Raw genomic sequence first — 57671 nt, forward strand, 5'->3', positions numbered from 1 at the left:
TGCGGCATCGGTGGCCGCGCAACAGCCGGCCTTGGTTGGCGTCACGACCTCGTTTCAGCAGAATCTGGCGTCGGTTGCCTTTGCTAAGGCGCTCAAATTGCGCGCCCCTCACATTCCGATCATCTTTGGTGGTGCGAATTGCGAGGCGGAACTGGGCCAGAACCTGCTGAAACAGTTTGATGCTATTGATGCGGTCTGCAGCGGCGAAGGTGACATGTCCTTTCCCACCTTTGTTGATATGTATCTGCAAACGGGCGTGCTCCCGAACGTGGCCGGTATCCTGACCAGAGAGGCCGGCGAGACCGATAGCCAGACAACACCCGGTGTCCTCGACCTGGACGCTTTGCCGATCCCAGATTTTTCGGATTTTTATGCCAGCTTTGATGGCACACCCGGTTTGAGCGACCTGTTGCAACCCGCGCCCACCATCGAAACCTCGCGCGGCTGTTGGTGGGGGGCCAAACACCATTGCACGTTCTGCGGATTGAACGGAAATTCGATGGCTTACCGCAGCAAGTCGCCTGAGCGTGCCCTTACCGAATTCCGCCATCAAGCGGATCAGTATGGTGCCGATTTCGTGGTGGTCGACAACATCCTGGACTACGCCTATTTTGACAGCCTGTTGCCGATGCTGCGCGATGACCCGCACCCCTACCTGATGCATTACGAGGTCAAATCCAACCTGTTTCCCAAACATATCGACGCAATGGCCAAGGCCGGTATTCGCAAGATCCAGCCCGGCATTGAAACGCTCGATACCGGTATTCTGAAGCTGATGAAAAAGGGTGTCACGGCGCTGCAGAACATTCAGACCCTTAAGCTCTGTGCGCAGGCGGGTATTTTTGTCGACTGGGGTTTCATTTTCGGATTTCCAGATGAAGACCCGCAAAGCTATCAGCGGATGGCAGATCTGATCCCCCACCTGCACCATCTACAACCGCCCGCCGCGTTTGCGCCGGTGCGGGCTGATCGGTTCAGCCCGTATTTTTCGAGACCGGCGGACTATAATGTCGATCTCTCTCCGGCCGCACCTTATCGCTACATTTACGCAGGCGTGGGCGAGGATCTCGGGCAATTCAGCTATCATCATCAGATGTCGGGCGCGGGCATCGATGCGGCGCATGAATACTCGCGTTGTACCCGGACCGCTGTCACCAACTGGATCGAATGCCATGGGCAGGCGCTCTACTATATCGAAGATCAAACGGCACAGGATTTTACGCTGATCGATCATCGCGGCCCGTCAAAGCGTAGATCGCACCTGAGCAGACTTGAATCGGATATCATCCGCCAGTGTAGCTGCATCACTTCATATCATCGCGTGGTCGAGAAACTGGCGCCCGATCACGAAACGAAAGAGATCGAGGCGGCCATCGACAGGCTGCTGGAGAGCGGCGCCCTCGTGTCGGAGCGTAGCACATTGCTTGCTCTCCCTCTTGCCGGCGGGGGATACAAATGCGCGCCCAACTGGTCGGAAATTCGCGCTCGAAATCTGCAGGAAGCCGGGCAAAGCGTCGAAGCGTGAGAGGCCAGGGTGCTTCTTCTACTGGTGAATGAGTATATCCGTCTCATCTCCGCTTGCCGTGGCGTGGGAAGAGCCGGAACTGTCTCATTGATACCGGGGCGCGAAGATTTGATCTACTTCAGTCGTCCAATGCCGATAACAGGAGATTGGCCGCAGCCTCTGCTGATCCGTCACCGGCCAGTGCCACGGTCACAATGGCGCGGCGTGACGGTACATAAGCAGCAACGGCTTTCGCACCCTCAACGCCACCGGAGTGCCCAAGCCAGAGCGTTGCGCCTTCGGCAGTGGGCACGTCATAGGCCATCACGCCCAGCCCGTACCAAAGACCGGGATCCGCCATCGGATAGAGGTCATGAAACATCTCTTCGACCTGTGCAGCGGGCAGAATATCTCCTGCAAAAAGGTCCTGCAGGAAAATTGCCATGCTGCCTGCATCGGCAACGACACCTCCGGCGGCCTGTGCGTGCGCCGGGTTAAATTGATCGGTTGCAAGTGGGGCCAAATCAGCGAGGGGATCGTCCGGCGCCAGCACGCGTATGCGCGGTGCCCGGCTGCGCGACAGCACCAGGTCCGTTGCCGCTTGATGATAGGGCTTGCCGGTTACCTCTTCGAGGACCACGCCGAGCAGGGTGTAGCCCGAGTTTGAATAGCGCCAATATGTGCCGGGGCAAGCGTAGGAGCCGCGCCGGTTCAGGACGTCAATAAGGTCGGGTAAATCCAGCGCGGTACTGCTTTTACGCACCTGTGCATCTTCATTCGCGCTGAACAAGCCCGAGGTGTGGTTCAGCAGCATCTGCAACGTGATCAGATCTCCGTTCGGCACACCGGACACATAATCGGAGATTGGGGTGTCGAGAGAGAGGCGGCTATCGGCCCGCAGCCGAAGAATGGCCGCAGCGGTGAGTATTTTCCCAACGCTTGCCCAGTAGTGCAATTGCTCTGGGTCAGAGCCTTCCCGATGCGTCCAGGGCGATCCACCCTCTTGCCAAACGGCGGCAGTCATTGAGCGGGCTTTGGTTGCCCGGAATGCGGTGTCAAAATTTGCGGCGAGACGGGTTACTTCAGCTTCCGACAGACCGGATTGTGCTGCTGAGTTGAGGGTCACGCTTGACTTTGGAAGCGGGTCCCGCAGCGATGGTCCGGCATAGGTCGCAGGGGCGGAGCATGCAGCGGGCACAACGGGGTTTTGCGACGTGCAGGCGACGGCAACGGCTATGCCAGCAGCTCCGACCGCGAGCATAACTTTCGCCAAATATCCGTGCATGATCAGATGTCTCTTTTATGAGGGCTGACTGAGTAAAATGCCGTTGTGAAGGGGGCGTTGCGTTGCCACCGCAACGTTACGCATTTTTCGACCGGGGTTCCAAGAGTGACGCGCGTTTTGCCGTGCAAACCGGACTGGTGAACCGCCCGAAAAAGAACCAAAATTAGCTTGCGGCAGGTCGGCGTTTTCGGTGTATTTCGCACTTCTACCTGACCAGCTTCTTCCGGTGCATTCTCTTGCCTGCGCTGATCTTGCGTTTGACCGTGGGAATGGATGCGACATTGGATCATGTGTGCATCGAGATCCTATTGCCCGCAGATGCCAGTACCCACACTTGGGTTACCGCAGATTGAAAAGGCGAGCCGGTCGCCCAAAGCCGAATTTCGGTTTCGGGGTCACCGGCTCGCCTCAGTCAAGAAACGTTATTTTCGTGGTCAAGGGACCTTAGCGGTCAAGTGCCCCCACACCCGAGAACCGGAAGGCTTCTTGTTCAAGGGCGTCGATTTCCTCCACCGTCATTTCGTCATGCGCGATGGTGATCCGACCCAGGAATACGAACGGCAGTTCCGAGGCGCGGTCTTCGAGGTGATACTTGATCGCTTCAGCCGTTGCGGCACCCACATCGTCGCCCATCCGCATCGGGGTTGCGTCCAGCTCGCCGCGGCGGATCGCGTCGAGCTCCAGGCCGGTGCCACCCCATCCGGTTGAAAAGACATCCTTTTCAGCGCCAACCGCGACCTGGGCTTCAACCGACCCCATTGCCATGGCGGTGTTCGCATTGTGGATGATCTTGGCTTCGGGGTAGGCCTGCAGGATCAGGCTGGTGCCTTCAAAACCACCTTCGCGCTGGTATTCGCCGTAGTGCTCATAGACCGCGTTCCAGTTGCCTTTCTCGGCCACGCAATCCTTGAAATCACCGGACCGCTGGTTGTCGGTGATGCCCGGAATGCCGCGGTTCATCGCATAGGTGACATCATTCCCCAAGCGCCCGAGCATATAGTCGCACATCTTGAGCGCACCAAAGGCCGAGGAGAAATCAAACCAGTTGGCCGGTTGGTTCTCCAGATAGGTCAGCGGCGTGTGGAACGCCCAGACAAAGGTGGTCAGATCCGGATTTCCAGAAAGCTTGTCGATGTTATCGGCCTGTGTCGCCAATTCCGACGGACCGAAAATCACGAAATCATAGAGATCGGCATCCTGGTCCACCTGCGATGCGTAGGTGGATTGCAGCGAATGCTCAATCTGACGCGAGGCGAATTCGGTTGTTTCATAGGCAATGCCCAGCTGGTCCAGTCGTTTGACCAGGGCCAGATAGTTGCGCGCCCAGAAGTCCGAAGTGTCTGCCGAGGGATAGATCAGAGCGATCTGGATCGGGTTTTCAAGGCTGCCCTTGAAGGGCACGGCTTCGGCCCCGACGACGGCTTGCAGCGCTTCCAAAGTGCCCTCGGCGTTGACCTGTTCAGGCACCCAATAGTCGCGTTCGCCATCGTCAGGCAGGGTTTTGAGCGGCAAGTGCCCATCGGCAAATGCCATGCTGCCTGCCAGCAATGCCGCGACACAGGTCGCTTTGCGTAGATACGTTTTCATCATGATACCTCCCATGGTGATGAAAAGGGGGTTGCCCCGGTCGATTGTTTTAGGTGGTTGCCGGGCCGCCGAGGGCCGCACCAAGTGCGAGGAGCACGAGGATTGCGACGGCCAGGCCAATGGCCAGAAGGCCGATTTTCCGGTTGTCAGGATTGGCGATAACTGCCGCCATGCCACCGCTGCCGTCGCGGTCTTTCTTTTGCAGCCAGGTATAGATCGCGACCGACAGGATGATGACGACACCGGAGGCCACCGACTGCCAGAAGAATTCAATCCGCAGTGTTACCAGAGCGTTGATCATCATCGACAACAGCAGCACCCCGGCCAGCGACCCGATCATCGAGGCGCGCCCGCCGAAAAGGGACGTGCCCCCCACTACCACCGCCGCGATGACGTGCAAGTTGAAATAGGGTGCCGATGTCGCCTGCACCGCGTTCAGCTTGCCGGTGAGCATCAGGCCCGCCAGTGCGGCCATCGTGCCCATCAGAACATAGGCATAGACGCGGTGCCGGTCGACGCTGATCCCGGTCATCTCCGAGGCTTCGGGGTTCGATCCGATGGCGATGGTGTAGCGGCCAAAATGCGTGGCGCGCAGCAGGATGTAGCCCGCAATCAGCGTCAGCAAGCCAATGACGACCGGTGTTGGCAGAAATTGCAGGGTCTGCCCGCGCCCGATCTCGGTGATCAGGTCTGGAAAACGGGCCAGCACAAGGCCTTTGGCCAGCACCAGCGCAAAGCCTCGGTACACCAGATCCATCGCCAGCGTGCCGATCAGATCCGGGACCCGAAAGACCGTGATCACCAGACCGTTGATCAGCCCCATGCCCGCGCCAAGCGCCAGACAGATGATCACCGCGACCCACGCGGGGAAATCGTATTGCTTGATCAGGAAGGCCATCATGATGGCAGAGAGGGCGGCAACGGACCCAATCGACAGATCGATCCCGCGTTGCGTGATGACAAATGTCATCGCCATGGCCATGGGCATGTAGAGGGCTGCATCCAGCAGGATCTGGTTGATGTTGGACATCCGGAAATATCGGGCGGGTTCAACCGCGCCCATGAAGAGCGCGATCATGGCGATCATCGCCATGGGCCCAAGAATGCCCATATAGGGTTCGATCCGCGCGGCGAGGCTTGTGGGTGTGGCTGTGGCGCTCATGCTGCGGCACCTCCTTGTGTAAGATTTGCGCCCGTGATGAGCCCCAGGACTTCCTGGCTGGTGGTTTCAGCGGTGCGCACAACGCCCGCACATTCGCCGCGGCGCATCACGTGGATGCGGTCTGAAATCTCGAAGACATCATCCAGCGCGTGGCTGATCACGATGACGGCCAGGCCCTGGTCCTTGAGAACTTCGATCAGTTTCAGCGTCCGTGCGGTTTCCTGCGGACCAAGGGCCGCAGTGGGTTCGTCCATTACTAGCACCCGCAAATCGTCGTGGCGTACCGCGCGCGCAATCGCCACGGCCTGCCGTTGTCCCCCTGACAGGCTTTCTGTCATCACATCCATGCTCTTGAGCTGCACGCCCAATCTGTCCTTCAGGACGGCGGTGGCCTGTTCGGTCATTTCGCGATTGTCGAGGATCGGGATGCCCATCACCCGCTTGGTCAGCTCAGAGCCGAGAAAGAGATTTTGCGCGGGTGTGAGATGATCGGCAATCGCAAGGTTCTGATAAACCGCATCTATGCCATTGGTGATCGCGTCGGCATGGCTCGACATAACCAAAGGCGCGCCGTCGAATGTGATATGCCCTTCGGTCGGCTGGTACACACCGGTCAGCACCTTGATCAGCGTCGATTTACCCGCGCCATTGTCCCCAACGATTGCGAGCACCTCCCCGGCATAGGCCGTCAGATCGACATTGCGCAGGGCGGTGACGCCACCGAAACGCTTCGTAATGCCGTGCATTTCGATGATAGGGGTGGGGTCGGACATCGCGCTGCTCCTTCAGGGTCTCATTCATGCGTTTTGCGGTGAAGATGAAAAACATAAGACCCGTAAGCGGTCACACCGATGCTGCCCGTAGACAGTCATCTTTTTGTCTTGCCTCCCCCGCGCGACAGGCAGCCAAATTTAGGTTACCGGTAACGTAGTCCTAGCATTTGTGGAATTGCGTCACCTGTCAAGTCAATTGTAGCGGTGATCAGATTGGGTCAGGTGATGCCGGCAATCAGAGGTAGATTTATTTTCCTAGAGCTTTGAAAAATTTGAGAAATGATGATACGCAGTGAAGGTTGAGATGGGCGCAAGACAACATACTGGAGGCATTTCTCTGAGCGGCCCATGGAAGGGAAGACGGGCGATCTCAACGCCGGTCCGACTCGTTGACTCGCTCGGCCTTTGCAGAAGCCAACCGATTGCCGTGACCTGTCCAATGCCTCAATCGAGCGCCACGCGGGCGGCGGCCATCATGCAAAAAGCCCTAGCGTGATTTCCGAAGCAGAAGGTTGATCGCGTTCAGCAAATCCTTGGTATCCGTTGGCTTGCCCAAAGTGATGTCGGCGCCAAGGTCGCGCGAAATGTTCAGCAGATCGGCCATTCCCTGGTTATGAATGGCACCCGAAATGGCGATGATCGGCATCTCTTTCATCCAGGGTTCGAGGTTCCAGCTGAGCGCCCCCCGCAGCCTGGAGATCAGGGAAATACCACCATCGGGGACTGACTTATTGTCTTTCAACACGATGATGTCAGTGATCAAAAGATCGAACTTCGCAGCAGAAATATGTGCAAAAGCATCGGTGGCCGAAGTGCATGTCGTGATCTCATGCCCTTCCGCGGTCAGAACTTCGCTCAGGACAGTCGCGAGGCTTTCGTCATCTTCCATCAATAGTATCTTGGCCACCGGCTACTCCGTATGTTCGTTTGGTTCGAGTGGATGGTCCGGATCCCACAGAGCCATCATTGGGGCAGTACGTTTCGTTTTCGACAAGCATCCCTACCAGCGCTCAATTTTCATCTACCTTTGATGTCACGGCGAGCGCCTCTGCCAGGATTTCAGCCAATTCAACAGGCGGGCAGGGCTTTTGCACCATCGGTGCCACGACCTTTCCCATTTCAGAAGAGGTAAACCCGGTGTAGCCCGACATGTAAACAACCGGCAGGCCCGGGCGCAGTTTCCGGACACGGCTGGCCAATTCAAAACCACCGATACCGCCGGGCATGACAATGTCCGTCAGCAGCAGATCAACCTGCGTGCCGTCTTCAATGATTTGCAACGCTTCCGGTCCTGATCGCGCAGGGATGAAACTGAACCCCAGTTCGGCGATCAGATCTTCCATCACCACCAACAGGCTCTCTTCATCCTCGGCAACAAGAATTTGCTGACCGTTGCCGCGCCGAATGGGCAGGCGCGTGATCGGGGCTTCGCGTTCGTTTTCGGTCGTTCCGCGGGGCAGGATCATGCGGATTGTGCTGCCATAGCCCAGTTCGGAGTAGATGCGCAATTCGCCGTCCGAATGCTGAATGAAGCCATAGACCATCGACAGGCCCAGACCCGTGCCGGAGTTGGTGTCCTTGGTGGTGAAAAACGGATCGATGGCGCGCCGCTTCACTTCATCTGTCATGCCGGGTCCGTCATCCGTGACCGATATTTCCACATACCGATACGCGCGGGCATCATGGCGTGCGACATCTTCGGCGTGCTCCTCCATCATGCCTTGTGTGATATAGGCATGCAGGTCTTCGCGCCGCAGCGCTAGGTCCACATCCACTTCATCCAGCGCGCGCGCCTTGATGATGATCTTGCGTCCCTTGCCACTGCGCATGATGGCGTCCCGGCTGTTCAGGACCAGGTTCAGCAATGCATTGTCCAACTGACCGTGGTCGCAATAGACAAGCAGCTCCGGATCCGGCGGGACCAAGACAATGTCAACATTCGCCTCAATGGCGGGCCGGGCGAGGGATTCGAATTCTCTGAAGCTATCCGCCAGCGCGCGCGATTTTGCGAGGCCGGGTTGGCGTTTGGCAAAAGCCAGCAGACGACCGGTCAATTCGCGTCCGCGCTCCACCGCGCCAAGCGCCGTCTTCAGCACCCGGTCTGAGCGGTCGGAGATGTTATCTGCTCGTGTGAGCTGCATGGCATAAAGGATCGTTGCGAGCAGGTTGTTGAAGTCATGGGCAATGCCGCCGGTCAGTTGGCCAAGGGCGTCAAGTCTGCCCTTGCGTTCGATCTGCTGCCGATTTTTTTCAAGCAGCGACACATCGTCGAGCACGATGACACACCGCAGGTTACTGGCTTCATCCTCCACCAGCGCGCTGGAGACGCGCACATAGCGGTTCTCGTGGTGCCCGTCCCGTGTCATCAAATGCGTCTCACCGGTCAGCACCTGACCCGCCAGCGCACGATTGATCGGGTCCGACGAGGCATCAAGCGGGCGCATGTCCACGATGTCCAGGAATTTGATCCTTTCCGGCCACTGGAAGGGCGTTTGCTGCGATTTCCCGCCCAGCATATGCCGTGCGGCGGGGTTGATCACATCGACAACGCCATACTGGTCGAGACCGATGATACCGTTCATCGTCGTGTCGAGCACAACGCGTAATTGTTCGGACGCCGCGCCAAGGTCGCTGTTGACGTCGGAGAACCGGGTGCGCGTGGTGTTGACCGCAGCCAGGATCGCATCGAGGTCATCCACAACCGACGTGTCAGGACGATCCAGCGCAAGCGGTGGGCCATCCGTCAGCCAATTCGGTTCTGAGACGTAGGCGGCGATCCGACGCAAATGCCGACTGACCAGCCGGGAAAAAATCACAAAGATGGCGATGGAAGCGAACCCGGCCTTGGCAACATTCGACAAGAAGACCACCAACACCTGTGCATAGAGATCTGACCAGATGCGTGCGCGGCTGAGGCCTAGCTCAAGCGTGCCAAGCGGGGTAACCCCACGCGCCTGATCGCGGTATACAAGCTCGATCTTGTCAAGCTGGAGGATTTCGTCGGGATCACTCGGCACGCGCTCCCAGAGTCTGCCTCCGTCTGTAGACAGTTTTATCGACGCGATATCAGGGTTTGAGAAGATGCCGTCCAATATCTGATCGACCTGCTGGACGTCATAAGACCAGAGCGCCAGGCTGAGGCTTTGCCCAAACCCGTTTTGGATCTGCGGGGTGACCTCGCGCAGGGTGGCATCCTGTCGGTGGAATGTCAGATATAGCTGCACCGAGGTGGCAATGACCGACAGCAACGCACTAGTCAGCAGCACAAGAAGCAGCAGCTTGAACGCAAGGCGGTTGTTTGATCGCTCGGGCATCTAGGCTAGTTCAAATTATGTTTGATGAGCAGCGTGGCCAGCGACCCATCTGCCTGCATTTCAGCAAGCGCGGCGTTGAAGTCAGACACGATGGTTTCATGGTCGGGCCTGAGTTTCGAGACCGCCATATGGATTTCCTGATCAGCCAATGCGGGGTCCATGAATTCGATCTGTTCCAAAAGCGCCGGGTCCGCACCGAGAATGGAATGCCTGATCACATGCGTGCTGTCCAGCGTCAGATCAACGCGACCGGCGGCGACCATCTGAATGCCCTGAAGGGTGGTTGTGACCTCGAATTTATTGAGGTGATCCGCGCCGTCAAATTCGGGTTCATAGAGAAAACCGGTTCCCACTGCGATTGTGTAGGGCTGCAGCGAATTCAACCCACGATACATGATATCCGATCCGTTTTTTCGAACGAATTTCACCTGCGTCTTGAAAAACGCGTCGGAATAGCTGAGCGACACCTGCATTTCCGGGTCGAGAAACAGGCTGGTCACAACATCATAGTCGCCAGCTTTGGCGCCGCTGACCACACGCGACCAGGGCAGGATCGCCGTTTCCACGATATATCCGGCACGTGTCAAAACCGCACGTGTCACGTCTATCGAGATGCCCTGGCCCGGCAATGTCCCTCCAGAGAACGGTGGCCATTCATCGGCCACCACGATCAGTTTTTCATCCGCCAAGGCAGGGTTTTTCGGGAGAAAAAGAGCAATTGTCAGAACAAAAAACCATTTTTTCAACAATGACATGGGAGGATCACCTATGCGCCTTTGCAAATCTGTCGGCGATTGTATGAATAAATAGCCTAAGATTACAAGCTAGGGTAGCAAGGCGAATGATCTAGTCGCCACGAACTTTTATTGCTCGGAGGCGCCTTGGCTGTCCTCTTGAGCAGCGGATCAGAGCACCGTCCCCGCATCCGCCCTGTCGCTGTCCGCTCTTATAGGGAAGGAAGCAAATCCGCTGCGCAGCCATTTCGAATTCCCGTCCACCCATCTAGGAAGGGGCAATAAAATCGGATGCACAGGAAACCGAACATGCAGACCAGCCGAGGCCAGAAACGAAGCAAGCCAAGGGGGCGTAGCGCCCAAACGATGGGTAAATCCAGTCGATGCATTAAAAGGTATGGCGACCTGATCAGATCCATCCTTGCGGCGCTGCTGATGGTCCTGATTTCCAGCGCGGCACCTGCTGGCGAGGTGTTTTCCACCTTTCCAAAGACTCCTGCCACCGATCAGCGATACATCATTTACCTCCACGGACGCATCATCGAAACCGAAGGGGTCGACCCGGTATCGCCGCGGTTTGGACTGTATGCATACGGCGATATTGTTGCAGCTCTGGCCCGAACCGAGGCGCATGTCATTGCCCATTTGCGCGTAGGCGATACCGATCCGTTTTACTACGCCGATTTCCTGACCGAAGAGATCACCGCAATGATATCGCACGGCGTGCCCCCGCAAAACATCACCTTGGTTGGCTTCAGCAAAGGCGGATACATCACCTTGCTCACGGCGAAGCGGTTGCAAAACCCGTCTTTGCGATACGTGGTGATGGCCGGATGCACATCAGGTGTTGTGGATGGCAGTGATCGGCGGGCGGACGGCTTGCAGGGGTCAATCCTGTCGATGGTCGATGTGGCCGACGATCTAGGCTTTTTCTGCGCCCCGCTCTTTGCACGCAATCCGCAGCTTTCGCAGGCCGACGACATGACATTCCACGCAGGAGCGGCGCATGGCTTTTTCTATCGTGTCGATCCAGCCTGGATTAATGAGGTCTTCTCCTGGTCAGAAGCTGGCACAACGTAAATCAGCGGTTGCCGCGCTGGCGAAACCAATGACATCAAAGCCCGAAAGGTTTTCTTGAAAATGCTCTATTGCACAGAAATGGGTTCCCCTCAGGGCGATCCGATCTTGTTTCTGCACGCGGGCAGCTTTTCGGGAACGATGTGGCATCAGATTGCAGGCGGTCTGCCGGAGATGCGCTGTCTGCTTCCTGATCTTCCCGGTCACGGATACTCCCGGAACATCGAACTCCAGACCCTTGCGCACGCTGCAGATACTGTTGCCGCACTGCTTTTTGAGAAACCACGACACCGCCCGGTGCATCTCGTTGGGCTCTCTTTTGGGGGCTATGTCGGATTGATCTTGATGGCGCGGCATCCTCAGTTGATATCGCGGGCGATGCTCAGCGGAATTCACCTGGGCGCCATCCCGAACCCGCGGATGATGCAGTGCTTTGCAGGAGCGATTTCACCCCTTATTCGGTTGAAATGGTTTCGCAAGAGAATGGCCGCGTCGCTGGGCGTCACAACGCCGGAGATCTACGACCGGGCCGATGGTGCGGCCAATCTATCCCCGCGCACCCTCAGGAGGCTTCTAAATCTTGTTTCGGTATTTGATGTGCAGGACCTGCTTGCTGAGATCAACGTCCCGACGCTCATGATCGCTGGAGAAAAAGAGCATCCCACCATTTTGCAATCGCTTTCCGACTTTCAGCATCTGATGCCCCAATGCACTGCAAGAACTGTTCCGGAACTGGGGCACGCGTGGTGCAATCAAGACCCAAGGCTATTCACCGAAACGGTGCTTGCCTGGGTCAATCGAAGCCCGCTTCCAAGCCAATTAACCGCGGTGGCGCGTTGAAGTTTGCGTAAATGAGAGCCGGCCCTTCCGCGCGCTTCGGAATGCTCCCGCTCCATCATCGGCGTCGCGAAAACCGTCACAGGGCCAATAGGGAGCTTGGCAGTCAGGCCTGCCGCGGCGCAGTCAGATGTGGGGGTAGCAAAGGGCTCGTGTGTCCACTCTTGGACCGGTATCAATCCTGCTGATCTGGTCTAGAACGGTGCGATAGGATGCAGCAGCCAGACGGATCAGCGCGCCGTCAGCGGCGGAGGGTCGTCCAGCGCCTTCAGGGCTTGTGATCATGTTCAAAACAGGTGCGGAGGCCTTCGACCGCGTCTCTTTTTCGGTGCGTTCGGCATGGTCATCTGGCGCAGATTGTGCCGATGCGGCTCGACGACATTGACCACTGTACTGGTCTGAACGACCGCTTGCAGTTTTCTGTTGCGCGAAGTTGCGATAGTCCGGTCTTGCCCGCTTTGACCGGGGGAGAGCGGTTTTTTTCAGATGTGCCGTCAAAGTGTCAGCGGCCGCATTGATACGCGCCAAGTGGCGGGATGAGCGGCTCGGATCACTGGAACGGTCAGGGTGATGCCTAAGTGCCATGGCGCGACGAACCCGCCGCACATCTTCGAGCGTGGCATCGTCGCCGAGGCCTAAAACACGTGCGGCATGTTCTGGTGTAGCTGCCATTTTCGCTCCAAAGTGCTGCGGAATTCGTTAAACTTTTTCTTTTATATTATGAAAAATTTGAAACGAATACTCGGATAAGTATTCGTGGTTAACTGTCGTACCGGCCATTAGCACATTGTTATTATTTGGTGGAGGGTGCGGCGTAGAAGACAGAATGCACCGGCGCCTAGACGGTTGTCGCGACCATCGCATCGCGGGCCAACTGTCCCGTTTTTCGCCGAAAAGCATAGCGATTTCACAAGTCTGTACGGCGCGTGTATCAAATCTGTTACGTTCTGCACCTAGCAATACGCTGGGGGGCAGGTGCTGCCTTAGTTAAATTGTAAACACGTCGGATCCAGTGCTGTGTCAGCATTGGTGTTGGTGTCGGTTGCCCCCGCTGAACGATCCTTGCGGATAGAAAGAACCATTTTGGGGGCCACGATACATGACATTCACGCTACAAATTCTTCACGCATCCGACCTTGAGGGTGGGTTGGACGCGATTGAAAACGCGCCAAATTTCGCAGCCGTCGTTGATGCGCTTGAACAGGATGCAGCAGATAACGGTACCGCATCTGTTCTCTTGTCCGCAGGCGACAACTATATCCCCGGCCCCTTCTTTAATGCAGGCGGTGATTTCGGGCTGAGCGCGACCTTTGAAGGATTTTACAACGCGTTGTTCGGACTGATTGATACTTCGGTTCTGGATCCGGCCGCGGACACCAACGGCGATGGGTTTTTCGACAATGCCGAAATCGAGGCAGAGATCACGGCTGGGTCAATCACCTTCGATCAGGTCTACACCACGGATGTGAACGGCGACGGGTTTGCCGATTACTTCGAGGAAATCGACACCGCCTCCGGGCGTCTTGATATCGCGATCATGAACGCCCTTGGTTTTGACGCCTCGGCAGTTGGCAACCATGAATTCGACGCCGGCACGGATGCCTTCGAGAACATCATCAACTACGACAGCGAAGAGGGTAATGCGCTTTCCTCCGGTCGATACGGTACGGTGAACTTCCTGCAGGAAGTCGACACGCCCGGCGCGCAGTTTCCGTACCTCAGCGCCAATCTGGACTTCTCACAAGACTTCGATGTGGGTGCGCTCTTTACCAACGAGATCCTGCCCAACACCGATTTTGCTTCCGATCTGCTGAGCGCGCGGGACAACCCCGCGGACCCGGCAGCGACGGCATCGGATTCCAACGATAGCAAGGTTGCGCAGGCCACGGTCCTTGAGGCCGGTGGCGAGCAAATTGGCGTGGTGGGCGCCACAACCCAGCTCCTGGCGTCGATTTCTTCGCCAGGCGACATTGATGACGTCTCCAACCCCGGCGCAAACGATATGGCGGCGCTGGCCGCTGTGCTGCAGCCAGTGATCGATGATCTGATCGACGGTGCGGACAACACGCTGGGAACAGCCGATGACCTGAACAAGGTCGTGCTGGTCAGCCACTTGCAGCAATTTGCCCTGGAGCAGGAGCTGGCGGGCCTGTTGCGCGACGTGGACGTCATTGTCGCAGGCGGCTCTGATACCATCAACGCAGATGCGCAGGATCGGCTGCGCCCCGGCGACACTGCCGATCAACCCTACCCGGTGATTGTGGACGATGCGGATGGCAATCCGACAGCGATTGTATCGACGGACGGCGAATATTCCTACGTCGGGCGTCTGGTGGTCGAATTCGACAGCAATGGCAATATCGTACCCACCTCGATTGACGAAGATGTTTCAGGCGCCTTTGCGACGGATGAGCAGGGGGTTCTGGACGTCACCGGCGCAGCAACCCTCGCGGAGGCTATCGCCGCCTCGCAGATGGCGACGGACGTCAAGAACCTGACCGAAGAGGTCGCGGGCATTGTCACTGCGCTAGACGGGGATATCGCCGGGCAAAGTGATGTCTTCCTGAACGGCACCCGCGAAGCGGTTCGTACCGAAGAAACCAATTTCGGCAATCTGACCGCAGACGCCAACCTGGCGGCGGCACAGGAGGTGGACCCGGAGGTTTTGGTGTCGATCAAGAACGGTGGCGGTATCCGTGCTTCGATCGGCGAGTTGGTTGATAATGGCGATGGCACATCGTCGCGCCTGCCCACGGCGGCAAACCCGCTGTCGGGCAAGGATGCGGGCGAGATTTCGGAGCTGGATATCGACAACGCGCTGCGTTTCGACAACGGCCTGTCCATTGTCGAACTGACGCCCGACGAGTTGAAAATCGTTCTGGAACATGGCGTGGCGGCCACCGAAGATGGCGCCACCCCGGGGCAGTTCCCCCAGGTCGGCGGTCTGCGGTTTTCGTTTGATCCCAGCGGTGAGGCGCAGGTTCTGGACGGCAGCGGCACTGTCACCACCGAAGGCGCACGCATCCAGAATGTTGTGCTGATTGATGAGAACGGCACCGCGATCCAGCAGATCATCACCGATGGCGAGGTTGCAGTGGGTGCGCCCGCGTCGATCAAGGTGGTGACACTGGATTTCCTGGCCGGTGGCGGCGACGGGTATCCGTTCAGCAATTTCTCCGGCGTGACCGACCTCGGTATTGGCGAACAGCAGGCACTGTCTGACTTCCTGACCGACAACTTCCCGGAGGATGGGAGCACGTCGTTTGATCTGGCAGATACCGATGCGCAGAGCGATACCCGCATTCAAAACCTGTCTGTGCGGGATGACAGCGTCAACGTGCCGCTCGCCAGCGAGGAGCTGCGCTTTGAGATCGTCGCAGAGTTCGAGGGTGAAGGGGGCGAAGGCGCCTCTGAAGTCGTCGTGCATGAGGACGGCAAGCTCTATGTCACCAACGGCGAGATGGACCGGATCGATGTCTTTGACATTGCCAGTGACGCGCTTGCCATGTCCATCGACCTCTCCGATCTCGAAGGCTACGACGGCGTTCAATCCGTGGCGGTCAAGAACGGTGTCGTGGCGGCGGCAGTTGCGCGCGACGTTGTCGAACAGATGGTGTTCGGCGAAACCGTGAACCTGTCGCAATCCGGCTTTGTCGCGCTCTTTGATGCGGAAACGGGCGAGCTCCTATCGCGCGTCGATGTGGGCAACCTGCCGGATCAGCTCACCTTCAACGACGGGGGCACGCAGCTTCTGGTCGCAGGCGAAGGCGAAAAAAACGATGACAGCGACAACGACGACAATCCGCTCGGCACCGTTGCGATTATCGACACAACTGATCCCACCGCGCCGGTGGCAAACGTGCTGGATTTCACCGCGTTCAATGGCCTTGAAGATGTTGCACGTGACGCTGGCATCCGCATTCAGGAAGGGGTGAGCCTCGCCGAGGACGTCGAGCCGGAATACATCGCGATCAGCCCCGATGGCAGCACCGCCTTTGTGTCCCTGCAAGAGAACAACGCCATCGCGAAGGTGGATCTGGAGACCGGTGAGATCTTTGACATCTTCTCGCTCGGCACAGTCGATTTCAGCAGCGAGAGCAAGCTCGATGCAGATGACAACGGCGTCATCGATATCCGCAATTTCGACAATCTGGTGGGCTTCCGTATGGCGGATGCGATTTCCAGCTTCGAGATTGACGGTCAGACCTATATTGCCACTGCGAATGAAGGCGACAGCCGCGACTTTGACGAAGACCGTGTCGAGGATCTGGCCGAAGACGGGCTTCTGGACGACAGCGTCGACACCACCGGGCTGGAGCGTCTTGAGGTCTCCACCATCGACGGGGATACCGATGGGGACGGCGACATTGACGTGTTGCATACGTTCTCCTCGCGGTCGTTTTCGATCTTTGATGAGGATGGCAATCTGGTCTTCGATTCCGGCCCCGAATTCGAACAGATCATCGCCAACCTTGCGCCGGAGCGGTTCAACGATGATGACGGTGACACCGATGGGGACGAAGACCGGTCCGACGCCAAGGGCCCGGAGCCCGAGGCGATCATCATTGGTGAGGTCGATGGGGATACCTTCGCCTTCATCGGGTTGGAGCGGGACAGCGGCGTGATGATTTATGACATCAGCGATCCGGCCAACGCGAGCTTCGTCAACTATATCCCGCCTGCTTTTGTCGACACGACGCCCGGCGGCGATGTGGCACGCCAGGGGCCGGAAACCATCGCCTTTATCTCTGCGGAAGAGAGCACCACGGGCAATGCACAGATTGCCGTGGCCTATGAGATTTCGGGCACAACCGTTGTCTATGATCTGACCGCTGCGGCACCCCGTCTGACCATCTCGGAAATCCAGGGCGCCGGTCATGTCTCCGCCTTTGAAGGGCAGGAGGTGCGCACCACCGGGATCGTCACGGCCATTGATGGCGCGGGCTTCTATCTTCAGGACCCGGAGGGTGACGGCGATGACGCCACCTCCGATGCGATCTTTGTCTTCACCGGGTTTGGCAACACGGATGTTGTCTCTGTCGGGGACGCCATCGATCTGCGCGGTACGGTGAGCGAATTCATCCCGGGCGGTGCTGGATCCGGGAACCTCTCGACCACGCAGATCAGCAATGCACAGATCGACGTCACCAGCAGCGGCAATGCCCTGCCAGCGGCCACTGTGCTGGGGGCTGCGGGCCGGACACCACCGACCGATGTGGTGATTTCGGAGGGCGAATTGCCGGTGAACCTGCAGGACGAACCGGGCACCTTCAATCCTGAAACCGATGGGATCGATTTCTACGAGAGCCTCGAAGGGATGCTGGTCACCATCGACAATCCGACCGCTGTCGGCGCCACCAACCGCTTCGGCGAATCCTGGGTGGTCGCAGATGAGGGTGCGGGTGTGACCTCGCCGACAGGCGGTCTCAACGACCGGGGCGGGCTGACCATCAACGCAAATGCCGAAGGGACCGGGGATCTCAACCCCGAAAAGATCCAGGTGCAATACGACCGCGATCTTCTGCCCGATGGCTTTGATCAGTTTGACGTAACCGTGGGCGATGCGCTGACCAATATCACTGGGGTCGTCGATTACGGCTTCGGCAATTTCGAAGTGCGCGTCACCGAAAGCTTCGAGGTGGAAACCCCCAGTGAGAACGACCGCGAAGTGACTGAACTGGAAGGCACGGATGATCGCCTGTCGGTGGCCACCTACAACGTGCTCAACATCACCTCGGCACCGGCGGATGGTGATGCGGCGCAAATCGCGGAGCTTGGCGAACATATCGCCACAAATCTCGGCGCGCCGGACATCCTCGCCTTGCAGGAAATCCAGGACGACAGCGGCGTGGCCGATGACGGCACGCTGGATGCGGATGAAACGCTGCAGGCGCTGGTGGATGCCATCGAAGCGGCAGGTGGCCCGCGTTATGAGTTCGTGAGTGCAATTGTGGATGAGGATGGCGAGAACGGCGGGGTGCCGGGTGGTAATATCCGCAACGCTTTCCTCTACAATGCGGAACGGGTCGACCTGAAGGAGGTCGAAACGCTCGAATCCGACAAGCTTGCTGAATACGGTGTGACAAACTCAGACGCCTTTGAGGGCACGCGCGATCCGCTGCTTGGCGTGTTTGAATTCAACGGTCACGATGTGACGCTGATCAACAACCACTTCAGCTCCCGGTTCGGCTCGACGCCGGTCTTTGGCGGACCGCAGCCCTTCGTTCAGGCGGGTGAAGCGGAACGCGAACAGCAGGCTTTGACGCTCAACGAAGTGGTGGACGCCATTCGTGCCGACGACCCACAGGCCAAAATCTCGGTCCTTGGGGACCTCAACACCTTTGAGTTCACGGATGAGTTGGCCGAAGATCTGCCAGGTGTCGGCGAATCCAAGGTTCTCACCAACTTGATCGAAAACCTGGAGGGCGACGCGGCCTATACCTTCAACTTCCAGGGCAACAGTCAGTCGCTGGATCATATCTTTGTCACCGACAACCTGCTTGCGGATGCGGAAATCGATGTGGTCCATGTCAACACCGACTTCAGCGATTTTGCTTCTGATCACGAACCGATTGTGGCGACTTTCCTGCTGGAGGACGAGGGTGGCGAAACGCTTGTTGGCGACAACCGCAAGAACGTGCTGGAGGGCGGGGACGGCGATGATCTGATCCTCGGTCTCAGAGGTCATGACATGCTCTTTGGCAACAAGGGGGACGACGACATTTTCGGTGGCCGTGGACGCGACATGATCGATGGTGGGGACGGTGACGATAACCTCTTTGGCGGGCGCGGTCGCGATTTCATCAACGGCGGTGACGGCAATGATGTCATCAGCGGCGGTAACGGCAGCGATACGATCATCGGTGGCGAAGGCGACGACACCATGAGCAGCGGTGCCGGTGCTGACGAGTTCATCTTCTCGGGGATGTTTGGCAATGACGTGATTGCTGATTTCAACAAGAACAGCGATGAGTTGGATTTTGTCGGCGTCGCCCAGGATGAGCTGGCGATTGAAGAGAATGATCTTGGCACTGTGATCACCGCATCAGGCGAAGCGGAAGGCACCGTGACTTTGGTGGGCGTGTTCGATTACGACCACGAGTTCTCTTTCGTCTGAGGGTTGGGTTCCCGCGGATCGCCGGTCGTTAAGGATCTGGCCGGCGGTCCATCACCAGGCTGCAAGATGTCTCCGGTTTGGGCCGGGACATTTTCTAGGGGTGCAACCAGTACATCGGTCGACCAAGATCAGATAGGAAGCCCTGCGCGATATCGGCTGTCATACCGTCCGAAGATCATCAAACCGCATTGCATTGACCAGGCGTTTCTTGCGGTAAGCGGAAGCTGACAGCCCGACATGCCGTTTGAAAGCGTTCCTGAAGCTGGAGGGTTCCGAATAGCCCACTTCCGCCGCGATGTCCTCGATGGTCGTGTCCGTTGTTTCCAGCATCTGCTTCGCTTCTTCGATGCGCAATGTCTGGATGTAATCCGCGGGCGACTGACCCGTGGCACTGCGAAACCGTCGCAACAGGCTACGTTCGGTGAGCCCGGACCTTTGCGCCATGGCCGCTACCGGTTTTGGCACCGCGTAGTTATCTGCTGCCCAAATCTGGGCCTCGGCCACCACCGCGTCCTCATGCTGGCGGCCTGCAATCAGCGATGCATAGTGGAGTTGCCCCTCCGTGTGCGGCTGTAACAGATAGAGCTTCGCCATGTGTCTGGCCTCTTGCTCACCGGCAAATCGACCGATCAGATAGAGCATCAGATCCCCCCAGGCGGAGGCCCCGCCAGCTGTGACCACGCGGTGACCTTCCCCCGCCGGAACGAGAATGCGTTCGCGTCGCAACTGAACCTCGGGAAATGCGCGCGCCATGAAATCGCAAAAGCCCCAATGGGTCGTGGCATCCAGCCCATCCAGCAGGCCGGTGGCCGCCAGCAGAACCGAGCCGGAGCACACCGATGTGATGATGGCGCCATTGGCATGGGCATTCAGAACATAGGCCGCCATCGCGTCAAATTCCGCTGGCATCGGTTGTGATGGGTCCAGATGCAGGTCCGGCACGATGACCAGATCGGGCCGCGCCAGATCACACAGCGCCCCGTCCGGGGTGATGACCCGCCCGTTCACATCGCTGTAGGATTTGCCGTCCAGCGACAGCAGCTTTGCCGCAAAGGCGGGCGCGCGGGGCTCTGCGCCATGTAGCACCTCCCAGTCGCGCCCGACCGACGCCATCACGTCAAGAATGCCGAAGACGGTTGAAGTGCCGACACAGGGCATCGCGAGCACAGCGGTCCGACAAGCCGTTGGTTCATGGGGCATGGGTGTGTCCGATTTTCACCGTTTCGATCTGTTGGCCGCATATCACGACTCAAAAACATCCGGCAATACCACAAGGGACAGACGGGGCATTCCGCTGCGTCGCTCGGAGCAAGATTATGACTGAACACACATCCCTGTTGCCCATTGATGAGGCCAAAGCACAGGATTTCGCAAACCGCATGGTCGGCGCTTTGAACAGCGCTGCCTTGTCCCTAATGACGTCGCTGGGTCACCGCACCGGTCTTTTTGACACCCTCTCGGCGCTGCCTGGCGCGACGTCGCAGGAGCTGTCTGACCAAGCTGGTCTGGCGGAGCGATACGTTCGCGAGTGGCTTGGCGTGATGGTCACGTCAGACGTGGTCGAATACGATCCGCAGAAGCGGTCTTTCACGTTGCCACCCGAGCACGCGGCGTTTCTGACGCGCGCTGCAACGCCCAATAACATTGCAGTGACCAGCCAGTTCATCGGCGTTGCCGCCGCGGTCGAAGAGGAGATGCTGGCGCGCTTTCAGGACGGAAACGGCACGCATTATCACCACTATGACCGGTTTCATGCGGTCATGGCAGAGGACAGCGCGCAAACCGTGGGTGCCGCCCTGATGGATCACATTCTGCCAATTGTGCCGGGTCTCCGTGACAGGTTGCAGGCGGGGATCGATGTCGTTGACGCAGGGTGTGGCGGTGGCCGCGCGATGCTGCTGCTGGCTCAGCAGTTTCCGGCCAGCCGCTTTACCGGGATCGATCTATGCGCCGACGCTTTTGCGGACAGCGCGGCGGAAGCAAAGCGGCTGGGCCTTACAAACCTGACCTTCAGGGCGCAGGATCTGGCCGAGGTCGACACACTGGAACCATGTGACCTGATCACCGCCTTCGATGCGGTGCACGATCAACGCGACCCGCAAGGTCTGCTGGATCTGATTTTCAGATCGTTGAAACCCGGCGGGCTTCTTCTGATGCAGGATATTGGCGGGTCGCGTGATCTTGAGATCAACAAGGAAAATCCATTTGCGCCGCTGCTCTATACAATTTCCCTGATGCATTGCACGCCGATTTCGGTGGGGCAGGGCGGACCAGGGCTTGGGGCCATGTGGGGCGTTGAGACGGCGCAGGAATTCCTGGCATCCGCTGGCTTCCAGCAGGTCGATATGCAGCGCCTGCAGCATGACCCGATCAACGCCTATTTCATCGCGCGAAGGTGACGCCGTTTTGAGTGAGGAGAGTACCAGTGACAGAAGATTTCAAGAACAGTGCAATTGTGATCGGTGCGGGTTTGTCGGGTCTGGCCGTTGCAAAAGAACTCCGTGCGCGCGACATTCCGGTGAAGATCCTGGAGGCGCAGGATCAGGTGGCCGACCCGTGGCGGTCGCGGCATCCGCAATTGCGGCTGAACATCCACCGGCATTACGCCGCTCTGCCCGGCAGGAAGATGACACGGGCGGATGGCACCTTTGTGCGCCGGGACACGGTGGTGCAATTCCTTGAGGAATACGCGCGTGATCTGGATGTAGATATCCATTTTGGCGAATCCGTCAGCGCAGTCGAGCGCGCCTGGGGCGGGTGGCAGGTGGTCACCAACCGGGGCGTGCATCGGGCGGCTTATCTGATCGTCGCCACAGGTCGGGAGCGGTTGTCGGTGATCCCGGTCTGGCCGGGCATCGAAGACTTCGGGGGCGCGGTGATCCACGCAGCCGATTTTGCGGATCCGCGATCCTACGATGGCAAACGGGTGCTTGTAGTGGGGGCAGGAAACTCCGGCACCGACGTGCTCAACCACCTGGCGCGCAGTGCGCCGTCAAAGGTTTGGGTGTCGCTGCGGCACGGGCCATCGATCCTGCCCACGCGGGTTTTCGGGTTCCCATTGCATCGGTTGGCGGGGCTGTTTCTGCACGTCCCAAAATCGTCGCTGGATCCGCTTTTTGCTGCGATCCAATGGCTGGCCTTCGGCAATCTTCGCCGTCATGGGATGCGGCGCCATGTTTCGGGCGGCGGGACGCGCATGCTGCGTGAGGGGGTGACCTTTGCCCTTGATGACGGCTTCGTTGCCGCGCTGAAATCTGGTCGGGTCGAAGCGGTGGCGGAGACCGTCGGATTTACGCCGAACGCCGTAAAGCTCGCTGATGGGCGGGAGATTCTCGCTGACGTGGTGATCTGCGCGACCGGGTACACGACCGGGTTGGCGCCATTGTTCGAAAAATTTGGTGTTCTGGATGCCGAAGGGCGACCGTTGCATCCCACTGGCGAGCCTGATGAGAATTGCCCGGGCCTGTGGTTCACGGGGTACAGACCTCATTTCAAAGGGTTTTTCCATACAGCAAGCGTAGGCGCGCAACGCATTGCAGAGGCAATTAGCGCGTCTGAAAAAAAATTATCGACCGTGAACCGCGTCACATACGGCGCGAACGACTTGGCGCTAAAGGCGCTCAATGTGAATGGAGTTAACGATGACCAGTAAAGTTATGAGCCGCTTGGTACCGCACAGACCGGGCCTGCGGAAGATTCTGCAAAAATGGCTAGCAGACCTGCGCCAACGGCGTGAACTGCGCGCCCTTGATGATTTGCCCGACCATCTGTTGCGGGACATGGGGTTGGACCATCACACCCGCGCAGAACGCAACCGGTTCGGTCGCGATCTCTGGAACTGATCCAAATCTAGAAACCAAATTTGAACAAGAGATGAGACCGATGCTGCACCTGCAAACCCGTTCTGCCACCCAACCGTTCTTTCGGCGTCTTTTCACGACCGTCAGCGCAATTTCAATCATCGCAATGTCCGTTGGCGGCGTGTTTCACGCCAAGGCGGAAGAAAAGACGATGCGACCGGCTCCTTTAACGGATGCGGCCTTCCTCTACGATGGCGCGCCGCCGGAGGCGATGGTTTCTCTGGGCCGCGCTTTGTTTTTCGACCCCATCCTGTCCGGAAACCAGAATATCGCCTGCGGCACCTGCCATGATCCCGCGCGTGGTAGCAGCGATGGTGTCGCCTTGTCGATTGGTGAAGGCGGAACCGGTTTTGGCCCGGATCGGCGCACTGCGGATGGTGTTATTGAACGCATTCCGCGCAATGCGCAGGCGCTGTGGAATATTGGTGCGCGCGAATATGTCTCCATGTTTCACGACGGGCGGCTGGAACCTGATGTCGCGGGCACCTTTGCCAGCGGGTTCTGGAGCCCCGCCCGCGAAGATTTGCCGGAAGGGTTGGATACGCTGCTCGCCGCACAGGCGATGTTCCCGGTGTTATCGCCCTCCGAGATGGCGGGGCAGAAAGGCGAAAACCCGGTTGCAACCGCTGTTGCCGAAGACCGCCTTGGTGATGCCTGGCGTCTGTTGGCCGCGCGTTTGGATGCAAATCCCGGCTACCGGGCCATGTTTGACGCGGCCTTTCCCGAATTGGCATCGGATAGGCCTGTTTCCTTTGTCGCGGCGGCGCGGGCCTTGGCGGCGTTTCAGAGCGTCGCATTCCGGTCCGATGAGAGCCCCTTTGACAGGTGGAGCGCCGGTGACGACACGGCCCTTGATGCGCAGCAGAAGCGTGGATTTGCGCTTTTTAGCGGCAAAGCAGGCTGTGTGACCTGCCACTCCGGTCCTCTGATGACGGATCACGCATTTCATGCGATCGGTGTGCCGCAGGTAGGCCCCGGCAAGGGGCATGGCGCGGATACCGGCTATTGGCGGGCGTCTGGCTTCAAGGATCGGCTGGAGGATGAAGGGCGCTACCGCGTCACCTTTGAAGAAGCTGACCTTTTCGCCTTTCGCACGCCCAGCCTGCGCAACGTCGCGCTGACCGGCCCGTGGGGGCACAATGGTGCCTTTGGTGATCTGGAGGCGATGGTGCGTCACCACCTCGACAGCACCGCGTCACTGCATGCCTACGATGTCGCCGAGGCGAAATTGCTGTCGTTGGATCAGGTGATCGAGGCGAAAGGCGAGGGCTCAAAGCTGCTCTTTCCGCTGGTCGATGTGAAACGCCGCGCGGCATTCGATCTGCGTGACACATGGGTGCACCGATCCGACAACCTGCGCCAAAGGATTGCCGCCGCCGCGCAGATCGATCCGGTGGCGCTGGAGGATGATGAGGTTGATGCCTTGATGGCCTTCCTGCGCAGCCTGACCGATCCGACGGCAGTCGACCGCACACATCTCATACCTGCGCGCGTTCCCTCCGGTCTGCCACCGCAACCCGCCGCTTCGCAGGGTGTGCCCTAAGGCGACCGATCTGCTTTGAACACGCACCCTTACCCCGAATGGTCCCGGATCGATGGCTGACATTCGACCCGGGACGTGCCGACAGCCCAAAACATCAGCTGCTGGCTTTCACCTGGCCCGATCTTATCCCTTTCGGATCGGGCCGTTTTCCAAAAAAAGGCAATTTTGCCAAATCAACTTATGAAGGACTGAAAAATGTATAAATCTCTCTTCTCCGGCGCGTCGCTACTGGTTCTTGCAACGGCGGCCCTGGCTGCGGACAAAGCCGAGCTCGAATTCGATTCCGGGGTTCCGGTCGGATCGGTCGCAAACACCTCGGCGACGCTGGCCACATCCGCCGCGCCTGAAAACATGACTCTGAGCTTCATTTTCCACATTGATGAAGGCATGGCAGAGCAGGACGTCTTCTATGAAAAAGTGCCCGGCTCCGGTGAGGTGTTCCGCCCAACGGCGGCGACCCGCGATATGGAGGCCCCCCTCTATGCACCGGCGGTTCCCGTTGCCCATAATTTCCTGGATACCACGGACACGGGCCCCTATCCGAAAGGTCCCGCGCTGGGCATCACACTGGGTGAGTGGTTCGCGGCCAAAGGCGCGGGCACCTATACCTGCGAGGACGGCGTCGGTGAGGTGGATTTCGCCTTCGAAAACCTCGTGCCGAATGGTGTCTATACAATGTGGCATGATTTCATGGTATGGCCACCGACAGAACCGTTCATCGGCACCTACGATCTGCCTTTTGGCGCACGCGACGGATCGGAAAACGTCTTTGTCGCAGAGGCGGACGGATCGGCGAAATTCATGCGGACGATTTCACCCTGCCTGCAGCTCACCGGAGAACATCTCATGGCTGATCTTGCCGTGGCGTGGCATTCAGACGGTCAGACCTATGGGCCGCTGACCGGCGAATTCTCCACCGTCACACATGTGCAGATGTATGTCGGCCTGCCCAAGCGCGCGGGCATGTAGCCGCAGGTTTCGGGGCGGCAAATGCGCCGCCCCGGTTTTCTGACAAACTGCTAGCTGGTGGGCGTTGTGACGATGATCGAAGATCGTTTGCACTCAAAACGCGCAAGCCAACGACATCCATTCACAACCCCATGCACTCGACCGGTTGGATAAAACCGGTTCAGGCGCCTCGGGCGGCGCCGTCCCCGGCACGGCGCCCGAAAACGGCCCCCGAGGTCAGGCCGGACCCGCCGGGGTAGCCTTCAAAGAAAACGCCGCCAACCATTTCGCCGCAGGCGTATAGGCCGGGAATTGTGTTGCCTTCCTCGCCCATAACCGCCCCTTGCTCAGACACTTTCAGACCGCCGTAGGTGAAGGTGATGCCACCGGTGACCGGGTAGGCCTTGAACGGTGGGGTGTCGAGCTTTTGCGCCCAGTTGGATTTCGGCAGGTCGAGGCCAATCGTGTTCTTGCCGTCAAGGGTCGTGGGGTCAAAGGCGACCTCCTCGTTCACCGAAGCATTAAAAGCCGCCACCGTCTCTAACGCCCGGGTTTGGTCCACCCCGTCCATCCTGGTGCAGAGATCCTCCAGCGTGTCCGCCTGCACGAAATGGGCATCATGGAACCGGTACTCTGCATAGAGCAGATCATCGACCTTTGCGTCGAAAACCTGCCAGGCGAAATTGCCTGGCTGCTCCAGCACCGCCTTGCCGAACTGTGCATAGGTGTAGTTGCGGAAATTCTCGCCCTCATCGACAAATCGAGCACCCTCGGCGTTCAACATCACGCCCAGGAAATAGCAGATCTTGCGGTAGTTCTTGCGCTCCGAGGGGGGCAGGGACAGGCCGCCATAATCCGCCATGTGCAAATCCATCGGCGTGGCGTGGCAACCGGCGTAAAGCCCGTATTGCATTGCTCCGACCCTGCCAGCCATCACCAGACCGTCGCCGGTGTTATGCGGCGTGCCGCGCACCTTTGCCTTGTCCCAATGCCCGCCCATCAGCTCTGCGCGCATGTCGGCACTGGCCTCAAACCCACCGCAGGCCAGGATGACGGCATCCGCGTGCAGGACCCCACCGCCGGTCTCGACGCCGCAAACACGTCCATCCTCCGTGATCAGACCGGTAACGGCGCTGTCGTACCTGATCTCCCCGCCTAACCGTTCGAAGGCAGCCAGTTCCATGTCAAAAAGCCCGACACCTTCGTTTTCCGCCGCAAGCGTCAGCCCACCCCAGAACACATGGCGCCCATTCTTCTCAAAGCTCTGACGGCTGTAGATCGGTTCGAATTTGACACCATGATGTCCGAGCCATTGCATCGTCGGAAGGCTTTCTGAGATCAGGTTTTCCTGTTCTTCAGACAGGGCGCGCCCGCCGTTGAAGGCCAAGAGGTCACTGGCGAATTTGTCCCTTGTGTAACCCCCGAAATCGGTCACAGCGATTTTCGGATCATCGGGGTCTTTGAGCAGCGGCAGCAGGTCATCGGCGCTGTCATAGGCAAATCGCATCGCGCCCGCGGTGTATTTGGTATTGCCACCGGCGAGCGTTTCATCCGCCTTTTCCAGCATCAGGACCTCTGCGCCGGCTTCGCAGGCGGCGATGCCGGCGCAGAGGGCGGCATTTCCCGATCCAACAACGATGACTTGCTTTGACATTTGCGACTCTCCTCAGTATTGCCGTATTGTATCCAGACGTATACAATTTGGAAAGCCATTGTCTTGACCACTCCTGAACCAACGGATCTTTCTCAAGGCGGCGTGGCTTTTGCCAAAATCATGGCGGCGATCCAGGCGGGGGAATTTAAGCCAGGCGACCGGTTGCGCGAGGTTGACGTCGCGAACCGCCTGTCCCTGTCACGCACCCCGGTGCGGGAGGCATTAAGGCGGCTTGAAGCCGAAAACATCATTGAGCACCGGCCGCGTAGTGGCGCTGTGATCCGAACCCTGTCGCGGACCGAGGTGGTCGAGCTCTATGAAATGCGTCTGGTGCTGGAAAGCACAGCGGCGCGGATGGCCGCCAAACACGCTGCCGAGGCCGAGGTTGACGCGCTGGCCGCCCTGAACGCGCAGATCGCCGCCGCCGTGCAAAAACCCACGGTCGCCGCCGCGATCAACCAACAGTTTCACCGCTCGATCCATTTGGCGGCGCGCAACCGTTTCCTGTTGGAATCTGCGCGTGCGCTCAACAACGCCCTTTTGCTTCTGGGTCCCACAACGCTGGCGGATGCGGCGCGGATCCGCACGGTTGTGGATCAGCATGCGGTGATCATTGATGCCATCCGGACCGGGGATGCAGGATCCGCTGCCGCCGCCGCTGAAACCCATTTGCAGACGTCATTGCGCCACCGTCTCATGGTGATGTCCGCATGAAGCAGGTCATTGTATCGCACGCGATCGCAGCCCTTGGCGTGGGTGCGTTTCACGTGCTGCACCTGCCGCTGCCGTGGTTGCTGGGGCCGATCACGGCCTGTCTCATCGCAGCCCTCGCCGGGGTGCCGATGCGCGGGGTCCCGGTGGTCAATAACCTGATGCGGACCATTCTGGGGGTCGCCGTGGGCGCGACCTTCACCTGGGCGCTGGTGGTGACGATGGCAGGCATGTGGACGACGCTGATCCTGGTGCCGCTGATGGTATTTCTCATTGGTCTTATCGGGGTGCCGTATTTTCAGCGTCTCTGGGGGTTTGACTTCGCCACCAGCTACTATGGTGCGATGCCCGGCGGCCTGCAGGATATGCTACTTTTCGGAGAGGAGGCCGGAGGGGACGTGCGCGCGCTTTCCTTGATCCATGCGACGCGGGTATTGGTGATCGTTGTGGCGCTGCCCTTCATTCTCAAGGGCTATTGGGGAGTTGATCTCAGTAATCCACCTGGCGTGCCAGCAACGACGTTGCCGCTTTCGCAGCTGCTCCTGATGGTGGTTTGCGGGATCGTCGGCTGGCAGGGGGCGAAGCGGGTCGGGCTCTTTGGCGCGTCCATCCTGGGGCCGATGATCCTTGCGGGTGTCCTTGCGCTGCTGGGTGTTCTGCAGCACCGCCCCCCTGCCGAGGCAATCTGGATGGCGCAGTTCTTCATCGGCATGACGGTGGGCACAAAATACGCGGGCGTAACCGGCCATGAGGTGCGCCGCGATGTGACCGCAGCGCTGGGGTTCTGTCTGATCCTGCTGGTGCTGACGAGCCTCTTTGTCGAGGCGATCCATCTGCTTCAGCTTGCCCCACCAATGGAAACGCTGCTGGCCTTTGCCCCCGGGGGGCAGGCGGAGATGACCGTGCTTGCGCTGATCGCGGGGGCCGATATGGCCTTTGTGATTGCCCATCACGTGCTGCGCATTGTCGTGGTGATCCTTGGGGCACCGCTGGCGGCGCGGATGTTCAGCCCCAAACCTCCGGGTTGATCATGTTGATGGGCGCGCCATCGGCATAGGCGTTGATCTGGTCAAAGATATCACTGAACTGCAGATCAAATTCATCCTCGGTTACATAGCCGATGTGCGGGGTCGGCAGCACATTGGGGTGTGTCAGCAGGGGATGCGTCGTGTCGGTCAGGGGTTCGCTATCAAAGACATCTACCGCCGCGAAAATGCGATTTCGCGCCATTTCCGTTTCGAGCACACCGGGGGCGATCAGACCGGACCGCGAGGTGTTCACCAACAGACTGCGCGGTTGCATCGCGGCGAGGTCTGCGGCGGTTACGATGCCTTTGGTCTCCGGCTTCAGGCGCACGTGCAGGCTGACGATATCCGAGGTGGCAAAGAAGGCCTCGCGGTTGGCTGCAACTGTTACCCCCTCGGCGGCGGCGCGGGCGCGGCCCTCCGGCGAGGCCCACCATTGCACCTGCATCCCTAGCGCCTCGGCATATCCCGCGACGGCCTTGGCGATCCTGCCGTAGCCATAAAGGCCTAGGGTTCGCCCCCGCAGGCTGCGCCCGACACCCGATTGCCAAGTACCCGCGCGGAGCGAGGCAACTTGCTGGGGGATCTGCCGGTAGCTTGCCAGGATCAGGGCCAGCGTATGTTCTGCGGCGGCATAGGAGGGCGTGTCGGAATGCATGTTCGAGCACAAAAGCACGTTATGACGCGTGCAGGCGTCCACATCGACATGCGGGTAGACGCTGCGCTGCGAAATCAGGCGCAGGTCGGGCAGGTGTTCCAGCAGATCCGCGCCGATCCGCGTGCGTTCGCGGAATAGCACCAAAGCCTCCGCCTGCTGAACCCGCGCCGCCAGGCGTTCCGGGTCAGGTTCATGATCGGTCCACACGGTTACCTCATGCGCTGCCATCTTTGCAAAGCAGGGCAGGGTGCGCAGCGTGTCGAACCAATCGTCCAGAATATGGACTTTCACCGGCTTTCGACGCCGTCGGTGGCCGTGGGGGCGCGCGGGGTCGGAATAAAGACGTCTTCTTCCAGCGAGCGGATCGCCAGCAACACCTTTTGCCGTTCCGCCAGCAGGTGATTGAATTGCGCGTCGCATCCCGAAATCGGGACCGGGTAAGCGCTGATTTCATTACTGAGCAACCGGCGCGCCACGGCAAGTTCTGATTGCGCGGCCAGGATGCAGTCTTCGAACTGATCGGTCATGATGCTTCCTCCTAAATTAATGTATACTATTGTATACTGAAATTAGGCTGCGTCAATCACCTGCCCAGACTGATGCGGGGACATAGACCGCGCCGCTCGCCAGCTTACGGGCGGTACGCACCAATCCGGCGGATTTCACGGCAAAGCCGCTGGCCGTGTTTTCGAAGGCGACATCGACGTCAATGGCACCGGATGGGTGTTCCAAGATAACCCGGGCGGGTGTTTCGTTTGGCAACGCCACATCGGCCACGGTGCCAGGGGTCAGAATGCAAGAGGCGAGGCACTGTGCGCCGGTCACGGCCATGGAGGGGTGGCAATTCCACGGCATAAAATAGCGCGCCGTCATCGTTCCGCCGTCTCTTGGGGGGGCCAGCAGGCCAAACTTCGGCGTGACGGATTGCGACACATCCCCCATCCCCATGCGCAGACCCGCTTCGCGCCGCACCGCTTCCATGCGCGCGAAAAACGCTTTGTTTTCGTCAAGCTCCGCGGCACTTTCATACCCGCTCAGCCCGAAGCTCGCGGCGTTTGCGATCACCATCGGCATAGCCACATCCATGCAGGTGACCTCTATGCCGTCAATCACGTCGATCAGATTGCCGGTGGGCAGGAAAGCCCCGGTCACGCCGCCGACGGTTTCCATGAACTGTAGCGCAACGGGGGCCGCAGTGCCCGGCACCCCGGCAATCTGCGTATCACCGTCATAGCGGACCTGACCACCCGGCGTCTGCACCAGCGCCGCAACCCTGGCCCCGGTATTTACGGCGCGGATGTTGACGGGTGTCTCGTCTTTGCGCGCGGGAACCAACCCCATTTCGATGGCCGCGGGGCCGACGCCCGACAGGATATTGCCGCAGGTGGGTTTGAAATCGACAAGCCTGTCCTCGACACTGACCTGTGCAAATAAATAGTCGACATCCGCCCAAGGGTCGTCTGATTGCGAGAGCATCGCGACCTTGGTCGTGACCGCCACGCCGCCGCCGATGCCGTCGATATTGATCGGGTGGCCTGACCCGAGCATGGCGATCAGCACCTCGGCCAGGGTTTCAGCATCCTGGGGCAGATCGGCGCGGTTGAGGTAGGGCCCGCGCGAGGTGCCGCCGCGCATGAAGAGGAACGGAATTGCGGTCTGGGTCATGGGCGTCTGCTCAGGTCATGGGCCATGGCAAATCTGCATATTCCTGCAGCAGGCCAGGTGGAAAATCGCGGTTGAGCAGCCAGGCCATGCCACACATGAAGGCGAGGCCGACGGCAGTATAGATCGCGGCATAGGCGGTGCTGACGCGGGCACGCAGCTTCATGAAGCTGAAGAGGAAAGCGGTTAGCGCGAGGATGAACCCGAAAAGCGAGGTCAGGATCAGCAGCCCGGCAAACCACGCCAGCGTCGGCCAAAGCCCATGGGCAGCATCGGCCTCCTCCCCGCTCTTTTCGCGATCGGCAAAGATCGTATCTGTTTCGGGCTTCAGCATCATGGTGATGATCAGGATCGCACAGCCAACGAGGCAGACCCCGGCGACAAACATCGGGAAGGTCCGGTCGCGGCTGAAGCTCGGGATCGAGGCGGCGTCATAGAAGGCGTAGGCGATATAGCCGGTCACCACGAGCAGCATCACGAAGGGCGCACGCTTTGAGCCGGATTGTACGTCGCCTTCGGCCATGATGTTCTTGGCCTGGCGCAGCCCCATCACGACAGAGATTACAGTGATGATCAGCAGGACGATGACGATCGGGCTGAAGATGTAGTCGAGCCCGTCCTCGAAGCTTTTCCGGAACCGCGATTGCGCGATCTGGAGCGCCTGGTTGGCGTAGTTCTCTGCAGGGGTAGAGAGCACAAATCCGATCAGAAAGGCGGGCCGCGACCAGTCAAAGCGGCGCATCATCAGACCCAGAAAGCCGATGGCGAAGAGGGCGACGAGGTCCATCAGGTTCTGACCCGACTGGAAGGCGGCAAAGCTGATGATCATGAAGAGGAATGGCGCCAGCAGCGCGAACCGAATGGTCGTCAGTTTCGCAATGCCGCCGGAGGCCGCGATGCAGATAATGGTGCCCACCACATTTGCCAGCGCGAGCAACCAGACGATGGAATAGGTGATGTCGAGGTTGTTTTTCAACATGGCCGGGCCGACCTCAATCTGACCGGAGCCGAGAAGCGCGATGGCCCCGATGAAGATCGCCATGGAGCCGGAACCGGGGATGCCAAAGAGCAGGGTTGGGACGAGGCCGCCGCCTTCCTTGGCGTTGTTGGAGCTTTCCGGGCCGATCACGCCGCGCACTTCGCCTTTGCCGAAGTTGGACTTGTCCTTGGTCGTCTGTACCGCGTGCCCGTAGGCGATCCAATCCACGACCGACCCGCCCAAACCGGGGATTACGCCGACGACAACGCCGATGATCGAACACCGCACGGACAGCCAGATGTTGGCAAACCAGTCTCTCACACCTTCAAGCCATCCACCGCCCAGTTGCGGCTCACTGGAGATGGCGCGGTCCTGGCGCAGCAGCGAGACAATCTCCGGGATGGCGAAGATACCAAGGCCGACGATCACCAGTTTCAACCCGTCGGTCAGATAGGGCAGGTCGTAGGAGGACATACGCAGATCGCCTGAGGAGGCCCCTTCGCCGATGGTACCGATGAGCATGCCAAGACCCGCCGCCACGATCCCCTTGATCGCCACGCGGCCCGCTAGAATGCCCACCATGGACAGGCCAAAAATCGTGATCATCAAGAGCTCTGGCGTGCGGAATTCGAGCACAATCGGGCGCGCGATCAGGATGAAAATTGTCAGGAAGCTGGCGCCCACCAACCCGCCGAAAAGCGAGGAGGCAAAGGCAGCGGACAAGGCCCGCGCGGCCTTCCCTTTCTTGGCCATGGGAAAACCGTCGAGCACCGTCGCCTGCGAGGCGGATGATCCCGGAATCCCCATCAGGACGGAGGCAAAGGTGTCAGAGGTCGGCACCACCGCGACCATACCCACCATCAGCGCAAGGCCCAGAATCGGATCCATCCCGAACATGAAGGGCAGCAGCAGTGACAGACCGGCAATCCCGCCGAGCCCCGGAAAGACCCCGATACACAGGCCCATCACAACGCCAAGCACCAGATACCCGAGCACGACGGGTTGCAGGATCAACCCCCATGCATCGCCCAATGCGGGCAACGCCTCCATGATGACATCCATGAACTCTCTCCCTGCCTTGCTTGGAAAAGCGCCCCGACCGTTGGCCGGGGCGCTCAAAAAACAAGGCCTAGTTCAGCGAAACGCCGTATTTTTCCTGCAGCCAATTGACCACGAAGTCCTTGGCTTCCGGCGTCACATTGGTGCCGCTTTGCAGCGCTGTTTGCGCGGCGTCACCGGTCATTTGCGGGTATTTGCCCAGACGTTTGCCGGAGATTTCCGCGAAGTCGGCCCGCGCTTTCACCGCTTCAAAGGCGGCGGTATAGGTTGCGATGGCATCCGCCGTCGCACCTGCTGGCAAGAAGACCATCTTCTGGGCGGGGAATCCCGCGATGAAGAATGCCTTCCAGGCATCCCATTTTTCGCCGGAAGTTTCACAGCCATCGGTGGCCTCGCATACTTCCTTGAAGGTGGGAATGTCCGGGAAGGTCGGGTCCCGCACGATATTGCCCGCATCATCCAACGCGCCCCAGGTCATCATCGGCACGGCGGTGCCCGCCTCGACCAGCGGGGTCACACCCGACAGATAAGAGGAAGACGTCTGATAATCGATGTTCGCCTCACCCCGTTCAAACATCAGGCGTCCATCGCCGCGACCTTTGATGCCCATGACGCTCTCGACATTCAGCCCCAGCATTTCCCAGGCCAGCGTGGGCACAAGATCGAGACGGGTCGCGCCCTGATTGCCGTAGATGAAATCTTCGCCCTGCAGCGGTGTGGCGCTCAGCCCGTCCATCTTTGCAGCCAGATCCGGTGGCAGATAGGCGACGCCACCGGTACCCGAGGCGAGCACCACGTTCCAGTCGGCGTAGTTGTATTTCACCCGTGGATCGCTGAGCAGGAACGGAAATTGTGTCGAGCCGCTGGAGCCGAAGATCAGCGTGCCATCGTCATATTCCTGCTCCTGAAAGAAGTTGGCGCCTTTGGTCGATCCGGCACCGGGCATGAACTTCACGACGACGGTGGGCTCGCCTGGTAGCGCCTCAGAAAGCAGCGGCGCGTAGAAGTTGGCCCATTTGGCCGATCCGCCGGTTTCGGAGAAGGGGATGATCCACTCAACGGTCTTGCCGCTCAGATCGATGCCGTGGCCGCCCGCATGGGCCTGAAGTGAGAAAGTCGCAGCAGCCGCGGCCACAAGGCCAACCGCCACGCGACGCGTGGTTGTGATTAAGGACATATGTTCCTCCCTGATATGTGGCGCTTCCTTTCGCGAAGACGCCATGCAAAATCGCCGGTCTTGTCCCGGACCGGTTGATGTCACAAAGGTTACCTGCGAACCTTGCACGAAACTTTCAGGCTTCAAAAAAGATGCGGATCACCCTCGTTGAAGACAACATTGGCCTCGCCAAAGGCATTGCCTACCGGTTGCAAGACACCGGGCATGCGGTCGATTTGTTGCACGATGGGCACGAAGCCTCGGTGTTTTTGCGTGACGATACCTCTGATCTGATCATCCTCGATATCAACCTGCCGGGGATCGACGGGCTGGCCCTGCTCAAGGAACTCAGGGCGCGCGACGACGGTCGACCGGTGATTTTGCTGACCGCGCGGGCGGAGACCGAAGACCGGGTCATTGGTCTGGATGCCGGCGCCGATGACTACTTGATCAAACCTTTCGAGATGGCGGAGCTGGAGGCACGCGTGCGCGCATTGACCCGGCGGCGTGCGGTGCCGCACCGGCAAACCGCGCAAATTGGCGCGGTGAGTTTCGACGCCGCCGCGCGCCAGCTTTTTGCCGATGACGCGCCCTTGGAATTGCCGCGTCGTGAGCTGTCGGTCTTTGAATGCCTGTTGTCGGCAGAGGGGCGATTAGTCTCCAAAGCGGCCCTGTTGGACTATGCCTACGGCGTCGGCACAGATGTCGATGAGAAGGTCGTCGAGGTCTATATATCGCGTCTCAGGTCACGGCTAAAGCCTTATAGTATTGGAATAAAATCCCAGCGTGGCCTGGGGTACCAAATGCGTTACGAGCCCGAGGCATGAAAGCTCAATCGCTGCGCGCACGGCTGATCCTGATCATCCTGACGCCGCTTTTGCTGATCTCTGTCGTTGCCACGGCCTGGCAGTTTCACAACACGACCGACCGTGCTGAGGAGATCTTTGACCGCGGCTTGCTTTCGGCGGCGCTTGCCATTTCCCGTGACGTCGCGGTGTCCGGCGGCGATGCGCTCAGCCCGGCCACGCGCCGGTTGGTGAGCGATACCTCGGGCGGTGAACTCTTTTACCATGTCTTTGCGCCGGACGGCGTGTTCGTCACCGGCTATGCCACCCCGCCGGTGTCGCCTTTCCCGGTCGCCGCAGGGCCGCAGGAACCACAATTCTATGACGCGGTTTATCAGGGTCGCGATGTCCGGGTGCTGCGGTTTCAGGACGCGACGGTCATCGACAATGTCTCCGGACTTTTCACCATTACCGTTTGGCAGGATACGCAGGTGCGTGCCGGTTTCATCCGCGATGTGGTCCTGCGCGTGTTTGGCGTGATCGCCCTGATGGTGGTCAGCGTGGCCTTGGTTGTCTGGTTCGGTGTCGGTCTGGGATTGCGGCCCCTGCTGGATCTGCAGGAGGCCATTGCCCGGCGCAATCCGAATGAGCTTGAGCCGATTCGCCGCAATGTACCGGTTGAGGCACAGGGGATTGTCTCGACCCTGAACACGCTGCTGGACCGAGTGTCCCGCCGGATCAGTTCCAAGGACGAATTCATTTCAAACGCAGCGCACCAACTGCGCAACCCGATTGCGGGTGTGCTTGCGCTGGCCGAAGCGGTTGAGAAAGCCCCCACACCGGAGGCTGCAAAATCCCGAAGCTCCGAATTGATCGCCGCTGCGCGCCATGCAACCCATCTGACTAACCAGCTGCTGTCCTTTGAGCGTGCAACCGGGTCAGATGTGGCCCTGAACGGTGAGGTTTTAGACATCGATGCGCTGATTGCGCTGGTGGTGACCCGTTTTGAACAGCAGTACCCGGGCTATACTGTCACGGTCACATCTGACCGGAAAACATCGCACCATCACATCTGGGGCGATCCCGTGATGCTGCAGGAGGCGTTTTTGAACCTGTTAGCAAATGCCGTGGTCCATGGTGGCCCGCAGGTCTCGCGCATAGATCTGCGCATTTCCGCCTCAGATAAAGCCATCGAGATCATCGTGGAGGACGACGGTATCGGCATTGACCCTGCTGACCATGTTTTGGCCATTGGTCGTTTCAGCCAGGCCAAAGCCGGTCCCGGCAGTGGTCTGGGGTTGCCAATCGCAGCGCGCGTGGTCGAGAACCACAAGGGCGCGTTGCAGATAAAACCCAGTACCTCCGGCGCGAAGATACAGATTTCCCTGCCTGTCTGGCGGGATCTGGATGCCGCGCGGCCTGCGGCGCCGTCGCACCAGCGTCATCTGTCTCAGACCTGAACCCTCAGAGGGGTTTGCAACTGCCCCACCCGTTCCCGAAGAAACACAGATCAAAGCGGGGCGGCGCTGTCTTCCGGGAAGCCTGCGTTTCGCATCAGATCGAGGTAATGCTCTAAGTCCTTAGGTCTGAGAAAAGGTTCAACGCGTTCCGTGCGCGCAACCGACGTCTGCGGCGCTGCGGCCAGAACCTTTTCACGCGCGGCCTCGGCTTCCTCGGTCCGGCCGAGCTTTGCATAGGCGAGCGCCAACAGCTCATAGGTGCCCGTTGTCTTGGGGGAGCGCCGTTCCATCACCTCCGCCGTTTCCGCATAGCGCCCGGCGACAAGATGCGCGAAGGCCAGATCCCAAAGGTACCAGCCGGGGTAGCGCGGGTTCCGCTCCATCGCGCTTTCGATGAACTCGATCCCCTTGTCGGGCTCGCCAGCGTAGGTCAGCGCCCAGCCAAGATGCACCAGCATTTCGGCATTGTTGGGATTAAGATCGATGGCCTGCTGATAGGCGGCCAGCGACTGCTCATGCCGCCGCTGATAAAGACGGATCGCCCCCATCGTCCAATGCCCGTAAGGGTCATGCGGGTCGATCTCAATGGCCTTCTCCGCCCGGCGCTCCGCTTCGAGCAGCGATTGCTCCGGCGCGTCGCTCCAGCCGTTGCGGAAATCCTGCAGATAGGCCCAGCCCGCATAGGCATGCGCGCGCCCGTAGAGCGGATCGATCTCCAGGGCGCGGTCGAATTCCGTGATCGATTGCAGGGTCTCTTCCGCACGGTAGCTTTCAAATAAAACCAGCCCGTTGAGAAAGTGATCATAGGCGGCCAGGCTTGCGGTCGGCATCCGCTGCACCCGGGAAAGCTCGCTTGCGCGCAGCTTGCTGTTGGCCCCATCTGCAATGCCCACAAGGCGGACGACTTCGGTCACGATCTCGTTTTGCAGCACCAAGAGATCGTCCGCCGGGCGTTCAAATCGCTCGGCCCAAACGGTCTTGGACGTGGCGGCTTCATAAAGCTGCACATTCACCCGGACCGTCTTGCCATGCCATTGCGCGTCGCCCGACACAACGTAGCGCGCGCCCAATTGCCCGGCGATCTCCAACGGCGACATGCCCTGCGCGGCATAGGCAAAGGTGGTGTCGGCGGCGTAAACCAGAACGGTGCTGAATTGCGACAGATCGGTCACCATGTCGCGTGCGACAGCCGTGACAAAGGCGGTTTTTTCTGCGTCGGCTTGGCTGAAAGCAAAGGGCAGAACGGCCACCGACGGCAGGTTTGAGATGGAAGGCGGGGCAGAGACGCTTGCGACCATCCGGTTGCCGGGCATGAGCACCAGCCCCGCAACTAATGAAACCAGCAACACCGCCACGGCAATCAAGGCCATGCGCCTGACCGGCCGTCTCGGCTCCGGTTCGACATCGGCGGCGCCAATTTCTTTGAGAAGCTGCATCTTGGTCCGGACGCCAAGCTTGCGGTAGATGCTGTTGAGATGGGTGCGGACGGTCGCCGGCGCGATACACAACCGCTCGGCGATCTCCTTGTGGCTCAGACCGTCCACATAAGCGCGTGCAATTTCGCTTTCTCTCTTTGTCAAAATCTCTTGGCCGGGCATCGGGGCGCGCCTTTCAAAGATACCCCCTGATCCTAGCAGTAACCGCAGAATGGGTCAAAATGCGTAGGGAAAATACGCCATTTGAACGATGCCAATTTCCAGGAATGCAGACCAGGCTTGAAGGGCGGCATTCATAGCCTGCGTCCGCCCATTGTTTTCAAACCTCTTAGCATCGGGAATAGCGTAATGACTTTCCAAAGACCTTCTCATCACGTCTCTTCAAACATACTGCGCGTGACCATCGCGCTGATCTGCGGGACCGCAATCGCGGCCACAGCAGTCAGCGCGCAGGACAGAAGCAAAGCGCAGCTTGAACCGGAGCCGATGGTGACCGACCGCTCCGTTATCGCGGGGACGGTCGGGATGCCGATGCTTTTCACCTTTGATCCCAAAGCGGTGGAGGACGGGCCGCATGAGCTTGCCCATGACATCCTCACCGGGCGCAGCCTTGTGGTGACGTTCAAGAACGGCAAATCCGAGCGCGCGTTTCTGAAGGTGCCGTTCAGCGGACGCATTGATCTCAAAAGGACAACGGGCTTGAACAGCTGTTCGACAATCCACTGCGCCACCACGCAGGTGCCGACCTGCTTTGAGCTTCCAGAGGGTGGATGTACCTGCGTCTGCGGCGGCAGCTTCAAGGCGCTGGAGTAGGATCATGCGTCAATCTGATTTCACATGGGTCAGCTTCCAGCAGGACTTCAATTCCGCGACCACAGATGCCAGTCGCGGCTTCAAGATCGACGGCACCCCGGTTGGGGTCGGATACCTGTTGATCCAGCAGTTTGATGTCGAAGCTGACACGCACCGCATTTTGATCAATGGCACGCCGCTCGACGGATTCGACCTGGCCAGAGACAAGACGGATCGTGTCTGGACGACCTGGATGGATGGCATCCCGCCCGGGGTTCTCAAGCGGGGGTCCAATAAGATCAGCATTCTGCGCGACCCCCAAGCCAGCGAGTTCTTTCGGATTGGCAGCGTCGCCATCCATTGGCGCGAAAACGGATAAAGGAGCGATCTGATGAACAAGACTAAAACCGCCCTATATTACCGTCCAAACTCCGCCACGGTGGACGATGAGCTCTTCGACGATCTGGCCAAAAAACATCCCGGGCGCGGGCGGCCGAGTGATGTCGGCATGCTGGTGCCCGATATTGCCTATCTCAAAATCGCAGACTGCGATGAAGAGCCGCCAGGCCGCCGTCCGGGGGTGTCAGAGCTTGTGCCCCGGCCCGCGATCAAGGTGGATGGGGGCCCGCAATTCAGCATCGACGCCTTTGCCGACGGTATCCGGCTTCGGCTCAACAATCGCAGCACGGGCTGGGCCTTTGTCATCAATCAGAACGGGCAGGAGGCCATCTCTGATGCAGGCGGCAACGCCACGGTTGCGGGTGATCTCGATGGAGCCGGTACGATCTTGAGTGCGCGGCCCTTCACCCCGGACACCCGCGTGAATGTGGCCAGTGTCTCCAAAACGATCACGGCGGTTGCGGTGCTGCGCCTGCTGCGGGCAACCGGCAAATCCGTCACCTCCAAGATCTGGCCCTATCTGCCCGCCGGTTGGCCGGTCGAGGCCTCGGGCGTCGCGGATCTGGAGTTTCGCCACCTGCTGACCCACCGCACCGGTTTGACCACCCAGAACGCCGCCTTTTCCCAGACGCTCTCCGATGGGGGGCTGCAAACCGCGCTGTTGCTCGGCGCAGACCCCGGTGCGCCCTACGCCTACCGAAACGCCAATTTCGCGCTGTTCCGCCTGATCATTCCGGCCCTGTGGCGCGAAGCGGGGAACACCGGCGCCGATAACGACACCGATGTCGGGGCCGCGTTTTTCTATGCGGCTTACATCATTGACCAGATGTTCGGTGAGATGGGCGGTGCGATCGGGGAGAATGCATCAACCAGTGTGCTCGATGACCCGCCCACGCGTTACTATGCGGCGGCGGGTACTGCGCAAGGGATCGAGTATCCAAATTGGGCGCTGCTTGCGGGGGCTGCCGGGTGGCATTTGTCGGCGCGCGAACTTGCCGCCTTTTTGGCCTTCATCACCTATGATGACGATGTTCTGGACGTCGCTTCGCGGGCGCAGATGGACAGCCTGCGCCTTGGGTGGCAGCCAACGGGCACCTACGATGGCAGGTTCGGTGATTATCGCGGTCACTCGGGCAGCATCCGGTCGACCGTCAATGGCGTCACCGGCAACGTCCGCACCGGGATCATGAAATTCGGCATTCAGGTCGAAGCCGCCTTTGTCGCTAATTCCGCCATACTTGGGGTCAATGCACCCGTTGCCGACCTTTTGGCGGATGCTTTTGACGCGGCCTGGGGGTGACGCGCAAAAGCGCGGCAAAAATCCGCAAAACCGCGCAAATCGCATGCCAAATTGACGTCGATCAACCCAATCCGGAATTTCCGCATCAGTCTGCAATCAAACCTAATTTCTGATGTGGAGCGTTGGCATATGCAAAAGACGATGAAGGCTGCGGTGGTCACCAAACTTGGTGATCCGCTGGATATTCGCGAGGTCGATGTTCCCGAAATCGGGCCCGGAGAGGTGCTTGTCCGGGTGCGGGCCTCGGGCGTCTGTCATACCGACCTACACGCCGCGAACGGCGACTGGCCGGTAAAGCCAACCGCCCCTTTTATCCCCGGTCACGAAGGTGTTGGCGAGGTCGCGAGGCTCGGCACGGGCGTCACCCATCTGAAGGAAGGCGACCGGGTGGGGGTGCCCTGGCTGCACACGGCGTGCGGGCGCTGCGAGCATTGCTCCGGCGGCTGGGAGACGCTGTGCGAAAGCCAGCAGAATACCGGGTATTCTGTCGATGGCGCCTATGCGGAATTCGTCAAAGCGGATGCGAATTATGTCGGGCATATTCCGGATATGCTTGATTTCGGACCAGCCTCCCCGGTGCTTTGCGCCGGCGTCACCGTCTACAAGGGCCTCAAGGAAACCGAAGTGCGCCCGGGCCAGTGGATTGCGATTTCAGGGATCGGCGGCCTGGGACATATGGCGGTACAATACGCAAAGGCCATGGGCATGAACGTGGTCGCGGTGGATGTCGCGGACAGCAAATTGGATCTGGCGCGATCTCTGGGCGCGGATGAGGTGATCAACGCGGCCAAGACCGACCCTGTGAAGGAAGTCGCTAAGCATTTGGGCGGCGTTCACGGCGCATTGGTTACGGCCGTGAGCACTAAGGCGTTTGCCCAGGCCACAGGCATGCTGCGCCGTCACGGAACCATGTCGCTGGTGGGGCTGCCGCCGGGGGATTTCCCGCTCCCGATCTTCGAGGTGGTCTTGAAGCGGCTGACGATTCGCGGCTCCATTGTCGGCACGCGTCTTGATCTCTCGGAGGCCCTGTCCATCGCCGCAGAGGGCAAGGTGTCAACGACTTACAAATGGGACAAGCTCGAAAACATCAACGCGGTGTTTGATCGGATGCGCCAAGGTACAATCGACGGGCGCGTGGTGCTGGAAGTCTGACTGCGCGCCCAACTGCTATCGGTGATGTGACGAAGAATGCTGCGCCCGAGCGCCAGTTATGCTGCAAATTCGGTGGTAGCATATCGCTGGTCAGGCGCCTTTTATGCCGAGCATTCCGCTGGCTAGGGGGTAGGGCGCTGCTACGAATTCTGCGGATCGTCATGGCCTGAATCGACATGATTTCAAGCTTGAAACAGCCTGTTCTCTGAGAGAGTTTTAGGCTGCGTAGCGGCCTTGCACCAAGCGCACTGATGCGCTGCCAGACCAGCGTATATGCCAGCTCGAAAGATCGGCGGGCCGGTGCGTTGTGTCGCCCTCGGCCTCTTACCTCTCGCCGTGCGATTCTCGTCAGGATAGAAAATCTCACATTTCTGTGATATGCTTTCCCCTATTCTAGTGATTTTTTGACAAGCTTTTTCCTCAGAACGATTGTTCGGAGTAGGCGCCATGGGTTCTTCGCTCACCCTCAAATTAGCCAACGCGATAAATGACATTTCTGCAGCCGGAACCGACAGCCGCGCGCATCTCGACCTGGAAGAGATCGGTGATCTTTTTGCGCCGCTCATCCCAGAGCGCATTGAGCGCCGACGCATCATTCGACCGGAAGACCTCTTTGTCGCTGATTTGGTGCTGCACAATCTGAGCGTGACGCCTGGTCCACCCCAACGGCTGATCCGCACGATACAATCGCGACCGGCACATCTGTGCCTTGGCCTTCAGGGCCAGCATTTTGGCGAGGAAACGCTGGTCACCGGTGCGGCGAATGGCATTCCCTCCGATCTGCTTTCGGGAGAGCTGGAAGTCCCACCTCCGGCACCGCGTGTGATGCGTGCGCGGCTTGCGTACCCTAGCCGTGTGGTCGTGCGCATGCCGCAGACGCAGATGGCGCTGGACTACACGGTGGATGCCATCCTCAAGGCCATCACTACCTGGCCGCTCAACCTTGATCCGCTGGCGCGCAGCCTGCCGGTCTTCGCCGAGTTCGGGGTTGCCGAACTGACCAAGACGGATCTTTCTGATCTGGTAAAAGTCGACGCCTTGCAGAACGCGGTTTCCGCCTTGCAGCCGTTGAAGATGGACCTGCAGGATATGTTGAGCGAACTGGACGCCGCACCGGTTGCCCGCGGGGCCATTCGCGATGCGAGGCGCAGTGCCGCGGGGGCCCTGTCAACCAGATCCGCCGGGTTGGTTGGCGGTGCTGCAACCGATGACGCGACGGCGTTTCGCGCCAGGCTGGATGCAACACGCGGTCTGGATGACACCAAGAAAGCACTTGGCACGGCGCTCTTTGAGGTGCAACGCGCCAAGGACACAGCGGAGCGGATCTCAGCCCAGCAGACATCCGATCGCCTCACGGTCGCGGAAATATCGAAAATCTCGCAGGTGCTGATCTATGCGCTGCTGCCGCACCGCCCCGGCCATCTTGTCACCTCGCTCGAACTGCCCTATCGATTGCTGCAAAGCCCGCATTCGAATGCGTCTTTTGTGCATCCAACCGCACCGGTGACGCTCTCTGATCGGACCGAGCTGTGGCGCACGACCCTGATGCGGCGCACGATGAGCGATCCTGCCCCGATCGGACCGAATGGGTTGCCGATCACCGTGATGTGGAGCCCGGATTACACTGGATCGGCAGCACCGAAGAAAGACCCCTTCCGGATGTCGCTGGCCCCACGCCATCGCGATGATCTGGTGCGGCTGATGTCGGGACATACCGAACAATTGGCAACCACCGGCAAGAGCTACACGCCAACGCCCGCGCGTGCCCGACGTCTGCAGCTCTCCGCCTGGGGCGGTGTGTTAGAGGCGGACGGCGAGTGGATGGTGGATGTCCAGGGTGTCGACACCGAGGAGTGGAAACACGATGCCTCCTACGGGCGCGATGAATTTGTGCGCGTCGTGGAAGGCGGGTTTCTCTTTCCCTTCGGGCACCGCGCCGCCTTTGTCACCCTGACGCAGCGCGAGATCGAGGATCACACCGCGTCTGGCTGTGGCGCCTTTCTGCGCCAGCGCCGTTTCATCGTGCTGCGCGAGGCGGTGAAATCCTTTCCCGCGCCGGGCATGGTGCATGACGGGCGTAAGCTGCCGTTCAAAACCATCACCTGCCTGACCAGGAAAACGCCTGCCCTCGACAGCCCGTCAAATGCCCTGTCGAGCGTGGCGGGGCTGAATGAAATGCAGGCCTTCTGGCCGGTCGCCAACAATGAAGGCAGCCCGTTCCGTTTCGAATTCGAAGCGGTGGATATTTCCGGCCGACGCACGACTTTCAAAAGCAATGTGATCTTCGTCTTCAAATCCCTCGCCTTTCCGCCTGCGAACCAGATCAACAAGGTACAGACCGGATTTGCCGGTGCGGGCTCACCGATCAACGACCGCAGCCGCGTGCCCTTTGAAGGGCAGGTGGTGCGCATGGCGCCGGTGGGCGACGGCACGCCGGGCGATGTGGACGTGCCGTTGGACGAGATCGTCTTTGAGGGCACCAGCGCGCAAGGGCAGACCCCGCCGTTTCATCCTGCCGTCAGATGTGCGGATGCACGGCTCAAAGCCCTGGAAGGGGTCACCGGAAAAACCGCCTCCGAAACGGTGGAATTCGAGAAAAGCACCTATTTGCCGCAGGGCTATACCAACAATCCCTGGCGCGTGTTTCTGGAGCTGAAGACACCTTTCAAGGTCGATATGGGTGGGGATGTTCCAACCGATAAAGTGGGCGGTATCGGGCAGCCGACGCAATCGCTTTCGGCGATCTCCAACGGGTCGGGGGCTGTGTCAGGATCGGTGTCGGCGCTGACGGGCGGCAATGTCGATCCCGCCGATATGTTCCCGGAGGCGAAAATCCTTGGTGGATTTGATCTCAAGGACATCATCGCACCCTTTGTCGCCGGTGCATTGGGGCAGGTGCCGGGGTTCAAGACCGAAGAGTTTCCCGACAAGATAGTCACCAGTTGGAACTATAAAGACGACAATATCACCGCCTCCATTCCCGGGCTGGTCTTTGGCGCGGGCGGGCAGAGCACGCTCGAACTTGGGGCCAAGCTCACCGCCTATTTCACCTATCCGGATCCTGATCTGGGGTTCAAGAACAAGGACGGTGACCCGGCACCTGATTTTGGCGCGGGCACCGACCCCGGCTGGAAGGATCCGGAGGCGGAGGCGACCGGCAAGCTGACCAACTTCAAGCTCGATTTCTTTGGTTTCGTGATCGTCTGGTTTGATGAATTCAGCTTCAAATCCACGGTCAAAAAGAAATTCGACCCCAACCCCAAGCTGCATGACACCGACCCTGTCGTCTTTGGCGGACCGCTGGAATTCATCAATACGCTCAGCGAGCTGATCCCGTCGGGTGGGTTCTCCGATCCGCCGATCATCAAGCCCGGCCTGACCGATTTGCAGGTGGGATATGATTTCAAACTGCCCAACGTCGAGGTTGGTATTTTCGCGCTGAAAAACATGAAGATCGGCGCGATCCTGACCATCCCGTTCCAGGGCGACCCGGTGGCGCTCAAGTTCTTCTTCAACACCCGCGAAGCGCCGTTCTTGCTGACGGTTTCGATGTTCGGCGGCGGCGGCTTCTTTGCTCTGGTCACGACGGCGGACGGTATTCAGGAGGTCGAGGCCGCCTTCGAGTTTGGCGCCTTCGCAAGCTTTGACATTGGCGTCGCGTCGGGCGGGGTCTATGTGAAGGGGGGCGTTTATTTCCATTGGAAAACCGATGCGGTCACGCTGGAAGGCTATGTCGAGATGGGCGGCGAGCTTTCCGTCCTGGGGCTAATCTCTGTCTCCGTCACCTTCCATCTGTCGCTGGGCTATTACAAGGAAGCGGGCAATTCCTACGTCAAGGGGCAGGCGACGCTGACCGTCGAGGTCGAAGTGCTGTTCTTCTCGGCCTCGGTCAAATTGAAAGTAGAGCGGAAATTCTCCGGCTCTCCGGGCGATCCAACCTTTGCGCAGCTTATTCCCGACGCCACCGTGTGGGAAGATTACTGCTCGGCATTCGGATAGAGGGAGGAGATCATGGCGGACCGCACCCAACGCGTCATCTGGACGGCACTGCCCAACGGAGTGAACGAAGCAGGCCAATTGCAGATCACCGTACTTGCCTCTCCACGGCTCGTCGCGCTGAACGCCCCGGTCGAACCCTTGCAGGAATGGCCGGATTTTACGTCCTGGGCAGACAAGATGCTGCAGGCGGAGTTCACGGTTTTCCTTGGCGGCGCCGATGCCCGGGCGAAACGGGTGTCAGAGCCCGACCCCGATGTCTGGAAAGCGCTCTTTGTGGATAGCACGCCAGTGATCAACCATGCGTTCGAAGATCGGCGAGGGGATCGCATTCTGTCTTACCCCGTGGCGCGTGTGCATGATTTTGTCGGTGCGGTCTACGGCGACCTCGGTATCTCGGTGGAGGATGAACTGCCGGAAAAACGTGATCTCCTGCGGCCGGTCATCACCCTGGTCAGGGAGGAGGTGCGCGACACCGATCTGCAAAGCGCGGTTCTGGAACGGCTTCATCCGAAGAACGATCGGGAAGGTCTCAAGGACGTCCCCGGCGCGTTTGTGCTGCAGGAAGTCTATAACATGCCACTTGCCGCGACGGACCCGGCGGCAGGCCAACATGTCAATCAGGGGCCGGATGATCCGCGCACCAATGCTGTCTGGCGCCAGCATAAGTTCGAGAGGTTGCCCGATGCGAATGATTTCCGGGATCAGATCGATTTCCATGCAATTGTCTCCGCGCTCAACCAATATCCGCATCTGCTGCGGCTGACCGGCCTTGCCGTCGATCTGGTTGTTGAGGCGGATGCGCTGCCCACCGGACCGTTGACCGATGCGCTCTCGCTCAAGGTTGCTTGGGAACCTGATGCCAGCGGTGCGGTGGATACGCTGGATGATGGGCTGCCGCACACCATGACGCGGCGCGAAGATCGGGCATTTCACGCTGTGCCCCGTCAGAACAATGGCGTCTTGTCCAATGGGTTCCTGAACATCGACAACGAACGCTATCGTCTGATCCAGATGGATGTGGACGGCGCCGGGGTGAAGCTGCGCAACGCGGCCCGCAGTTTCCTGCGCGCGCCGTCCACCAAAGAAGGCCAAACGCCGGACCGGGCAGGGATTCCGACCATTCGAACAGCCGGGTTGCAATTGGTTGAGGTTGACCGCCATCTGAGCCTGGAAGGGGCCTTTGATCGGTCGGGCGAGATGGAGGACGCGCTGAACAATGGCCAACCCATCGAGCTTTTTGCCGAAGACATCGTGCGGGGCTATCATGCGGATATCATCGATCAGACCACCGCAAAGCCCTGGCAATCGCTTTGCCGCCGCGACAGCACCTACGATCTGGTCAACACTTCCGTCAGCCTGAACGTCGAAGACGAAGAGGGGATGATCCGGCTTGGCGCACAGGAGGCCGCCGATCCCGATGATCCGCAATTCCAGAACCTGGTGAAAATTGGCGAGCTGGTCTTTGCCTGGAGCGGGTGGAGCCTGACGGCGCCGCGGCCGGGCCTCGCGATTTCCACGGCTGCGGATGATCACCCCGATGCCGCAGACAGCGCGGCCCCGCCGGGTTTGCCGCTGGAGACGAATTTCGCTGTCCATCCGAAATCGCTGCCCGTGCTGCGGTTCGGCCATGAATACCGGGCGCGGGTGCGGGTTGCAGATCTCGCAGGCAATGCACTGCCCTTAGAAGAGGGCGATGCAAAGATCCCGCCCGAGGCCAGCGGTGCGCATGTCTTCCGCCGGTATGAACCGGTTCCGGCACCGTCGAATGCGCTGGTGGATGGGGCAGGTGGGCTGGAGCGGCCTGATGACGGCGAGTCCGTGGGGCGCATGGCGATCCGGTCCTTCAATGAGACCGAAGCAGACAACACCGTGGTGACCGCTGCCGAAATCCGCCGCCATATCGTGCCGCCGCGCACCTCGCAGGTTATGGCCGAACAGCATGGCGCGGTTGATGTCGATGGTGTCCCGGACCCGGCGCAGTATCCGATGTTGGCCTCACGGGATGACAATCTGGCCGAGATCGACGTGCTGCATGAAGATCCGCTGACCAACTCCTCCGATCTGGTCAAATACAGCGTCGGGCCGGAGGGGCTGTCGCTGCCATATCTGCCCGATTGGTTGGCGCGTATCGCCGTGGTGCGGCTGGATTTCGATCCCAAGGAGGGCGTGACCCAGCGCTTCGAAGTGCCTTACTACGAGGGCGCGGGCAAATGGCCGGATGCTGCCCCTTTCAAGCTGCGGATTTTCGAACAGCCTGGCGAGGTGGCCGGGTTCGATGCCAGCACGCGCAGCCTGAATGTGCCGCTGGATAAGGCGGAGATGATGCGTATCCGGATCAGCCATAGGCTCAAGGACGCAGATCTGGATCTGATGGCGATCTGGCAGACCATGCGCACGCGACCGGGGTTGGCCAATGATTTGCAGGCAAACCTGCAAGAACGCATCCTGCGCGGCGACCACTGGATGATCACGCCCTGGCTGGAGATGGAGCTGGTGCACGCGGTGCAGAAACCGCTGGTGCGCCCCGGTTTTCTGTCGCTCGGGGCAAACCGCGCGAAAGGTGCGACTGAGGCCACGATCAACTACCGCTCGCCAGTGCACGCCAAAAGCACCGCCAAGGTCGAACTACTGGGTCGCTGGCGTGACCCCTCCGATGTGCCCGCCGAAGGGCCGCCGCGGGTTCTCAATCAATCCAGCAGTGCTTTTGACACGCGCCTCTATCGCGACAGCTTCCCGAACGGCGAATTGCGTGTGGTCGGCCCGCATGCGTTCGGTGATACCCGCTTTCGCCGGGTGCAATACCGGCTCGAAGCGCCCACGCGGTTCCCCGAATTCATGCCTCCGGCCATCCGGCAACAGCCCGACGTCATGAAAGTCACGTCAGACCCTGGTGTGGCGCTGATCCCCAATGCCTCATCCCCGCCGCCGCCGGAGATCGTGGAGGTCACTCCCACCTTCGGATGGACGCGCACGACCAATGGCAGCCGCACATCCAGTTTCCGCTCTGGCGGTGGGTTGCGGGTCTGGTTGAAACGGCCCTGGTTCGCGACGGGTTTCGGCGAAATGCTGGGCGTGGTTATCGCCAATTCCAGTAGCACTAAAGGCCAGATCACCGGCCCGCTGCTGAAATACGTGACGCAATGGGGGATTGATCCGATCTGGCGCTCGGGCACGATCAACAGCGCCTCACCCCCCGCAGGCGCCTTTCCCGACAGATTGGTCGGCGGGCCGATCCCGATTGACCGCTCGCCGCAGTTCGTGCCGGATGAAGAACGCGAACTGGTCCCGGCCTTTGCGCAGCTGAAGAACCTCTTCTTGCCCGAAAGCGGCGGGGCGCGGGTCGATGTGGTGCCCCATCCGGTAAACTATGATCCCGGCCGCGGGCTTTATTATTGTGACATCCGCGTACGGCCCGGCAGTTCCTATTACCCCTTCATCCGCATGGCGCTGGCGCGGTTTCATCCGGTGTCTGTCAACAGCGCGCATCTCTCTGCCGTCGCCTTGGCAGACTACATGCAGATCGCGCCGGACAGGTTGCTGGTGATGACACCGGGGACGGCGCGCAACGAACGCAAATTGCAGCTCTTTGGCACATCCTACACGCGGTCAGCCTTCAAGGAGCAGCGCCCGCGCAGCAACGGTGAGCCAGTCGTCCGCGTCGAGATCCAGACCAAGGATCCCGACCTGTCGGACGAATTGGCGTGGAAACGTTTTGAACGTATCCAGATCGACGATCTGGTTTTTGGTGTTGCTGTGCAAACCACCCCGGCAAGTGCCACCGCGATGGTCTTGTCGCAGGCTGAGGATTTGCGGGCAGTCGCCACCAGCCCGGCACTGCAGGTCGATCTCGATCAGTTTGTGCATATCGCACCGCCGCTGATCTGGGAAACCACGATTCGTGTGCCCAGACGGCGCGCGGGGGAGGAATTGCGCGTGATGGTCACCGAATACGAGCGTCACATGGTCGATTCTGATTGGGATGGTGCGGACAAGGACGGCTCGGACCCAGCGCTGCGTCTTGTTTATGCTGAAACGCTCGCCCTCTGAGCCAAGCGCAGGTTGGCCTTTACGCAGTCAGGTTACGACCTGCTTGCAAGCGCTGGTCGCGGTGATGTCAGTGGTCAATTCAGCCCTGACGCGTCTTCCTCCGCCGCGTCAAAGCATTCGAAATCGAACGAAATGCCGCAACGGTTTCATGATCGCGTGTGTCAAAATCATAGTCCGCGCTGGTTTTGACGATGACGATGTTTCGCCCGCGATCGATGTAGATGTGCTGCCCCCAAATTCCGATTGCCAAGAATTCCTCCTGCGGGGCCTCCGGGATCCACCAATGATAGCCATAGCCAAATGTCCAGAAAGAGGCGGGGTTGTCGCCGGGTTCAAGATGCGGCGCGCTTGGGGTTGTGGAGGCGTGCACCCAGTCACGCGGTACAACCTGCATATCCTCGCGTGCACCGCCCTCAAGGTACAGCCGCCCAAAACGAGCGTAATCGCGCAATGTCGCGTTCAGGCAGCAAAATGGCAGCACGGGCCCGTTGCGCCCGGTGTTCCAAAAGGCGTCACCCTCGGCCCCCATCGGACCCCAAAGACGGGTTTCGAGGTATTCTTCATTCGGGATCCCCGTCGCGGCCTCCAACACCAGTCCCAACGCGATGCTGTCTGAACTGACGTAGTTGTTGTACGTGCCCGGCGGGCGGGCGCGTTCAAGGGGGGCGAGCACAGCCTCCATTGCGGTGCCTGCAGCCAGTGCAAAGAACAATCGGTTCACGTCGGAGACCGGGTTATTGTAATCCTCATCAAAGGCCACACCGGACGACATGGTCAACGCATCCCTGATGCTCACCCCCGCATATCCCGAGCTTGTCAGCGCGGGCACATATCGCTCAATCGGGTCATCGAGGCTGGCAATATGGCCTTCATCCAGGGCGATGCCGATCAGGGCGGAGAGCACGGATTTCGCCAGCGACCATGATGTGAAACGTGAGGTGGCACTGGCCCCGAGGCGGTATTCTTCATGCAGGATGGTTCCATCCTTCACCACGATCAGGCCGGTGGTCGTTGTCTTGTCAAGAAACTGCGCCAGCGACTGTTGTTGCCCGTCAAACTCGAAACTCTCTGGCAAAGCTTGGGGGTCTTCCTCAAAGGCCCAAGGATGCCCGGTCGCGGCAACCACGCGCGACGGGAAAACATCATCCATCGCGCGAAAATTCTCGACCCGGTTTGCTTCGGTAAAAAGCGTAATGCCCGCCCAGTAGGGCGAGCTGCGCAGCCACAGAAACCCGCTGGCGCACGCCAGCAAAAGAGCGCAGATAAATCCCAGACCAAGCCGCATTCGCATATCGTTTTCTACATCCTCTTTTCCCACGATCTGCGCCGCGATACGGTGGCTGAAAGCCGCGGGAAACCCAAATGACGCCAACAACATGCCAAATGTCGTGAACGACAGCGCCGTTACCTATGCGCTTTTCGAGGCGCGCGATCTGGCGTCTCGTCCGCGGTTTTGGCTCGGCATGATTGGCGTGTCTTTGGTATTGGGGCTCGTGGGGCCTTTCGGCACATTTGAAACGCTGCCGATTGCCGGGCGGATCGGCTATTGGTCCGTGGTTTGCCTTGTCAGTTTCTGGGTCGGGTTTCTTACGTCGACGGTTCTGGTGGGCCTTGCCGAGGACCATGGCCTACCCGATCCCCTTGCGGTGATGCTCGGCGGGCTTGGGGCGAGCCTGCCCATTGCAGTTATTGTCAGTGCGATGGATGCTGCTGTCTTTGGCGCGTCCTTCTGGGGCGAAATCGCAAGATTATTGCCCTATGTCGCCGTTATTTCGGTCGTGGTTGCTGGGCTGTTTGAGGTCATGAGCGAGCCGGACACCATCCCGGTCGCAGCTGCAGAAACGCCCGACCTGCCGGAATGGACACACCGCCTTCCCGCCGAGATCGGGCGCGATCTGATCGCGCTGCAGGCGCAGGATCACTATGTGACTGCGCGGACGTCGAAGGGGGAAACACTGCTGCGTGCCTCGATGACCGAGGCCGAAGAGGCATTGGGGGCATATGGGCTGCGCGTGCACCGGTCATGGTGGGTTGCAAGGCAATGGATCGACAGGATCGAGACCCGGAAAGGCAGGCTGATGATTGTGCTGCGCGATGGCGCTCGTGTCCCTGTCGGGCGGGTGTATCGGTCAGCGGTCCGCAAGGCGTTGCAACGGCCCTAAATGAAGCGGCCTCTTTTGGGCCCGCTGGCGCATCGCATTTGGCAGGCTCGCTAGGTGGTCAGTCGGACCAGTTGGTCCTGCAGTTCCAGGGCGGAAACGGGCTTGGTCAGCAAAGGAATATCGGCCATTTCCGGTGCCATCGCCGCTGTATCCCCATACCCGGTGACGAAAAAGAAGGGTACACCCAAATCCCGAAGCTTCCGCGCCACTGGAATGCTGGAGGTATTTTTCCCCAGGTTCACGTCCAGAATAGCCAGCGAAACCGCTTCCAGTTCAAGGTGCCCAAGGGCATCAGACGTATTGGAAAACACTTCTACTTCCGAGACACCGAATTCCACCATCTGGTCCTTCATCTCTTTTGCGATGATGAAATTATCCTCAAGGATCAGCACCGGGGCCGTTAGATTTGAACCAATAAATTCCGCAGGCTCATTGATCTCAATAGGTGTCTGGTGCGACAGCTCGCTGAATTGCGCGACATCGTCAAAATGCCGGTTGGGCAGGGTGAAAACCGCGCGTACGCCATCCGGCTCGAAAATCAGTTCTGCCGTGCCACCAAACTCGTGCGGGACCGCCTGTTCAATCATGGCGGTTCCAAACCCGGTGTCATCCGGGTGCGCGACGCTGGGGCCACCGTGTTCTTTCCATGTGATCTGAATGCCATCCGGCAAATGCTCAAGCAAGACGTGGATTTTGCCACTTTCCTGCGTCAAGGCGCCGTATTTGGCGGCATTGGTTACAAGCTCGTGAACGACCAGCGAAAAGATGGGCGCGATTTCGGCGCGTAGATTCCTGTCTTTCCCCTGCACGATGGTCTGCCGTTCGGCGATGCTTCCATAAGGTTCAAATTCCTTCTTGATCAACTCAGTAATAGATACCGGGCTGACCAGCGATCCAGCGCTCAGCTCGTGGGATGCCGCCAGCGCCCGGATCCGGCTTTCCATGGCCGCGGCGTAGCTGTCCAGCGATCCATACCGCCGGCGGGCCTGACGGGAGACAGAACGCACCAGGGCAAGAATGTTACGCACCCTGTGGTTCAATTCGTCAATCATCAGCGATTGCTGTCGATACATGGTGTTCAAAAGCGTTTGGCGTTCCGACGCGTGCAGCAATGTTCGGACATGCCTGACGAAATAGAGGTCATCCTGCGACCAGGCCTTGCTGTAGCCTCGCACGCGTTCCAGGTAGGTCGAAAACGATCCGCGCGGGGTGAGACGCTTTGATCCCTCGACCGTTTCGATTGTTTTTTCCGGATTTCCGGCCCAGGCGATTTCCTTTGTGATCTCGTTTCGAAATATGCAGACGGCTTTGTCTTCGGAAATCTTGGTGATCAGCACGCCGGAACAACCATTTGTGAGTTTCGCAAAGGCGGGGAACGCCATCGCCAGATTGTCTATCGCGACCACGTCCTCATCCTGTTCCCGCGAGAAAGCGAGCAAAGCCGACAGCAGCTTTGCGTCCGGCAAAGACGACCCGAATGAGTGCGTTGCGGCATCGCTCAATGCCACGATGGCGTTCGCGTCAATGACCTCCAGGATCGTTGGGGCGATTTCCGGCAGCATATTTTCGATTTTGACATCGCCGTGTTTTTTGGAAACGATTGCGCCGTCAAGCGACCTGATGCGCTCTAAGGTCTCTTTTTGTCGTATCGATAAGAGCTTGGACGAAAAGACGGGTACAAAGTTTTCCAACACTTCCCGCAGCTTGGGGGCGACCACTTTCGAGGCGCGATGATGCAGCGAAATGATCCCCCAGAGCTGGCCCTCGACGGTGATGTTCAGTGTCATTGTCGCTTTGCTGCCAAGGTTGCGCAGGTACTCCATATGTACCGATGACACGCCGCGGCAGGCGGCAAGGGTAATGTCCAACGGCGGGCACTCCGCCGAGACCGCCAGCAGCGGGGGCGCAATCTGCTCCGTGTCTTCGATCAGGCGCAGCGGGATCTGTTTCATGATTGCGCGCGCCTGGCTTGGGATGTCCCAGCTTGGAAAGCGCAGACCCAGAAACGGCTGCATGGAAGAGCGGCAGGTTTCGGCGATCACCTCGCCGTTAAATTCCTGGTCGAACTTGTAGATCATCACCCGGTCAAAACCGGTCATATGACGCATCAGTTCGACGGTCAGGTTAAACAATTCACTTTGCGTTTCGCAGGATTGCATCTGAGCCATCAGAAAGCTCATCGATTTAAGAGCGTCCGTGCCACCAAATGTCTCATCAGACGCCGGTTCGATTTCGAACACAAAGAAATCCTGGCTTTGGAAAGCACTTATTTCAACAAGCGCCCCCGCAACCTCGAAGGTGCCCATTGTCATCCGTTGCTTGGAAAACCCCGATCTCGACGCCAGATTGCGCAATTGATGGATTGTCTCTGACCCCAGAATATCCACAAGGTTTTTGCCGAGAACCTCATCGGCAGACATGTCCAGAAAGGCGTCGCAGTTTGCGCTGGCATAGGTCACGACGTTCGTTTTTGCGTTAGACGCCAGCAGGCAGGCAAAGGGCTGAATGATGCCAGGAATATGGACCGGTTCCGCCGCGCAGGTTTCCAACGCTTCGCGCAATTCACTTTCTTTCAAGCTTTTGTCCATATAAACACCCCCCTCGTCGAAAGCGGTCGTGACTTTCAGATGAAATCCGACCGTAGGCGCGGGCGTCAAAACGCACAGGAAATGTTCGACCGCGCCATTGTAAACCGTATACTGCACGATGTAACTACACGCTATAGGTGTGTTCAGATCAAGCATTGGAGGGGACACTTTGGCTACTATTCTTCTGATGGAAGACGATTTGACGGTTGGTTTTGAGCTGACAAGGGACCTGATAATGGCGGGTCACAGCGCGCGGATGTGCACCAGTGCTTCTGAAGCAAAAGAGGAGCTGTTGCGCGAAGAATATGATCTTTTGATTTCAGATGTGATTGTCAAAGTGGACGGGCGCGCAGTGCCTGATGGCGGCATCGGTCTGGTCGGCTGGGTCAGGCGGACGGATAGGGTGCGTACATTGCCGATTATCGTGATCACCGGAACCTTCAGATATCCAGGCATGGAAAACATCCTGGACCTTGCGCGCCAAATTGGAGCAGATGTTGGAATCGAAAAGCCCTTTAAAGCAAAGGAGTTACTGGCCAAGGTTGATGTCTTGACCAGGTCGGACAAGAGGGCATCATGAGGTGTGAGTGTGATTTAACGCACTGATCGATATCTTCATTCTTTGAATGAGACACCCGTTCTTACTCATTGTTTTAAAGTGATTTTGTGGTTCTGTAACTGCATTCTTCACAGTATGATTTCACAAATGTGCCGAAGCTTCTGAACATCATCGAAGTTGACGAGGTCAATAACAATTGTGCGACCGGGTCAGCGCCCATTACATCCAACTCTTGTACCAACAAGCGCCATACCTTTGGGTCTGTTCCCGCGCTTAAATAGCTCCTGGGGGCTTTGGGTAAAACCTCTTTTACATTGTTATTCAAATGCCTGGCGCCGAAACCTGATCCATGAAGTACATAGAGAGCCGCCAGGATTTCTGGCGGTGTCACCGGATTGGGTAGCGCCTGTTGCTCGGGAGTAAACGGTTGGATTCCCAGCCCAGATAGATCTGTTTCTAGGGCCTCGACGGCGCGGTCGACGGAGAGTTCGACAAAGGTGTCGGCGGCGGATCGGGATGTCTCAATACCCTTGAAGAAAAGGCAATAAGATCCCAGAATCTTACCGTAATCTTCCAGCACCAGAGTTTTGTCCGCCAACCGGGAAATCCATGGGTGATCGTGCAGCGCCTGATGATCCTGCTCCGTCGCCGCGGCGAGTGTTCGGCGCATGGAATTCGACCGCTCGCGCGTCATGCGCTTTGCTCCTCAACATTTTTTTCTTCAGAAGGCAGGTTTTTTTGACTACCTCCAGAAAGTTGAAATTTCTCCTAATGGTAGCATTCGTTGAGTTGAAGATGCCAGCAAGTTCCTCGGCTTCTACCGGGCCACACAGCGATGATCATGATGGTTCGATTCAGGTTGCCGAATGTCGGGTGATCTGAGTTTGGTGCCGTGCAGCCTCCGGCTAATAGAGCACCCCTGCTTCCTTGGCGTGTTTGCGGAAAGTACGCCCCACCGGCACGGCACTTCCGTCGGACAATTGCAATTGCAAGGCACCGTCCTTTCGACACATGGTCGTGACGGCATCGCTTGCCACCCAATGGGACCGATGCACTTGTGCCCCCGCAGTTGGTGAGGTTTCGGTGATCGCGTCGCGCAGCCGCAGCTGTACAAGAGTGGCACCGCGATCCGTTACGATTTCCACATAATGGTCCTGGGCGGTCAGGCGGATCAGCCGACCTCGTTTGGCCCCCGGCAGACGGCGCAGAATGTTTGGGTGGGTTTTCGCGTCCGCGGGCGTTTGTGCCAAACGTAGCAATGTTGCGATGGCCAGAATGACCAAGGCAGACTGACCAAAAAGCCTTGTGACATCCGCGATGTCCGGCCGCGCCCCAAAGCCGATGGCAATGGTCATCACCACAGCCGTGACCGGGCAGGCAGCGATGATCGACGCGGCGGGCACCCAGAGCCTCTCACGCCAACCTGCGTGCTGTGCCAATCGGTCAAAAGCCAGAAAGATGATTTGGGCCGGTAGGACCGTGCCGAAAACCACCAGCATCCAATAGAGATAACGTTCGATTACAAGGAAGTCGGGCCGCGTGCCAAAGGGGCCAACAAGACCGGTCAACAGTGCGATCAGCAGCAGGATGGTAATCCGCCGCCGTGACCCAAAAAGCTCCTGTGTTGCTTCCACCAGCACGGAGTGGATGTTGTTGGCGGCGAAAAGATGCATTTCACGAATTCCCACTTGCAGGCCAGCGATCCAGTTCTCAGCACACCTCTGCAAATGAAAATCCAGAAGCATTGGAGTGAGAGTAGCATGAAAATTCGTTTTTTGGGAAACCCGGGACGTCAGGCAATGCAGTGGCCCATGGCCTTGATCGGGTGTCTTGTCACGTCAGCGGCGCTCGCCTGCTCGACGGTGGCGCTTGGACCGGATGAGACGACCCTGGTGGCCTATAGCTATGACACCTCCGCCACCGGTGCGGGATTTGTCGTCGTGAATCCGGCGGGTGCATATCGCACGTCGATCATGGAGGAAGGGTCCGCGCAGTGGCAGAGCACATATGGCAGCATCACTTTCAATCAGTTGGGCATCGGTATGCCAACCGCGGGCATGAACACAGCGGGGCTGGCCATCTCGCTTATGTGGAACGATGATGCTGAGTTTCCACCGGTTGCGGATCGCAGCGTTGTCAACGAGTTGGAGTTCATTCAGTTTCTTCTGGATCGCGCGGGGTCCGTCGCCGAGGCCATTTCGCTTATCGATGAGGTGGGTGTGCAAGCATTGGTGCCGATCCATTACTTTCTTGCCGACTCATCGGGCAACACTGCCGCGCTCACGCCAACACGTGAGGGGCTGGCCATCCAATCCGGCATAGATATGCCGGTGCGCGCCCTGACCAA

The 57671-nt window shown here is 59.2% G+C and carries 42 protein-coding genes (2 of these 42 only partly in view); 22 read left to right on the plus strand and 20 right to left on the minus strand.

The features are described 5' to 3' along the window. A protein-coding gene (locus Q1A20_RS09485) for a RiPP maturation radical SAM C-methyltransferase (protein WP_299916814.1) crosses the window boundary here: on the plus strand, positions 1–1525 show its 3' portion. The gene continues 353 nt to the left of window position 1, outside the view; only the last 1525 of its 1878 coding nucleotides appear in the window; its start codon lies beyond the left edge, outside the window; it ends in the stop codon at positions 1523–1525. Between the two features lie 118 nt (positions 1526–1643). Here Q1A20_RS09485 and Q1A20_RS09490 read toward each other — a convergent pair whose 3' ends face one another. The 7 genes from Q1A20_RS09490 to Q1A20_RS09520 form a co-directional block, all read right to left on the minus strand. Beyond that, positions 1644–2765: a serine hydrolase gene (locus tag Q1A20_RS09490; protein ID WP_299916815.1), complete on the minus strand. Its 1122-nt coding sequence runs from the start codon at positions 2763–2765 to the stop codon at positions 1644–1646. A gap of 468 nt (positions 2766–3233) precedes the next feature. Beyond that, positions 3234–4379, minus strand: a complete 1146-nt coding sequence (locus Q1A20_RS09495; RefSeq protein WP_299916816.1) for a substrate-binding domain-containing protein — start codon at positions 4377–4379, stop codon at positions 3234–3236. Positions 4380–4425: 46 nt separating this feature from the next. Then, positions 4426–5538: an ABC transporter permease gene (locus tag Q1A20_RS09500; RefSeq protein WP_299500635.1), complete on the minus strand. Its 1113-nt coding sequence runs from the start codon at positions 5536–5538 to the stop codon at positions 4426–4428. Beyond that, positions 5535–6311, minus strand: a complete 777-nt coding sequence (locus tag Q1A20_RS09505; RefSeq protein WP_299406861.1) for an ATP-binding cassette domain-containing protein — start codon at positions 6309–6311, stop codon at positions 5535–5537. The genes Q1A20_RS09500 and Q1A20_RS09505 overlap by 4 nt, the downstream gene beginning before the upstream one ends. 487 nt (positions 6312–6798) lie before the next feature. After that, positions 6799–7218 (minus strand): response regulator, encoded by a 420-nt coding sequence (locus Q1A20_RS09510; RefSeq protein ID WP_298972779.1) that lies wholly within the window; start codon positions 7216–7218, stop codon positions 6799–6801. Positions 7219–7321: 103 nt separating this feature from the next. Beyond that, positions 7322–9625, minus strand: coding sequence for an ATP-binding protein (locus Q1A20_RS09515; RefSeq protein WP_299406865.1), 2304 nt, complete (start codon positions 9623–9625; stop codon positions 7322–7324). Positions 9626–9630: 5 nt separating this feature from the next. Beyond that, positions 9631–10380, minus strand: coding sequence for an ABC transporter substrate-binding protein (locus Q1A20_RS09520; protein WP_299916817.1), 750 nt, complete (start codon positions 10378–10380; stop codon positions 9631–9633). Between the two features lie 414 nt (positions 10381–10794). Between Q1A20_RS09520 and Q1A20_RS09525 the strand changes: the two genes are divergently transcribed. Both Q1A20_RS09525 and Q1A20_RS09530 read left to right on the plus strand, forming a co-directional pair. Further along, complete coding sequence (locus tag Q1A20_RS09525) at positions 10795–11439, plus strand: hypothetical protein (protein WP_299406870.1); 645 nt, start codon at positions 10795–10797, stop codon at positions 11437–11439. 138 nt (positions 11440–11577) lie between these two features. Next, entirely contained in the window at positions 11578–12276 is a 699-nt protein-coding gene (locus Q1A20_RS09530) for an alpha/beta fold hydrolase (protein ID WP_299407699.1), read from the plus strand. Between the two features lie 123 nt (positions 12277–12399). Here Q1A20_RS09530 and Q1A20_RS26125 read toward each other — a convergent pair whose 3' ends face one another. Further along, positions 12400–12945, minus strand: a complete 546-nt coding sequence (locus Q1A20_RS26125) for a DnaJ domain-containing protein (RefSeq protein WP_367180879.1) — start codon at positions 12943–12945, stop codon at positions 12400–12402. Positions 12946–13372: 427 nt separating this feature from the next. Here Q1A20_RS26125 and Q1A20_RS09535 point away from each other — a divergent pair, with 427 nt between their 5' ends. After that, a complete protein-coding gene (locus tag Q1A20_RS09535; protein ID WP_299916818.1) occupies positions 13373–19390 on the plus strand; it encodes a choice-of-anchor I family protein in 6018 nt (2005 codons plus the stop codon). 159 nt (positions 19391–19549) lie between these two features. Here the strand turns inward: Q1A20_RS09535 and Q1A20_RS09540 are convergent, their stop codons facing one another. Further along, positions 19550–20590 (minus strand): GlxA family transcriptional regulator, encoded by a 1041-nt coding sequence (locus Q1A20_RS09540; RefSeq protein ID WP_299916819.1) that lies wholly within the window; start codon positions 20588–20590, stop codon positions 19550–19552. Positions 20591–20706: 116 nt separating this feature from the next. Between Q1A20_RS09540 and Q1A20_RS09545 the strand changes: the two genes are divergently transcribed. The 5 genes from Q1A20_RS09545 (at position 20707) to Q1A20_RS09565 (ending at position 25762) form a co-directional block, all read left to right on the plus strand. Next, the gene (locus Q1A20_RS09545) at positions 20707–21789 is read left to right on the plus strand and encodes a class I SAM-dependent methyltransferase (RefSeq protein WP_299916820.1); all 1083 of its coding nucleotides are present in this window, start codon (positions 20707–20709) and stop codon (positions 21787–21789) included. A 26-nt stretch (positions 21790–21815) separates the two neighbouring features. After that, complete coding sequence (locus tag Q1A20_RS09550; protein ID WP_299916821.1) at positions 21816–23042, plus strand: NAD(P)/FAD-dependent oxidoreductase; 1227 nt, start codon at positions 21816–21818, stop codon at positions 23040–23042. Then, a complete protein-coding gene (locus Q1A20_RS09555) occupies positions 23032–23232 on the plus strand; it encodes a hypothetical protein (protein WP_299406885.1) in 201 nt (66 codons plus the stop codon). The genes Q1A20_RS09550 and Q1A20_RS09555 overlap by 11 nt, the downstream gene beginning before the upstream one ends. Positions 23233–23272: 40 nt before the next feature. Beyond that, complete coding sequence (locus tag Q1A20_RS09560; protein WP_299916822.1) at positions 23273–24793, plus strand: cytochrome c peroxidase; 1521 nt, start codon at positions 23273–23275, stop codon at positions 24791–24793. Between the two features lie 195 nt (positions 24794–24988). Continuing rightward, positions 24989–25762 (plus strand): hypothetical protein, encoded by a 774-nt coding sequence (locus tag Q1A20_RS09565; protein ID WP_299406889.1) that lies wholly within the window; start codon positions 24989–24991, stop codon positions 25760–25762. A 160-nt stretch (positions 25763–25922) separates the two neighbouring features. On the opposite strand, the gene tcuA is transcribed toward Q1A20_RS09565, so the two are convergent. Next, positions 25923–27395, minus strand: a complete 1473-nt coding sequence (tcuA, locus tag Q1A20_RS09570; protein ID WP_299916823.1) for an FAD-dependent tricarballylate dehydrogenase TcuA — start codon at positions 27393–27395, stop codon at positions 25923–25925. A 63-nt stretch (positions 27396–27458) separates the two neighbouring features. Here tcuA and Q1A20_RS09575 point away from each other — a divergent pair, with 63 nt between their 5' ends. After that, positions 27459–28109, plus strand: a complete 651-nt coding sequence (locus Q1A20_RS09575) for a GntR family transcriptional regulator (RefSeq protein WP_299916824.1) — start codon at positions 27459–27461, stop codon at positions 28107–28109. Continuing rightward, entirely contained in the window at positions 28106–29134 is a 1029-nt protein-coding gene (locus Q1A20_RS09580) for an AbrB family transcriptional regulator (RefSeq protein ID WP_299406896.1), read from the plus strand. Before Q1A20_RS09575 ends, Q1A20_RS09580 begins: the two co-directional genes overlap by 4 nt. Here the strand turns inward: Q1A20_RS09580 and Q1A20_RS09585 are convergent. From Q1A20_RS09585 to Q1A20_RS09605, 5 genes are all read right to left on the minus strand, one after another. After that, positions 29112–30080 carry a D-2-hydroxyacid dehydrogenase family protein gene (locus Q1A20_RS09585; RefSeq protein ID WP_299916825.1) on the minus strand — a complete coding sequence of 323 codons (969 nt, stop codon included), beginning with the start codon at positions 30078–30080 and terminating at the stop codon, positions 29112–29114. The genes Q1A20_RS09580 and Q1A20_RS09585 overlap by 23 nt on opposite strands. After that, a complete protein-coding gene (locus Q1A20_RS09590; RefSeq protein ID WP_299734469.1) occupies positions 30077–30316 on the minus strand; it encodes a hypothetical protein in 240 nt (79 codons plus the stop codon). The genes Q1A20_RS09585 and Q1A20_RS09590 overlap by 4 nt, the downstream gene beginning before the upstream one ends. A 52-nt stretch (positions 30317–30368) precedes the next feature. After that, the gene (locus tag Q1A20_RS09595; RefSeq protein ID WP_299916826.1) at positions 30369–31454 is read right to left on the minus strand and encodes a 4-oxalomesaconate tautomerase; all 1086 of its coding nucleotides are present in this window, start codon (positions 31452–31454) and stop codon (positions 30369–30371) included. A gap of 10 nt (positions 31455–31464) precedes the next feature. Next, the gene (locus Q1A20_RS09600; RefSeq protein WP_299916827.1) at positions 31465–33492 is read right to left on the minus strand and encodes a tripartite tricarboxylate transporter permease; all 2028 of its coding nucleotides are present in this window, start codon (positions 33490–33492) and stop codon (positions 31465–31467) included. Between the two features lie 67 nt (positions 33493–33559). Further along, a complete protein-coding gene (locus tag Q1A20_RS09605; RefSeq protein ID WP_299406908.1) occupies positions 33560–34666 on the minus strand; it encodes a tricarboxylate transporter in 1107 nt (368 codons plus the stop codon). Positions 34667–34797: 131 nt separating this feature from the next. Between Q1A20_RS09605 and Q1A20_RS09610 the strand changes: the two genes are divergently transcribed. Next, entirely contained in the window at positions 34798–35472 is a 675-nt protein-coding gene (locus Q1A20_RS09610; RefSeq protein ID WP_299406911.1) for a response regulator transcription factor, read from the plus strand. After that, entirely contained in the window at positions 35469–36890 is a 1422-nt protein-coding gene (locus Q1A20_RS09615) for a sensor histidine kinase (protein ID WP_299406914.1), read from the plus strand. The genes Q1A20_RS09610 and Q1A20_RS09615 overlap by 4 nt, the downstream gene beginning before the upstream one ends. Before the next feature lie 50 nt (positions 36891–36940). Here Q1A20_RS09615 and Q1A20_RS09620 read toward each other — a convergent pair whose 3' ends face one another. After that, positions 36941–38488, minus strand: coding sequence for a LuxR C-terminal-related transcriptional regulator (locus tag Q1A20_RS09620; protein ID WP_299916828.1), 1548 nt, complete (start codon positions 38486–38488; stop codon positions 36941–36943). A 186-nt stretch (positions 38489–38674) separates the two neighbouring features. Between Q1A20_RS09620 and Q1A20_RS09625 the strand changes: the two genes are divergently transcribed. The 6 genes from Q1A20_RS09625 to Q1A20_RS09650 all read left to right on the plus strand — a co-directional run bounded on the left by Q1A20_RS09625 (position 38675) and on the right by Q1A20_RS09650 (position 50015). Beyond that, entirely contained in the window at positions 38675–39139 is a 465-nt protein-coding gene (locus Q1A20_RS09625; RefSeq protein ID WP_299916829.1) for a hypothetical protein, read from the plus strand. Between the two features lie 4 nt (positions 39140–39143). Then, positions 39144–39497, plus strand: a complete 354-nt coding sequence (locus Q1A20_RS09630) for a hypothetical protein (RefSeq protein ID WP_299406922.1) — start codon at positions 39144–39146, stop codon at positions 39495–39497. Positions 39498–39509: 12 nt separating this feature from the next. After that, complete coding sequence (locus Q1A20_RS09635) at positions 39510–40817, plus strand: serine hydrolase (protein ID WP_299406924.1); 1308 nt, start codon at positions 39510–39512, stop codon at positions 40815–40817. Between the two features lie 129 nt (positions 40818–40946). Continuing rightward, positions 40947–41969, plus strand: coding sequence for an alcohol dehydrogenase AdhP (adhP, locus tag Q1A20_RS09640; RefSeq protein ID WP_299916830.1), 1023 nt, complete (start codon positions 40947–40949; stop codon positions 41967–41969). 447 nt (positions 41970–42416) lie between these two features. Next, the gene (locus tag Q1A20_RS09645) at positions 42417–45968 is read left to right on the plus strand and encodes a hypothetical protein (RefSeq protein ID WP_299916831.1); all 3552 of its coding nucleotides are present in this window, start codon (positions 42417–42419) and stop codon (positions 45966–45968) included. Positions 45969–45980: 12 nt separating this feature from the next. Further along, the gene (locus tag Q1A20_RS09650) at positions 45981–50015 is read left to right on the plus strand and encodes a hypothetical protein (RefSeq protein WP_299916832.1); all 4035 of its coding nucleotides are present in this window, start codon (positions 45981–45983) and stop codon (positions 50013–50015) included. Between the two features lie 79 nt (positions 50016–50094). Here the strand turns inward: Q1A20_RS09650 and Q1A20_RS09655 are convergent, their stop codons facing one another. Continuing rightward, positions 50095–51393 (minus strand): serine hydrolase, encoded by a 1299-nt coding sequence (locus Q1A20_RS09655; RefSeq protein WP_299916833.1) that lies wholly within the window; start codon positions 51391–51393, stop codon positions 50095–50097. Between Q1A20_RS09655 and Q1A20_RS09660 the strand changes: the two genes are divergently transcribed. Next, positions 51392–52177 (plus strand): LytTR family DNA-binding domain-containing protein, encoded by a 786-nt coding sequence (locus Q1A20_RS09660; protein WP_299916834.1) that lies wholly within the window; start codon positions 51392–51394, stop codon positions 52175–52177. The genes Q1A20_RS09655 and Q1A20_RS09660 overlap by 2 nt on opposite strands. Positions 52178–52227: 50 nt before the next feature. Here Q1A20_RS09660 and Q1A20_RS09665 read toward each other — a convergent pair whose 3' ends face one another. Then, positions 52228–54921, minus strand: a complete 2694-nt coding sequence (locus Q1A20_RS09665; RefSeq protein WP_299916835.1) for an HWE histidine kinase domain-containing protein — start codon at positions 54919–54921, stop codon at positions 52228–52230. A 13-nt stretch (positions 54922–54934) separates the two neighbouring features. Between Q1A20_RS09665 and Q1A20_RS09670 the strand changes: the two genes are divergently transcribed. After that, a complete protein-coding gene (locus Q1A20_RS09670) occupies positions 54935–55345 on the plus strand; it encodes a response regulator (RefSeq protein ID WP_299734442.1) in 411 nt (136 codons plus the stop codon). A gap of 73 nt (positions 55346–55418) precedes the next feature. Here Q1A20_RS09670 and Q1A20_RS09675 read toward each other — a convergent pair whose 3' ends face one another. Together Q1A20_RS09675 and Q1A20_RS09680 are read right to left on the minus strand one after the other, a co-directional pair. Then, entirely contained in the window at positions 55419–56018 is a 600-nt protein-coding gene (locus Q1A20_RS09675) for a biliverdin-producing heme oxygenase (protein WP_299916836.1), read from the minus strand. Between the two features lie 211 nt (positions 56019–56229). Continuing rightward, on the minus strand, positions 56230–56997 hold the full coding sequence (locus Q1A20_RS09680; protein WP_299916837.1) for a LytTR family DNA-binding domain-containing protein: 768 nt from the start codon (positions 56995–56997) through the stop codon (positions 56230–56232). Positions 56998–57084: 87 nt separating this feature from the next. On the opposite strand from Q1A20_RS09680, the gene Q1A20_RS09685 reads away from it, so the two are divergent. Next, positions 57085–57671, plus strand: partial view of a linear amide C-N hydrolase gene (locus Q1A20_RS09685; protein ID WP_299916838.1) — the 5' portion only. It continues 508 nt past the right edge of the window; the window shows 587 of its 1095 coding nt (coding positions 1–587); the start codon lies at positions 57085–57087; its stop codon lies beyond the right edge, outside the window.

It is taken from the genome of uncultured Roseobacter sp. (assembly GCF_947501835.1).
GTDB lineage: Bacteria > Pseudomonadota > Alphaproteobacteria > Rhodobacterales > Rhodobacteraceae > Roseobacter.

What these genes read in the sequence shown, in the direction of transcription:
- Q1A20_RS09490 (WP_299916815.1), bottom strand. Translation starts at nt 2,765, where the DNA reads ATGCTCGCGGTCGGAGCTGCTGGCATAGCCGTTGCCGTCGCCTGCACG.
- Q1A20_RS09495 (WP_299916816.1), bottom strand. Translation starts at nt 4,379, where the DNA reads ATGATGAAAACGTATCTACGCAAAGCGACCTGTGTCGCGGCATTGCTG.
- Q1A20_RS09500 (WP_299500635.1), bottom strand. Translation starts at nt 5,538, where the DNA reads ATGAGCGCCACAGCCACACCCACAAGCCTCGCCGCGCGGATCGAACCC.
- Q1A20_RS09505 (WP_299406861.1), bottom strand. Translation starts at nt 6,311, where the DNA reads ATGTCCGACCCCACCCCTATCATCGAAATGCACGGCATTACGAAGCGT.
- Q1A20_RS09515 (WP_299406865.1), bottom strand. Translation starts at nt 9,625, where the DNA reads ATGCCCGAGCGATCAAACAACCGCCTTGCGTTCAAGCTGCTGCTTCTT.
- Q1A20_RS09520 (WP_299916817.1), bottom strand. Translation starts at nt 10,380, where the DNA reads ATGTCATTGTTGAAAAAATGGTTTTTTGTTCTGACAATTGCTCTTTTT.
- Q1A20_RS09525 (WP_299406870.1), top strand. Translation starts at nt 10,795, where the DNA reads ATGGTCCTGATTTCCAGCGCGGCACCTGCTGGCGAGGTGTTTTCCACC.
- Q1A20_RS09530 (WP_299407699.1), top strand. Translation starts at nt 11,578, where the DNA reads ATGTGGCATCAGATTGCAGGCGGTCTGCCGGAGATGCGCTGTCTGCTT.
- Q1A20_RS26125 (WP_367180879.1), bottom strand. Translation starts at nt 12,945, where the DNA reads ATGGCAGCTACACCAGAACATGCCGCACGTGTTTTAGGCCTCGGCGAC.
- Q1A20_RS09535 (WP_299916818.1), top strand. Translation starts at nt 13,373, where the DNA reads ATGACATTCACGCTACAAATTCTTCACGCATCCGACCTTGAGGGTGGG.
- Q1A20_RS09540 (WP_299916819.1), bottom strand. Translation starts at nt 20,590, where the DNA reads ATGCCCCATGAACCAACGGCTTGTCGGACCGCTGTGCTCGCGATGCCC.
- Q1A20_RS09545 (WP_299916820.1), top strand. Translation starts at nt 20,707, where the DNA reads ATGACTGAACACACATCCCTGTTGCCCATTGATGAGGCCAAAGCACAG.
- Q1A20_RS09555 (WP_299406885.1), top strand. Translation starts at nt 23,032, where the DNA reads ATGACCAGTAAAGTTATGAGCCGCTTGGTACCGCACAGACCGGGCCTG.
- Q1A20_RS09560 (WP_299916822.1), top strand. Translation starts at nt 23,273, where the DNA reads ATGCTGCACCTGCAAACCCGTTCTGCCACCCAACCGTTCTTTCGGCGT.
- Q1A20_RS09565 (WP_299406889.1), top strand. Translation starts at nt 24,989, where the DNA reads ATGTATAAATCTCTCTTCTCCGGCGCGTCGCTACTGGTTCTTGCAACG.
- tcuA (WP_299916823.1), bottom strand. Translation starts at nt 27,395, where the DNA reads ATGTCAAAGCAAGTCATCGTTGTTGGATCGGGAAATGCCGCCCTCTGC.
- Q1A20_RS09580 (WP_299406896.1), top strand. Translation starts at nt 28,106, where the DNA reads ATGAAGCAGGTCATTGTATCGCACGCGATCGCAGCCCTTGGCGTGGGT.
- Q1A20_RS09590 (WP_299734469.1), bottom strand. Translation starts at nt 30,316, where the DNA reads ATGACCGATCAGTTCGAAGACTGCATCCTGGCCGCGCAATCAGAACTT.
- Q1A20_RS09595 (WP_299916826.1), bottom strand. Translation starts at nt 31,454, where the DNA reads ATGACCCAGACCGCAATTCCGTTCCTCTTCATGCGCGGCGGCACCTCG.
- Q1A20_RS09600 (WP_299916827.1), bottom strand. Translation starts at nt 33,492, where the DNA reads ATGGATGTCATCATGGAGGCGTTGCCCGCATTGGGCGATGCATGGGGG.
- Q1A20_RS09605 (WP_299406908.1), bottom strand. Translation starts at nt 34,666, where the DNA reads ATGTCCTTAATCACAACCACGCGTCGCGTGGCGGTTGGCCTTGTGGCC.
- Q1A20_RS09610 (WP_299406911.1), top strand. Translation starts at nt 34,798, where the DNA reads ATGCGGATCACCCTCGTTGAAGACAACATTGGCCTCGCCAAAGGCATT.
- Q1A20_RS09615 (WP_299406914.1), top strand. Translation starts at nt 35,469, where the DNA reads ATGAAAGCTCAATCGCTGCGCGCACGGCTGATCCTGATCATCCTGACG.
- Q1A20_RS09620 (WP_299916828.1), bottom strand. Translation starts at nt 38,488, where the DNA reads ATGCCCGGCCAAGAGATTTTGACAAAGAGAGAAAGCGAAATTGCACGC.
- Q1A20_RS09625 (WP_299916829.1), top strand. Translation starts at nt 38,675, where the DNA reads ATGACTTTCCAAAGACCTTCTCATCACGTCTCTTCAAACATACTGCGC.
- Q1A20_RS09630 (WP_299406922.1), top strand. Translation starts at nt 39,144, where the DNA reads ATGCGTCAATCTGATTTCACATGGGTCAGCTTCCAGCAGGACTTCAAT.
- Q1A20_RS09635 (WP_299406924.1), top strand. Translation starts at nt 39,510, where the DNA reads ATGAACAAGACTAAAACCGCCCTATATTACCGTCCAAACTCCGCCACG.
- adhP (WP_299916830.1), top strand. Translation starts at nt 40,947, where the DNA reads ATGCAAAAGACGATGAAGGCTGCGGTGGTCACCAAACTTGGTGATCCG.
- Q1A20_RS09645 (WP_299916831.1), top strand. Translation starts at nt 42,417, where the DNA reads ATGGGTTCTTCGCTCACCCTCAAATTAGCCAACGCGATAAATGACATT.
- Q1A20_RS09650 (WP_299916832.1), top strand. Translation starts at nt 45,981, where the DNA reads ATGGCGGACCGCACCCAACGCGTCATCTGGACGGCACTGCCCAACGGA.
- Q1A20_RS09660 (WP_299916834.1), top strand. Translation starts at nt 51,392, where the DNA reads ATGCCAAATGTCGTGAACGACAGCGCCGTTACCTATGCGCTTTTCGAG.
- Q1A20_RS09655 (WP_299916833.1), bottom strand. Translation starts at nt 51,393, where the DNA reads ATGTTGTTGGCGTCATTTGGGTTTCCCGCGGCTTTCAGCCACCGTATC.
- Q1A20_RS09665 (WP_299916835.1), bottom strand. Translation starts at nt 54,921, where the DNA reads ATGCTTGATCTGAACACACCTATAGCGTGTAGTTACATCGTGCAGTAT.
- Q1A20_RS09675 (WP_299916836.1), bottom strand. Translation starts at nt 56,018, where the DNA reads ATGACGCGCGAGCGGTCGAATTCCATGCGCCGAACACTCGCCGCGGCG.
- Q1A20_RS09680 (WP_299916837.1), bottom strand. Translation starts at nt 56,997, where the DNA reads ATGCATCTTTTCGCCGCCAACAACATCCACTCCGTGCTGGTGGAAGCA.